Raw genomic sequence first — 55,931 nt, 5'->3', positions numbered from 1 at the left:
CAACGGTCTACGAAGCCGATATCATACGCGACCTGTTCCAGGGCCTCGTTATGCATGACCAGAAGACGAACCTCATTCCGGGCGCCGCCGAAAGCTGGACGGTGTCCGACGACGGCACCGTCTACACCTTCAAACTGCGCAAGGACGGCCTCTGGTCGGATGGCAGCCCGGTGACGGCGGACGACTTCGTCTATTCGTTCCGTCGGCTGGAAGATCCGGCCACCGCCGCCGAATATGCTTCCATGCTCTATCCCGTGAAGAACGCCGAGGAAGTCAACACCAAGAAGGGCAAGCCGGAGGATATGGGCGTCAAGGCGCTTGACGCAAATACCCTCGAAGTCACGCTGAAGGCGCCGACGCCTTACTTCCTGGAGATGCTGACCCACCAGGCGACCTATCCGGTCAACAAGGCGTCTATCGAAAAGCTTGGCGCCGACTGGATCAAGGCAGGCAAGCTGGTCTCCAACGGGGCCTTTACGGCGGCGGAGTGGATTCCCAACGACCATCTGAAGCTGGTCAAGAATCCGAAATTCTGGGACGCCGCGACCGTCAAGTTCGACGTGGTCAACTACATTCCGACCGAGGATCGCTCGTCGGCGATGAAGCGCTTCGAGGCCGGCGAACTCGACAGTTACGGTGACCTGCCGACCGAACAGCTCGCCGATCTCAAGACCAAATTCGGCGACCAGATCCGTGTCGGGCCATATCTTGGCACCTATTATTATGCGGTCAAGACCGACAAGGCGCCGTGGGACAATGTCGAGCTGCGCAACGCCATCTCAATGGCGATCGATCGCGACTTCCTGGCGGAGAAAGTCTGGCAGAATTCGATGCTGCCCGGCTATTCGATGGTACCTCCGGGCATCGAGGGTTACACGCCGGCACTGGCCAAATACGCCGACATGCCGCCGATCGACCGCGAGGACGCTGCCAAGAAGATCCTCGAGAAGCTCGGCTATACACCCGAGCATCCGTTGAAGATGGAAATCCGCTACAACACCTCGGAAAACCACAAGAACACCGCTGTCGCCATCCAGGAACAGTTGAAGCCGCTTGGTGTCGAGATCACGCTGCTCAACACCGACACCAAGACCCACTACGGTTTCCTCGAGCAGAAGGGCGACTACGACGTGGCGCGCGCCGCCTGGATCGCCGACTACAAGGACCCGGAGACCTTCCTCGGCATCTCGCGCAAGGCCAGCGGCAACAATTATTCGAACTACGATAGCCCAGCCTATGAAGCCGCCATGGACAAGGCCGCCGCCGCCGGCGGCAAGCCCGAGGAGCGCATGAAGGATCTCGCCGAGGCCGAGCGCATCCTCGTCGACGACGTTGGCGAGATCCCGCTTCTCTACTACAGCTACCACGACATCGTTTCCTCGAAGCTGCATGGCTTCGACGACAATGTGATGGACATCCACCCGTCCCGCTTCATCAGCAAGGACTGATCCCTTGGCTGGACCGCCGCGCACCCAATGCGCGGCGGCTCTGGTTTGCCATCGCATCGGCCCGGGAACCGGATTCGATTTTCGACAATGTCGGTGCGAAGATTTGAAGGCTAGAGCGCAATCGTCCAGCTGGACGCGCGCTGCTCTGGATCAAGCGGGGCACCGATGCTGCGATATGTATTAAGGCGGCTTTTGACCGCCATTCCGACGCTGTTCGTCATCGTGACCATGGCGTTTTTCCTGATGCGCGTCGCGCCAGGCGGCCCGTTCAACCAGGAGCGGGGACTGAGCCCCGAGATTAGAGCCAATCTTGAAGCCCAGTTCGGTCTCAACGACCCGCTCTGGCTGCAATTCGTCCACTATCTCGGCAATCTTTTGCGCGGCAATTTCGGCCCGAGCTATAACATGCCGGATTTCACCGTCACCGAACTGTTCGCCAAGGGTCTGCCCATTTCGGTCCAGCTCGGTGCGTCGGCTCTCATCCTGGCGCTTCTGCTCGGTTCCGTGCTCGGCACCATCGCCGCGCTCAACCAGAACAAGCTTGGCGATTATACGGTGATTGCCCTGGCGACGGCCGGCAGCACCATCCCCACCTTCGTCATCGCGCCGGTGATCCAGCTCTTGTTCGGACTGACCTGGAAGCTGCTGCCGATCGGCGGATGGGGCGATGGCGCTTTCATCAACAAGGTCGGCCCGGTGCTGACGCTCGCGCTGCCGCAGATCGCCATTGTCGCCCGGCTGATGCGCGGCTCGATGATCGAATCGCTTCGATCCCATCACATCCGCACGGCGCGCGCGCTCGGCCTCTCCGATTGGTCGGTGGTGGTCAAGCACGCGCTGCGCGGCGCCATCCTGCCGATCGTCTCCTTCACCGGCCCGGCAGCCGCGGCACTGCTGACCGGCTCGGTCATCGTCGAGACGATTTTCTCCATTCCGGGCGTCGGCCGCTATTTCGTCGATGCCGCGCTCAACCGCGACTACACGCTGGTGATGGGAACGGTCGTCGTGATCGCCATCTTCACCATCGTGTTCAACCTGATCGTCGACGTCATGTACGCGGTCGTCGATCCGAGGGTGCGCTATGACTGACATCGCAGCCACGGCACCCGCCGTCGTCGGACGCTCGCTCTGGGGCGATGCCTGGGCGCGCCTGAAGGCCAATCGCGCCGCCATGTTCAGCCTCTATTACCTCGCTTTGATCGCGGCCATCAGCGTGTTCGGCCCCTCACTCGTGCCGCATCAATACACGACCATCTATGGTGACTATGTGCGCACGCCGCCAAGCCTTTCGGCCTATCCGAAGGCCGACACGATCGAGACGGCGCTTACCGAAGCGATCAAGCGCATGCGGGTCGATATCAAGGAGTGGCGGCAGGAAGGCAACCAGGTCTTCGTTACCGTCAAGTCGACCAAGCCGATCGACGACCGCAACATCCGCTATCTCGACCGTTCCGATGCCTTCGACGACACCAAGATCGAAAGCAAGTCGCCTGACGGTCTCGAAGTGACGATGAGCGCCTCGATCAAGCAGCAATATTTCCTGTTCGGTACCGACAACACCGGCCGCGATCTGTTGTCTCGTACGCTGATGGCCGGGCGCATATCGCTGGCCATCGGCCTGCTCGCTGGCGTCGTGGCGGTAGTCATCGGCGTGGTCTACGGTGCCGCGGCCGGCTTTGCCGGCGGCAAGATCGACGAGGTGATGATGCGCATCGTCGACGTGCTCTATTCCTTGCCCTTCATCTTCTTCGTCATCATGCTGGTGGTGTTCTTCGGCCGCAACTTCGTGCTGATGTTCCTGGCCGTCGGCGCCGTGCTGTGGCTCGACATGGCGCGCATCGTGCGCGGCCAGGCGCTGTCGATCCGCCGGCAGGAATATGTCCAGGCGGCGGAGGCCATGGGTGTCGGCCAGCGCGGCATCCTGCTGCGCCACGTCATCCCCAACCTGCTCGGTCCGGTGGTGATCTACATGACGCTGCTGGTACCGCAGGTCATCATCCTGGAGAGTTTCCTGTCGTTCCTCGGACTCGGCGTGCAGGAGCCGATGACCAGCTGGGGCGTGCTGATCTCGGTCGGCGCCAAGAACATCGGCACGGCCAACTGGCTACTTCTGTTTCCCGCCTTCTTCCTCGTCTCGACGCTGTTCGCGCTGAACTTCGTCGGCGACGGCCTGCGCGACGCGCTCGACCCAAGGGATCGCTAAGATGGGGATCGCTAAGATGGGGATCGATAAAGATGGGGATCGCTGAAATGGCTGCTTCCGAAACGATCCTCAGCGTCAAGGACCTGCGCGTCCGCTTCCGCACGCTCGACGGTGCGGTCGAGGCGGTCAAGGGCATCAACATCCACGTCAATGCGGGCGAAACCGTTGCCGTTGTCGGTGAATCCGGCTCCGGCAAGAGCCAGACGATGATGGCGGCGATGAGTCTGCTGGCGTCGAATGGCGAAGCGACAGGCAGTGTCGATTATCGCGGCCGAAACCTTCTGGCACTGAGCAAATCCGAGCTGAACAAGGTCCGTGGCCGCAAGATCAGCATGATCTTCCAGGAGCCGATGACCTCGCTCGATCCGCTCTATTCGATCGGCAACCAGCTGATCGAACCGATCCGCCGGCATCGGGGCTTGAAGGCCGCCGAGGCGCACGAAGAGGCGCTCAAACTGCTGCGGCTGGTGCACATTACCGATCCCGAACGGCGGATGAAATCCTATCCGCACGAAATGTCCGGCGGTCAGCGCCAGCGCGTGATGATTGCCATGGCACTCGCCAACGACCCCGACATTCTGATCGCCGACGAGCCGACGACAGCGCTCGACGTGACCATCCAGGCGCAGATCCTGATGCTCTTGGCCGAATTGCAGCGCAAGCTCGGCATGGCGATCGTCTTCATCACCCACGATCTTGGCATCGTCCGTCGCTTTGCCGACCGGGTCTACGTCATGCGCCAGGGCGAGGTTGTGGAGGAGGGCGAGGCGGAAGCCATCTTCGTCAACCCGCAGCATGCCTATACCAAGATGCTGTTGGCGGCCGAGCCGACCGGCAATAAGGCGCCGCCGCCCGCCAATGCTCCGGTGTTGCTCGAAGGTAGGAATGTCGAAGTGACGTTCAGGATCGGCGGCGGGTTTCTTGCTGGCGAGCCGCTGATGCTGCGTGCCGTCGATCACATCTCGATCCGGCTGCAGCGCAACCAGACCATCGGCATCGTCGGTGAATCCGGCTCGGGCAAATCGACGCTCGGCCGCGCCTTGCTGCGATTGTTGCCAAGTGACGGTCTCATCCGTTTCGGCGACCGCGACATTTCCACTGCCGACCGACAGACGATGCGGCCGCTACGGCGCCAGATGCAGCTCGTCTTCCAGGATCCGTTCGGTTCGCTGTCGCCGCGCATGACCGTCGGCCAGGTCATCACCGAGGGGCTTCTGGTGCATGAGCCGAACCTTTCGGGCAAGCAACGCGACCAGCGCGCGGTCGAGGCCTTGCGCGAAGTCGGCCTCGATCCCAACGCACGCAATCGCTACCCGCACGAATTCTCCGGCGGCCAGCGGCAGCGCATCGCCATTGCCCGCGCCATGATCCTGAAGCCCAAGCTGGTGGTGCTGGACGAGCCGACCTCGGCGCTCGACCGCTCGGTCCAGAAGCAGATCGTCGAACTGCTGCGCAAGCTGCAGGCCGACCACGAACTGTCCTACCTCTTCATCAGCCACGACCTGTCGGTCGTGCGCGCCATGGCCGACTACATCATCGTCATGAAACAGGGCAAGATCGTCGAGGAGGGACCGACCGAGGCGATCTTCAGCAATCCGCAGCACGTCTACACACAGACGCTGATGGCCGCGGCGATCGACGTCACGCGTTTCCGATTGAGCGCCTGAGACAGTAGTCACCAAGAGGCGCAAAGCACCAAGGCAGCGCCTGTTCACTCAGTCCATTGACCTCGGCACTTATTTGCTCGTACCGCGACGATGGCGTCTTGCTGCTGCTTCAGTCGGTCGATCCTGGCCGTTTCACGGTCGGCGACCGCGGCTTTCACGCGCGAGCCGCCCAGCAGCCAGCGTGGAACGTTGGTGTTCGCGACCTTGCCGCGGGTGATTGCGGTTCGCGAGATGTCACGGGCGATGCCTCCCAGCGTGCTGTTGAGCTCGGTGCATGTCATCGAATCGTATTTTGCCGGATCGACGGTTCTGCCGATCGATGAACAGCCGGCGACGAGAAACAGCGCGATCATCAGGGCCGGTGGCGAGGCTGTCGTCGAATTCAAATTCATATCGCATCCGGCTTGCCGTTTCATTGACCCCATCATACCGCACCGAAGTACCTAGGGCCGACGGCCATGTCGTCAAAGTTTGCGGCCGCGACGGGACCCAGCCACCGAGCTGGGCGTTGTCGGTCAATGCAGTAGCGTTCTTCCCATCGCGCCCGCCTCCCAAAAATTATCGGACCATTCATCCAATTTCCCTGCAAATTCTCACGCTGCCTCGGCAACGAATGTCGTCGGGTCGTCCCCCTCGAGCACTGCCTGAGCGATACTGATCTCGTTTTCATCGACATGCGCGGTCACCAAAACGATCCCCTCTGCGATACTTCGGTCCTCCGGCTTTGCGGCAGTCGCGGTGAATGTTGCGAGCAGGCCGCCGGCAACGCCGCCAAAGACCGCGCCTGCCACTGCTGTTGCCGATAGTCCCGCGGCAAGAGGATTGATGGCGTGAACGGCAACAGCGCCCAGGCAGGCCAACCCGCCAGCACCAGCGCCAACGATGGACGCCAGAGCGAGAGCCCATAGAAATCCCGCTTCGTCCTTATAAGGTCCAATGATGGCGATCTGTACCCGAGGAATTCCGGATCCCACAAGGTCGCCGGCGACTCGGGCCGCTTCGGCGGGCGAATCAAAAAGTCTGCTGATTGTTGGCATGGTCGTTCAAGGCTTTTGGTTGGTCAGCAACATATCGGTGACGAAAGACGCGGCAATCAGGTCGTCACCCTGAATTCGACCCTCGTGGTCCTTCATGATGGCCGCGACCTTCTGGAAGGTCTTCATTTCGCTTTCGGTGATCTGAGCCTCCTGCATCCTGGCTTTGAGGTCAGCCACGCGCACTCCCAGCGCTTGGGATTTTTCAGTCTCACGGTTCGACATGGCGATCTGCGTCCGTTTTATTGGGAAGCCCGTCGCCTCGAGGGCGGCGAGCTTCAGCCGTAAGCGGCTGGTTCAGTCGATGATCTTGATGATCTTGTGGGTGCCCGGATCCACAACAACTGTCCGGTTGTCGATCACTGTGTAGCGGTATTTGACGTTGGGGACTTCGTGAAGCTCGACCGTGTCGGGCAGCGCTGTTCCGATATTGAGTTCCACACCGGGAACCTTCACCGAAGCGAGGGGCTGCTTCTTCACATATTCACGGATGACTGTTTCCTGCTCGGGCTGGATGATGATGTCCTCGGCTGCGGCTGCGCCGACACCCGCAAGCAGCAGAAGCGACGCCGCGGCGGCGGCAAGATGCACTTTCATGAATTCCTCCTTTGCAAACCGACGCAGCACAACAACGTCTGCGCCCAACCAACCGAACTTTGGGCAAGCGCAAACGTTCCCGAGGCTGGGCTTCGGTCGGGCGGGGCGGGGGACTTAAGTCTGATCGCAAAACGCAATGGTCTTACCAAGGGCGTCGCCCGGAACGGCCACTGTTTGCGGTCGTTGTCGGCTGCAAGTTTGTGGGAGGAAACCAATGGAGAAGAGTGTTGGCCAGGCACGCTGGTTGCTCGCACCGGTCTTCGCGGCGGCCATCACTTTGATGGTGATTGGAGTAGCTCTTGGCTGATCGTCCAGGAGAATTGGCGAACGAATTTGCACATCGGCGCAGCTACGTCCCTTCCTGAGCCGATAGGGGTTCGCTCGCCGGGTGCAAATCCTGGCGAGCGAACTCTCATTTCCATACCCGCCGCAACCGGGCATTTTGGTTCCTTTCGAGTGAAGGAGGCCAGGCGCCGTAGTCGGCGTCGCTGACATATTCCAACCAGTCCACGACCTTGCCGTCTTTTGACCTCCTGGAGGGCAATGTGGGTCATGGCGGTCGGCATCCGGAGCAGGAACAGCGCCGGTCTGTAGCTCCTCGTCGTTGCGTTGACCGACGGACGGGGTCGGCTCCCCGTTCACGCAGACTGCCGCTGCTGATCCCTAGTCTTGAGAAGACTCCAAACCACGCCGGCCGCGATGATCGCAAAGGTAATGCCGAGCGAGAAGGCGGCCGGGAACTTTTCAAGGCCAAGGAGATCGGCGACGAAGATCTTCGAGCCGATGAAGATCAGAACGATAGCGAGCGCGGGCTTCAGGTAACGGAAGCGCTGGATCATCGCCGCAAGCGCGAAATAGAGGGCGCGAAGGCCGAGGATCGCAAAGACGTTTGAGGTGTAGACGATGAACGGATCGGTCGTGATCGCGAAAATCGCAGGGACGGAATCCACGGCGAAGATGACGTCGGCCACCTCGACCATCACCAGCGCCATGAAGAGCGGCGTGATGAACCAACTCGCCTGGCCCGTTCCGGGATTTGTCTTTTTGACGAAAAACCGCTGTCCGTGGTGCTCTTCGGTGACGTTGAAGCGATTGCGCATGAAGCGGAAGAGGACGTTCTTAGACAGGTCGGGTTCTGCCTCCTTGACGATCAGCATCTTGATGCCGGTGATGATCAGGAATGCGGCAAAGATATAAAGAACCCAGGCGAACTCGGCGACCAGCATCGCGCCGACACCGATCATGATGGCCCGCAGCACCAAGACGCCGAGGACGCCCCAGAAGAGCACCCGGTGTTGGTAGATGCGCGGCACAGCAAAGAATGAGAAGATCAGGGCAATTACGAAGATGTTGTCGAGCGCCAGCGTCTTTTCGACGACGAAGCCTGTCAGATAGGCGAGGCCGGCGTCGGAGCCGAGATACCACCATACCCAGGCACCGAAGGCGAGCCCGAGGGTGACATAGAGGGCAGAAAGCATCACGCTTTCGCGGACGCCAATTTCCTTGTCCTGCTTATGAAGAATTCCAAGGTCGAACGACAAAATGGCGATAACGAGGACAAAAAAGCTCGACCACATCCAGACCGGCGTTCCGAGCCATTCGATGAACAAAAATGAGAAACTCAAGGGCAATCCCCTGTCGGCACGGCTGTCAGAAAATCGGTCCGACATCGTAAGAGTACCGAGGCTCTCACCAGAGGGGCCCGGACCAGCGGGTTGGTACCCACTTGGGAACTCATTTTCTGGCGATCAAGGGTCCGGCGGGACTTTTACTGGGGCCGGAAGATTTGTCTCTCGGAGTCCGCTTAGGTCGTAAGACGTATGGGCTATCTCTTCAGATATGGCACCGGTACACCACCTGGTCCGCAAGCTGGTGCGGCCTGGAGTTGAACTGGGGTTTTGCTATGAGACTGGTCCGACGGGCTACAGCCCTGCGTCGGAGTCGCCTGATTCCCGCGAAGGAACGCCGCCATGACCAAGACTGAAAATAAGACTGCCAGCGCTGCCGTCAAAGACATTCTGCTCTCGAACCCGGATGGATTGCCCGAAGGTCTCGCGCTGTGGGGTATCGGGAGAAACAAATACCTAAGTATCTGTTTTTTCTGGTCGGAGTGGCAGGATTTGAACCTGCGACCCCCTCGTCCCGAACGAGGTGCGCTACCAGGCTGCGCTACACTCCGTGACCAGACCGCGGGCTTATAGCTGCCGTACTTCGTTCCTGCAAGCGGCAATGGCAGCACTTCTGTCGCATTTCATCTGCTTTCGTCGGGCATTTCCGCAAAGCCCGGATTTCGGCCCGGGATAAACGTGGCTTAAAGCCTTCTGTGCTAAGCCACAGCCTCGATAGATCGTGTTTCCACCGCCTGGAGTTCTGCTGTCTTGCATCCAAAAATCGTTGGCGAGGCCCGGCCCAACAGCTTCGAATTCGAGACCTCGGCGCTGATCGACGCATCCGGCTTTCGCGAATATGATGCGCGCTGGTGGTTCGGCCATCCTGGCTCCGCGCGGCCGCCGGAACTCAACCTGATCGGTGCCCAGGCGCTCGGCATGGGGCTTGGCACGCTGATCCGCCGTCTCGGCGCCGGTCCCGATATCGTCACCGGGCATGACTTCCGCTCCTATTCGCTGTCGATCAAGCTGGCGCTGGTGTCCGGCCTGATGGCTGCCGGCGCCCGGGTGAGAGACATCGGCCTGGCATTGTCGCCGATGGCTTATTTCGCCCAGTTCGCGTTGGATACTCAATCCGTTGCCATGGTCACGGCCTCGCACAACGAAAATGGCTGGACCGGCGTCAAGATGGGCGCGGCGCGGCCGCTGACCTTCGGTCCCGAAGAGATGAGCGCGCTGAAGACGATCGTGCTGGCCGGCGACTTCGACCTCGCCGACGGCGGCTCCTACGATTTCGTCCGCGATTTTCGCGCGACCTATCTCGACGATGTGACCCGCGACAAGCGCATCGCGCGAAAACTGAAAGTGGTCGCTGCGTGCGGCAACGGCACAGCGGGCGCCTTTGCCCCGCAAGCGTTGGAACGCATCGGCTGCGAGGTCATCCCTCTCGATGTCGAGCTTGACCACACCTTCCCACGCTACAACCCCAATCCGGAAGACATGCAGATGCTGCATGCCATCAGGGACAAGGTGCTCGAGACCGGAGCCGATGTCGGCCTTGGCTTCGACGGCGATGGCGACCGCTGCGGCGTCGTCGACAATGAAGGCAATGAGATCTTCGCCGATAAGGTCGGGGTGATGCTGGCGCGGGATATTTCCAGCCAGCATCCGGGCTCGACCTTCGTAGTCGACGTCAAGTCGACCGGCCTGTTCAACACCGACGCAGTGCTGCGTGCCAACGGAGCCGTCACTGATTACTGGAAGACTGGCCACTCCTACATCAAGCGCCGCGTCGCCGAGCTTGGCGCGGTCGCCGGCTTTGAGAAGTCCGGCCATTTCTTCTTCAACCCGCCGATCGGCCGCGGCTATGACGATGGGCTGATCACCGCCATCGCTATCTGCCAGATGCTGGATCGCAGCCCCGGCAGTTCGATGGCCGATCTCTACCGCGCGCTGCCGCTGACTTTCGGCACACCGACCATGTCGCCACACTGCGCGGACGATGTGAAGTATGGCGTGGTCGAGCGGGTGGTTGCCGACTTTCAGGCCATGAAGCGCGATGGCGTCACCTTTGCTGGCCAGAAGATCGCAGACCTCATCACCGTCAACGGCGTGCGTGTCGTCGCCGAGGACGGCACCTGGGGGCTGGTGCGCGCCTCATCGAACAAGCCGGAACTCGTGGTGGTCGTCGAAAGCCCGGTATCGTCGCAGCGTCGCCGGCAGATGTTCGACGCCGTCGATACCATACTGCGCCGCAGCCCCGAGGTGGGCGCCTACAACCAGACCTTTTGAATGGTAATTGAATGACCGAGCGGATTGTCAGTTTTGTCATGAGCGGCGGCGTCGGGTCGCGGTTGTGGCCGCTGTCGCGCGAGGACAATCCCAAGCAGTTCCACGATCTGTCGGGCGACGGCTCGATGCTGGCCAAGACCTTGCGCCGGCTGACGGCAAGGCCGGAAGGCCAAACGCCGATCTTCCTGATCGCCGCGGAGCGACACGCCGATCGGGTTCATGCCGATCTTGCCGGCCTCGACCTCGCGGGCGGCGGTCCGCTGTTCGAGCCGACCGGTCGCAACACGGCCGCCGCCGTCGCACTGGCGACGCTGCGCACATTGTCCGAGTTCGGCGACGGCCTGGTTCTGGTGGTGCCTTCGGACCATGAGATATCGACCCCGCGCCAATTCTGGCAGAGCGTCGAAGCCGGTACCGAGGCCGCGCGCACCGGCCGGCTGGTGGTGTTCGGCATCAAGCCGACACAGCCCGAGACCGGCTACGGCTATATCGAGGTCGCAGCCGAAAGCGGCGGCACCTTCGACGTGTCGCGCTTCGTCGAAAAGCCGGATCTCGCGACGGCGCAGAGCTATCTCAAGGCTGGAAATTTCTACTGGAACACCGGCATCTTCCTGTTTCGCGCCGGCGCCATGCGCGACGCCTTCGCGGCGTTCCAGCCTGATATCTGGCAGGCTACCGAAGCAGCCTACAAGGCCGCGACATCGGATCTCTCCGGCCTCTATATGCCGCTTGAGCTCTACGCCGCCATCCCGTCGAATTCGATCGACTACGCCATCATGGAGCGGGCAATAGACATCGCCATGGTGCCAGCCGGCTTCCGCTGGAACGATCTCGGCTCCTGGCAGTCGCTGCTCGATGTCGGCCCATCCGACAGCAAGGGCAATGTGATCGTCGGCGATGTCGTCGCCATCGACTGCGAAAACTCCTACATCCGCAGTGACAGCCGCCTGCTGTCGGCGATAGGCATGAAGGACGTCGCCATCGTCGCGACATCGGACGCCACCTTCATCGCCCCCGTCAGCCACAGTCAGCACGTCAAGAAGATCGTCGAGCAGCTCGAAAAATCGGGCCGGCTGGAAACCAGGTTCACGCCGGCGCAAGACCGCGTCATCGAAAGCGGCGCCTGGCGGCGGCGCGTGCACCACTGGCTGTTTCAGGAGACCTTGCCGCTGTGGTCGACATCGGGCGTCGACGAACGCCATGGTGGTTTTCATGAAGCGCTCGGCCTGGATGCCTCGCCGCTGATGAAGCCCAAGCGCATGCGCACCATGGCAAGACAGGTCTATGCTTTTGCGGTCGCCAAGGAGCGCGGCTGGGACGGTCCCGCTAACCGGCTGATCAGCCACGGCATCGACTTCATGGCCGGGAAGGGCCGCACCGACAAAGGCGGCTGGGTACGCACGCTGAATGTCGATGGTTCAGTCGCCGACGCCACCGAGGACGCCTACGATCATTCCTGCGTGCTTCTGGCGCTGGCGCATGCGCATATGTCGGGCAATCCCGACGCCTTGCGGCTCGGTGAGGAAACCTTCGCCTTTCTCGATGCGCATCTCGAGGACAGCCGCATGACCGGCTTCCTCGAAACGTCGGACGGCGAAGGCGAGCGTCGCTCCAACCCGCACATGCATCTGCTCGAGGCATTTCTTGCCTGGTACCAGGCAACCGGCGAGCGCGCGCATCTGCGCCGCGCGGCACGCATCATTGACCTCTTCCGCAGTCATTTCTTCGACCCGGAAAGCTGGACACTGGGCGAGTACTTCGATGCCGAATGGAAGCCGTCCGCCGGCGAGAAAGGCTCATGGACCGAGCCTGGCCACCATTTCGAGTGGGCCTCTCTGCTGGTCGATTTCGCCGGACGCAGCGGTCAGGCTGAGTTGAGCGGCTTTGCCAGGAAACTCTATGCATCTGCCATAGCGAACGGCCTCAACCGCGCCACCGGCCTTGCCTATGGCGCCGTCTCCAGGCAGGGCCTGCCGCTTGACCAGATATCACGCAGCTGGCCGCAGGCCGAGGCGATCAAAGCGGCCATAGCACTCGACGGCTCGGGCGGACCGGATCTCAAGCCCGAGATCGAGGCGCGTGTCGGCCGACTGTTCCGCTGGCATATCGACCCGGCGCCGCTCGGCTTGTGGATCGATCGCATCGACGAACGCGGCCGCTCGCTGGCAACTGACGTGCCGGCCAGTATCTTCTATCATCTGGTTTGCGCGTTGACGCAGTATCTGGACAGCACAGCAGAAAAGGTCGCTTAGGGTTGGCTCAGTACGGGCTCGCCACGTCCCCGGTCTCGACATAGATCGACTTCAACTGCGAATAGAGTGCCAGCGCCGCCAGCGAATTCTCGCGACCGATGCCGGACTGCTTGAAGCCGCCGAACGGGATTTCCACCGGCGTCAGATTGTAGGCATTGATCCAGCAGGTGCCGGCCTGCAGCTCGGCGATGACGCGGTGAGCGCGCGGCAGGTCGCGCGTGAAGACGCCTGCGGCAAGGCCGAATTCGGTGTCGTTGGCGCGGTCGATCACCTCGTCCTCGCCGTCGAATTTCAGCACGCTCATCACCGGCCCGAAGATCTCCTCGCGGGCGATGCGCATCGTGTCGGTGACGCCGGTGAACACCGTCGGCTCGACGAAGAAGCCGCCCTGGAAACCCTGCAGTGAAGGCACGTTGCCGCCGTAGGCGAGAACGGCGCCATCCTGCTTGCCGATTTCGATATAGCCGACCACCTTGTCATGCTGCGCCTTGGAGACCAGCGGACCCATCTGGGTTTCGGGGTCGAGCGGGTCGCCGATGCGGATTTTTTTGGTCCGCTCTACCAGACGTTCGACGAAGCGGTCGTGGATGCCGCTCTGGACGAAGACCCGCGTACCGTTGGAGCAGATCTGGCCAGTCGAATAGAAATTGCCGAGCATGGCGCCGCCGATGGCATTCTCGATATCGGCATCGTCGAACACGATCAGCGGTGACTTGCCGCCGAGCTCCATCGTCGCGTGCTTCATCTTCGAACCGGCCAGCGATAGCACCTTGCGGCCGGTCGGTACCGAGCCGGTCACCGAGACCTTGGCGACGACATCGTGGCCGACGAGCCCGGCGCCGACATCGCCATAGCCCTGCACCACGTTGAACAGCCCGTCGGGCAGCCCTGCCTCACTGTAGATCTCCGCCAGTGCCAGTGCTGAAAGCGGCGTGTTTTCCGATGGCTTGAACACCATGGCGTTGCCCATGGCGAGCGCCGGTGCCGATTTCCAGCCGGCGATCTGGATCGGGTAGTTCCAGGCACCGATGCCGACACAGACACCGAGCGCTTCGCGCCTTGTGTAGGCGAAGGGCCCGCCGAGATCGACGGATTCACCATTGTAGGCGGCGACGGCGCCGCCGAAATATTCGAGGCAATCCGCAGCCGACGGCGCGTCCGCCACCAGCGTTTCCTGGATCGCCTTGCCGGTGTCCAGCGTCTCGATGCGGGCGAGGTCGGCATTGCGGGCGCGCAATATGTCGGCGGCGCGGCGCAGGATGCGCCCGCGCTCGACCGGCTTCAGCCGCGCCCAGGCGGGCTGCGCCGCGCGTGCGGCCTCGACGGCGAGTTCCAGCACGTTCGGCGTCGCCGAACGCAGCATGGCGATGGTCTCACCGGTTGCCGGATAGATGACCGGCAGAGGCGCGCCGCCTTCGTCCTCGATGTAGCGTCCGTTGACATAGTGCGATGCCGTGGGCTGGGCGCGCATGGGAGATCTCCAAATCGTCTTTCGCGGCATCCGGATCGTGCAGTCACACGATCATGCTCTATCTGTCCGACGCCTGCCAGCGCGGATTGATCCATGGTTCCTGGTTGGACGGCGCCAGAGGCGTGCGGCCAAGGATGTGGTCGGATGCCTTCTCGCCGGTCATGATCGAGGGCGCATTGAGGTTGCCGTTGGTGACGCGCGGGAAGATCGAGGAATCGGCGACCCGCAAGCCGTCGACACCGATGACCCGGCACTCCGGATCGACGACGCTCATCATGTCGTCGGCGCGGCCCATCTTGCAGGTGCCGCAGGGATGGTAGGCGCTCTCGGCGTGATCCCTGATGAAGATGTCGAGGTCGTCGTCCGACTGCACGCGCGAGCCCGGCGAGATTTCCTGGCCCCGATAGGGATCGAACGCCGACTGTCCGAAGATTTCGCGCGTCAGTCGGATGCAGTGGCGGAACTCCGTCCAGTCGTCTGGGTGCGACATGTAGTTGAAGCGGATCACCGGCTTCGATTTCGGGTCCGGCGAGCGCAGCGTCACCGAGCCGCGCGACTTCGAGCGCATCGGCCCGACATGCGCCTGGAAACCGTGCGACTTCGCAGCCGCCTTGCCGTCATAACGAACCGCCGCCGGGATGAAATGGTACTGGATATCGGGGTAGTCGACGCCGGCGCGCGAGCGCACGAAGGCGGCCGCCTCAAAGTGGTTGGTGGCGCCAAGCCCGGTCTTGAAGAACAACCATTGCGCGCCGATGCGCGCCTTCGAGAACGGATTCAGCACTGAATTGAGCGTGATCGGCAGCAAGGATTCCTGCTGGATGTAGAGTTCCATATGGTCTTGCAAATTGCGGCCGACGCCGGGCCGGTCGGCCAGCACTGGAATGCCGTTTTCGCGTAAATGCTCGGCAGGGCCGATGCCGGACAGCATCAGGATCTTGGGTGAATTGATCGACGAGGCGGCGACGATCACCTCGCGTCGCGCCTTAACGACCTGAATCTGTTTGTGAGCTTCGATCTCGACACCGATGGCGCGTTGATTCTCGATGATCACCCGCCGCGCAAAGCCCTTGATCAGGCTGACATTTTTGCGTCCGAGAGCCGGCTTCAGATAGGCTGATGCCGCCGACCAGCGGCGTCCGCCGCTGATGGTTTGCTCCATCGGCCCGAAACCTTCCTGCTTCGAACCGTTGTAGTCGTCGGTCAGTTCGAACCCGGCCTGGCGGCCGGCCTCTACGAAGGCGCCGTAGAGCGGATTGCGGCGCGAGCCGCGCTGCACATGCAGTGGCCCGCCGTGGCCGCGCCAGCCATCCTCGCCACCATCCGAATCCTCCATCCGCTTGAAATAGGGGAGCACATCGGCGAAGCCCCAGCCGGCCGCACCCTCTTCGGCCCAATGGTCGAAGTCGCGGGCGTGGCCGCGCACATAGACCATGCCGTTGATCGAGGACGAACCACCGATGACCTTGCCGCGCGGCGTCGCCAGCACGCGGCCGCCGAGATGCGGCTCCGGCTCGCTGGCAAAGCCCCAATCGTAGAGGCTCATGTTGAGCGGGATCGACAGCGCCGACGGCATCTGGATCAGCGGCCCGATATCGCTGCCGCCGAATTCGATGACGATGACCGAATGCTTGCCGTCTTCCGACAGGCGATAGGCCATGGCCGAGCCGGCCGAGCCGGAGCCGATGATGACGAAATCCGCTTCAAGCATGGTTCATATGCGCCATAAAATCGGCGAGCGAGACATTGCCGCCGGTAGCCACAACAAGGACGGTCTTGTCCTTCACATCCACCTTGCCGCCGAGCAGTGCCGCCAGCGACGCCGCGCCCGACGGTTCGAGCACCAGCTTCAACCGCTCGAAGGCGATTCGCATCGCGCGCCGCACCGAGGAATCGTCGACCGTGATACCGCGGACACCGGCGGCCTTCACAGCCGCAAACGGCGCGTCGCCCGGCCGTCGCGACATCAGCCCGTCGCAGATCGATTTCGGGCCGATCGGCATCGTCTCGATGCTGCCATGCGCCAGCGACGAACCCATGCCGTTGAAACCCTCCGGCTCGACGCCGATGATCTCGGTGACTGGCGAGAGATAGTGGAAGGCGAGCGAAACGCCGCCGATCAACCCACCGCCGCCGACCGAGCAAAACAAGAGATCGGCGCTGGCGTCCTTGGCTTCGAGTTGGTCGAGCGCTTCGAGCCCGGCGCCTGCCTGGCCGGCGACGATTTCCGGGTCGTCGAACGGATGCAGCAGGGCAAGTCCTTCGGTCTCGGCGATCTCGCGTGCCTTGGCGGCGGCGACCTCTTCACGCGCTCGCTCGCCATGGTCGGTCAGCACGACACGAGCGCCATAACCTGCCGTCGCGTCGCGCTTGGCGGCCGGTGCATCGATCGGCATGACGATGGTCACGGGAATGCCGAGCGCCTGGCCGGCAGCCGCCAGCCCTTGCGCGAAATTGCCGGAGGAATAGGCGACGACGCCTTTCCTCGCCTCGTCGGCCGAAAGCTGCTTCAGGCGCCAATAGGCGCCGCGCACCTTGAACGAGCCGGCCCATTGCAGCGATTCCGGCTTGATGAAGACGCGGGCCGCCCCCGTCTCTCTGGTCAAGGCTGCCGATTCCAGCAGCGGCGTGATCTGCGTCGCCCGGGAGGTGACGGCATAGGCCTGCCTGAGATGGTCAAGGGAGGGGACGAGAAGGTCTGACATCATTCGCCTCGCGGATACCTTTTGCTCTCTTCGAGATTGTCGAGGTTCATGTGGTTTCGCATGAACCGCTCCGAGGCCTTCTGCAGGGGCTGGAAATCCCAGGGGTAATAAGCGCCGTTGCGCAGCGCCGGATAGACCACCCAGCGGCGCGCCTGGCTTTCGCGCACGGCGGCGTCGAAGCCGGCCATGTCCCAACGCGCCCGAATCTTGTCCATGAAATCAGCCACCAGGCCATCATTGGCGGGGTCGTCGGCCAGCTTGTTTCGCTCGAGCGGATCGGCTTCGAGATCGAACAGTTGCGGCGGATCGAGTTCGCAATGGACGAATTTGTATCTGCCGTCGCGGATTGCAACGAGTGGCGCGCTGGAGCCTTCCGCCGCATACTCCATCAACACAGGCGCGGTGCGCTCGATGCCCTTGGTGAGCGGCAGCAGCGACTGGCCGTCGGTCCACGGTGCGATCGCAGCGATGTCGATACCGGCGAGGTCGCAAAGCGTCGGCGCCACGTCGAGATTGGAAACCGGCGTCTCGATCAGCCCGGCGCGAACGCCCTTGCCGGCAATCATCAGCGGCACCCGCGCCGAACCCTCGAAGAAGGTCATCTTGAACCACAGGCCGCGCTCGCCGAGCATGTCGCCGTGGTCCGAGCAGAACAGGATGATTGTGTCGTCGGCCATGCGGGTGTGCTCGAGAACGTCCAGGAGCTCGCCGAGCTTGTCGTCGACATAGGAGATGTTGGCGAAATAGCCGCGCCGCGAACGACGCACTTGCTCCGGCGTGATCTCGAAAGAGGGATAGTCGCTGGCGTGGTACAGCCGCCGGGAATGCGCATCCTGCTCGTCATCCGCGATGAACCCGGTTTCCGGATCCAGCGCCTGGCAATGCTCATAGAGATCCCAATACTGCTTGCGCGCGACATAGGGATCGTGCGGGTGCGACAGCGAGACGGTGAGGCACCAGGGCCGATGGTTCGCATCATCCTGTTCGCGCGAAAGCTGATAGAGCTTCTGCGTGGCCAGGAACACGACCTCGTCGTCATACTCCATCTGGTTGGTGATCTCGGCGACGCCGGCGCCGGTCACCGAGCCCAGATTGTGGTACCACCATTCGATACGCTCGCCGGGCTTGCGGTAGTCCGGCGTCCAGCCGAAATCGGCCGGGTAGCTGTCGGTGGTCAGCCGCTCCTCGAAACCGTGAAGCTGATCCGGCCCGACGAAATGCATCTTGCCCGACAGGCAGGTGTAGTAGCCGGCAGCGCGCAGATGATGGGCGAAGGTCGGGATCGATGAGACGAATTCGGCCGCATTGTCATAGACACCGGTGCGCGACGGCAACTGCCCGCTCATGAACGAGGCACGACCCGGTGCGCAGAGCGGCGAGGCCGTGTAGTTGTTGGCAAAGCGCGCCGAACGTGCGGCCAACGCTTTCAGATGCGGTGTGTGCAGAAACTCTGCCGGCCCGTCCGGAAACAGGGTCCCGTTGAGCTGATCGACCATGACGATGAGGAAATTGGGTCGCTTCGTTGTCACTGTTTGCGCCGTTCGCCAAGTTTGGTTTCGAGATAGTCCTCGACCAGCGCGATCGCGGTCGCGGCATCAGGCACGCCGTCCTTCAGCGCCCGCCTGATGTAAAGCCCGTCGATCATCGCCGCCGTCGCTTCGGCGGCGCGGTCGGCTTCGGCTCGGGGCAAGATGCCGGTCAGGCCGCTCATCAAATTGGAGTGCAGGCGCCGCGCGTAGACCCTGAGCAGCCGGCGCAAGGCAGAGGATTTCTGTGCCTCGACATAGAAGGCAAGCCAGGCGGCGATGGTTTGCGGCTGGAACTGGATGTCGGAGAAGTTGACGGCAACCACCGCCGAGACGCGCTCGCGCGCGGTGCTGGCTGAACCAAGGGCGCGCAACGTGTCGGCGGTCAGTTCGGCCAGGATGTGGCGCATCGTTGCCAACAGCAGCTCGTCCTTGGCGCCGAAATAGTGATGGGCAAGCGCGGAGGATACACCAGCGCGCCCGGCGATCTCGGACATGGTGACGTCGAGCGAACCGCGCTCGCCGATCGCCGAGATCGTCGCGTCGATGAGCGCCTTGCGGCGCAATGGCTCCATTCCGACTTTCGGCATCTCGCTATGATCCTTTGAAGCAAGATTATTTTTTATTGACGGGTCAATCAACAAAAAAATCGGCACTGGTTTCGTCTGTACCAAGCGATTGTCCGGTTCCAGCCCTTCACGAAGCGGGCACGATTGTTTATATTTGAACAATAAATGCGAGGTGCGCCAACCAGCCACGTGCTAGGCTGGCGCCAAGGATGGAGACCGCCATGACCGCATGTATCGTTGGCTGGGCGCATTCGCGCTTCGGCAAGCTTGAGGGCGAAACGCTCGAAAACCTCATCGTCAAGGTGGCAACGGACGCGCTCGACCATGCCGGCATCGGCCCGGACGAGGTAGACGAGATCGTGCTCGGCCATTTCAATGCCGGCTTTTCGGCGCAGGATTTCACTGCCAGCTTGGTGCTTCAGGCCGACGACCGGCTACGCTTCAAGCCGGCGACGCGCGTCGAGAACGCCTGTGCCACCGGATCGGCGGCGGTCCGGCAAGGCATCCGCGCCATCGACGCCAATGCCGCCCGCATCGTGCTGGTGGTTGGCGCCGAGCAGATGACGACGACGCCCGGTCCCGAGATCGGCAAGAACCTGCTCAAGGCCTCCTATCTGCCCGAGGATGGCGAGACGCCGGCGGGTTTTGCCGGTGTCTTCGGCAAGATCGCGCAGGCCTATTTCCAGCGCTATGGCGACCAGTCGGACGCGCTGGCGATGATTGCCGCCAAAAACCACAAGAATGGCGTCGACAATCCCTATGCGCAGATGCGCAAGGATTTCGGCTACGAGTTCTGCCGCCAGGAGAGCGAGAAGAACCCGTTCGTTGCCGGCCCGCTGAAGCGCACCGACTGCTCGCTGGTCTCCGACGGCGCTGCCGCCCTTATTCTCGCCGACACCGCGACGGCACTGAAGATGCGCCGTGCCGTTGCCTTCCGCGCCAACGAGCATGTGCAGGATTTCCTGCCGATGTCGAAGCGCGACATCCTCACCTTCGAAGGCTGCGAGCAGGCCTGGACCCGGGCGCTGAAATCGGCCGGTGTGACGGTCGACGATCTCTCCTTCGTCGAGACGCATGATTGCTTCACCATCGCCGAACTGATCGAATATGAGGCGATGGGTCTGGCCAAACCGGGAGAGGGCGCCAGACTGGCGCTGGACGGCACAACGGCTAGGGATGGCCGCCTGCCGGTCAATCCGTCCGGCGGGCTGAAGGCCAAGGGCCACCCGATCGGCGCCACAGGCGTGTCCATGCATGTCTTGACTGCCATGCAGCTTGTCGGCGAGGCCGGCGGCATTCAGGTGCCGGGCGCAAAACTCGGCGGCATCTTCAATATGGGCGGTGCGGCGGTCGCCAACTACGTTTCAATATTGGACCGGATCAGGTAGAAGCAGCCCGTATTTTTTCGGGGTAGCCATGACAAATCCGGTTCTGATCGAAGTCTCGCGCGGCGCGATCGTCGAGAGCGCGCATCGTGGCGCGGTCGCAGTCTTCGATGCCGACGGCAAGCCGGTCTGGGAAATCGGCGATACGGCCAAGCCGGTGTTCCCGCGCTCAGCGGTCAAGGCGATTCAGGCATTGCCGCTGGTCGAAAGCGGCGCGGCCGACGCCTATGGCTTCGGCAACCGCGAACTGGCGCTTGCCTGCGCGTCCCATTCGGGCGAGCCGGCGCATGTCGAACTGGCGCGGTCGATGCTGGCCAAGGCCGGGCTGGACGTCTCGGCACTCGAATGCGGCACGCATTGGCCGTCCAATCATGACGCCGAGATCGCACTCGCCCGGGCCGGCGGCTCGCCAAATGCATTGCATAACAATTGCTCCGGCAAGCATTCCGGCTTCCTCTGCACATGCGTCCATGCCGGCATTGCGCACCGCGGCTATGTCAAGCCGGGGCACGGCCTGCAGGCGATGGTGCGAGACGCCATGCAGGCGGTGACGGGCGCTGTCCATGGCGCGGACGAACGTGCGACCGATGGCTGCTCGATCCCGACCTATGCGGTGCCGCTCCGGAGCTTCGCGCTTGGCTTTGCCCGCATGGCAACGACAAATGGTTTTGGTCCCGAGCGAGCCAAGGCCGCGAAGCGCCTGCTGGCTGCCTGCATGGCAGAGCCCTTTTTCGTTGCCGGCACCGGCCGCGAAGACGTCGCGCTGATGGAGGCCGCACCAGGGCGCATTTTCACGAAAGGCGGCGCCGAAGGCGTCCACTGTGCCGCAATTCCGGAACTTGGCCTCGGCATCGCACTCAAATGCGATGATGGCGCCGGCCGCGCTGGCGAAGCCATGGTTGCCACCGTTCTTGCCAAACTGTTGCGCGCTGACGAGGCCTTGGCAGCTAAGCTGACCGACCTGGCGAAAGCGCCAATCGAAAGCCGGAACGGTGCCAAGGTCGGGGCGCTGAGGCCCACCGCGGCCTTGAATTAGACCGTCAACTGACGTGATTGCGCTCGACGGTCAGATGCGGATATCCGGTATCGTTTGACGAAACGAGATCGCCTGTCGCCGGCTCGGCCCAGCGCTGGCCGACAACGGCGCCGTTAACCGCGCCGTCGATGACATTGTCTGAAATGACGGCCGTGCCGGCGCCCTCGACCACGGACACGACAATGCCGGTTCCAGCCTTGCGGATGATGTTGCCGGTGGCGACGACATTGCGCAGGTATGGTCCCCAGCCGATCTGCATGCCATAGAGCGGCGCGTTCTCGATGACGTTGTTGGAAACGGTCGTGTCGGCTTCGACGCCGATGCCGATGCCGAAGCCCGGCGAGTCGGCGGGGTAGGGGCCGCTGGTCGACAGATTGCGCACGATGTTGCCCGAGCAAACACCCATGCGGCCGCCTTCGTTGAAATTGACGATCGAGATGCCGTTGGCGGCGCCGTCGACGATGTTGTTGCTGATGATGGCGCCTTCGAACGAGAACTCAGAGTAAACTGCTGTTTCGCCCGAGCGCGAGCAGGTGTTGCCCGATATCTGCAGATTGCTGGCGCTGTTGGCCCGGATCGCCGAGAAGGCGCAGTCGGAGACGATATTGCCCGAAATGACCACATTGCCGGCCCGGAAGGCATTGATGCCATTGCCGTTCTGGCCGGTCCCGCCGCTGCGCGCCTGGATGCGTTCGACGCGATTGCCGGTGACCATGGTGCCGTCTTCCGCTGCCTGCCAGCGGTGCACGAGAATGCCGCCATTGGCGCAGTCGGAGACGGTGTTGCCCGTGATCGCCAGCCCACCGGCCTCGACCGAATAGATGCCGGCATCGGCAGCACCCGATATGTCCGAGCGCTCGACTCGGCCCGCCGCGTGTTCCAGCGCCAGCCCGTTCTTGCCGCTGCCGGTGATCTGGCAATTGTCGACGACCAGATGCGCGACCCGGCGCAGATCGAGCAGCCCTTGCGCATAATCGCCCATCGTGCGGTTCGAGCCATCGAAGACCAGCCCGCTGAGCTCGATATGGTCGGCCTGTTCGGCCATGAACAGGTGTCCGTCGCCGCCATAGACGATGCGCGTTGCTCCCGCCACGCCGGAAAGACGCACACGGCTAGGCAGCGAAAGGTTTGAGACGACATAAGTGCCCGGCGGCAGGAACACCGGCATGTCGCGGTCGTTGGCGTCGCGCAGCAGCTTGGCGAAGGCCTTGCTCTGATCGTCGAAGGTGCCGGGCTGCACGCCGAGTTCGGTGGCATTGATCGAGCCGCGCATCGAGGCCTTTTCGATGCCAGTCAGGCTTGCGGCCGCCGCCTTGCCAAGCGCAAGGCCCATGACGGCAAAGCCTGCGGTTCCGGTCAGCAGCGTTCGTCTGTTCAACATCGGCACAGAATCCCAGCGTTCAACCTTGGTGTCGCAGGAATCGTGCCAGACGCTGTGCCTCTCCTCTCGAGGGCAGAGACAATGGCTTGTCGAGCAGGCTTTCCGCGCCTAAGTTCAGGAAATGAGCAGAGCTTTTACCCGCGAGGAAGACAGCGAAAACGCCATTGCCGGTGTCGGTGAGCGGCCAATCAGCCATCACCGCAATCTTGTCACGGAGCGCGGCCTGGCGATGATCGAGGAGAATCTCGCCGATCTGCGCGATATACTGGCGAAAGCCGAGAGGAAGGCCGACCGCGAGCGCATCGCGGTGGTGTCGCGCGACCTGCGCTATTGGACCGCCCGGCGCGAAAGCGCCGAGTTGTCGGTGCCGGAACCGGGCAGCGACCTTGTACGCTTCGGCATGGGCGTCACGCTTGAGGGCGATGACGGTAGGAAGGTGCACTGGAAAATCGTCGGTGAGGATGAGGCAGATCCGGCCAAGGGTAGCATTTCGCATGTTTCGCCGATGGCGGTGGCCCTGTTCGGCAAGAAGGTCGGCGACTTGGCCAGCGTCAACGGCAAGGAATGGGAAATCGTCAAGCTCTCCGAGAGCTAGTCCTCGAGCTTGACGACATGGTCGCGGAAGAACGCCGCGGCTCCAGTCTCATCGATTTCGCCAGCGGCAACCATCAAGACCAGTTGAATGACGTCCTGCTGGTCGGCCTCGACACTCAATCCGTTGAAATAAAGAAACAGATCGGCCGCGGCAAAGGCGGTGCGTTTGTTGCCGTCAACGAACGGGTGGTTCTTGGCGATGCCGAACAGGTAGGCGGCCGCCAGTTCGCACAAATCCGGATCGCCATAGATCTCTCGTTGTCGTGGACGGGAGAGCGCCGATTCCAGCATGCCCTCATCTCGTATGCCTGCCGCCCCGCCGTGCAGGCGCAACTGCTCGGCGTGAAGCGACTCCACGAATTCCCGCGAATGATGCTCAGTCATTTCGCGAGCGCGCGGTAGGCAACCTCGTACTTTTTCATCCGCTCACGCGCGATCTTCATCTTGCGCTCGAATTCCTCGGCGCTGTCTTCGGTGCGACGCAAGCGAAGCTCTTCGCCTTCCTGAACGATGACGATGCTGTCGCCTGCCTTCATATTCAAACGGTCGAGCAACTCCTTCGGCAGGATCACGCCCTCGGAATTGCCGATCTTGCGAATGGTCGTGTTCATGATGGATATCCTGTTGCAACGCCGATTATAACTCGACAGGAGTGCTGTTGCAACGGATATTATAACAAGCCTATTGGGCGGCCAGCAGCCGGTCCAGCAAACGATCGGCCGCCTCTGGAATGACCGTGCCCGGCGGGAAGATCTCGGCAGCACCTGCTTGCAGCACCGCGTCATAGTCCTGTGGAGGGATGACGCCGCCGGCGACGATCAGCATGTCGCTGCGGCCGAGCTTCTTCAGCGCGTCGCGCAATTCGGGGATCAGCGTCAGATGTCCCGCCGCCAGTGACGAGGCGCCGACGATGTGGACGTCCTGCGCGACGGCGAGCCTGGCGATCTCATCGGGTGTCTGGAACATTGCGCCGACGGTGACGTCGAAGCCGAGATCGGCGAAGGCCGTGGCGATGACCTTCTGCCCACGATCGTGGCCGTCCTGTCCCATCTTGGCGACAAGAATGCGCGGCTTGCCGCCGGATTTCTTCTCGAAGGCGCCAAGCTTGTCCTGCAGCCCGTCGACCACGGGATGATCGCCAAGGGCCTTGCGATAGACGCCGGAAATGGTCTGCACCGTGGCGACGTGGCGACCAAAGACCCTTTCCAACGCGAATGAAATCTCGCCGACCGTAGCATTGGCGCGCGCGGCGCGGATGGCGAACTCGAGCAGGTTTTCATTGCCTTGCGCGGCTCGGGTCAGCGCATCGAGCGCGCTTTCGACGGCGGCGACATCGCGCGTGCCCTTCAGCCGTTGCAGCTTCGACAATTGCCGGGCCCTGACTTCGGCATTGTCGATCTTCAGCACGTCGACCTCGATGTCGATCCCGGGCCGATGCGCGTTGACGCCGACCAGCATTTGCTCGCCGGAATCGATGCGCGCCTGCGTGCGTGCGGCGGCTTCCTCAATGCGCAGCTTGGGAATGCCCTGTTCGGTCGCGGCGGCCATACCGCCGAGCGCCTCGACCTCCTCGATATGGGCAAGCGCGCGCGCCGCGAGATCATGCGTCAGCCGTTCGAGATATGCCGAGCCGCCCCACGGATCGATGACGCGCGTGGTGCCGGATTCCTTTTGCAGGATGAGCTGCGTGTTGCGCGCGATCCGTGCCGAGTGGTCGGTCGGCAGCGCCATTGCCTCGTCGAAGGAATTGGTGTGCAGCGACTGCGTGTGACCCTGCGTCGCGGCCATCGCCTCGATCATGGTGCGGATGATGTTGTTGTAGGGGTCCTGCGCCGTCAGCGACCAGCCCGAGGTCTGGCAATGGGTGCGCAGCGACAGCGAGCGCTCGTCCTTCGGCGAAAAATTCTTCTTCATCAACGTCGCCCACAACAGGCGCGCGGCCCGCAGCTTGGCGACTTCCATGAAGAAGTTCATGCCGATCGCCCAGAAGAAGGACAGGCGCGGCGCGAAGCGGTCGATGTAGAGGCCCGCCGCAACGCCAGCACGGGCATATTCGATGCCATCGGCAATCGTATAGGCGAGCTCAAGGTCGGCCGTCGCGCCGGCCTCCTGCATGTGATAGCCGGAGATCGATATCGAATTGAACTTCGGCATGTTCTTAGACGTGTAGGAGAAGATGTCCGACACGATCCGCATCGAGGGCTTTGGCGGATAGATGTAGGTGTTGCGGACCATGAACTCCTTCAGAATGTCGTTCTGGATGGTTCCGGCGAGATCCTTCTGCGCAACGCCCTGTTCTTCGGCCGCGACGATGTAGAGCGCCATGATCGGCAGCACCGCGCCGTTCATCGTCATCGACACCGTCATCTCGCCGAGCGGAATGCCGTCGAAGAGCTGGCGCATGTCGAGAATGGAATCGATGGCGACGCCCGCCATTCCGACGTCGCCGGCAACGCGCGGATGGTCGCTATCATAGCCGCGATGCGTGGCAAGATCGAAGGCGACCGACAGCCCCTTCTGGCCAGCGGCCAGATTGCGCCGGTAAAAGGCGTTGGATTCCTCTGCCGTCGAGAAGCCGGCATATTGCCGGATCGTCCAGGGCTGCTGGACATACATGGTCGGGTATGGGCCGCGCACAAAGGGCGGCAGGCCCGGATAGGTGTCGAGATGCGGCAACTCCTTGAGGTCGCTTTGATTGTACAAATGCTTGGCGACAAGGCCTTCCGGCGTCGTCCGTTGGCCTTTGACCTCGACGGGTGCGCGGCGCGGCGGGACCCAGCCGATCTGGCTGAAATCGGGGATCAAGAGGCGACTCCGATCGATTGGTCGATGCGGACCGGAAACAGCGGCTCGCAGACGGCAACGCCTTCGGTGAAGGCGGGCCGCCGTTCCGCAGCCAACGTCTCGACCGGACGTTCGCTTTTCAGCGGGTAGAGCGTGGTGCCGATGATGCTCCGCTCGCCTGCCCGGTAGGCCGCATTGCGCTGCGCTGCCGCGGCGTGAACGCGCTTCTGGATATGTCCGTCCCGAAGGCTGGACAGGATGCCGCCCTCGGCCTCGATTGTTTGCAATTCCGCCCAGGCAATCTCGCAGAGTTCGGCGGTCAGCGCTTCGACCGCGCCGGAACCATAGGCGGGATCGGCGACATGATCGACATGGCTTTCATTGGCCATGATCAGCTGCGCGTTGCGGGCAACGCGACGCGCAAACCCCGCCGGCAAACCATGCGCGATCGTGTGCGGCAGGATCGATATCGAATCGGCACCGCCGGACGCCGCGGCAAAGCAGGCAATCGTGGTGCGCAGGATGTTGGTCTCCGGATCCATCGCCGTCATCATGCGAAACGACGTCTCGGCATGGATATTGGCCGTGGAATTGGGAATCGAGCAGGCCTCCTGCACCCGTGCCCAGAGCCTGCGCAGCGCCCGCACCTTGGCCATCGACAGCAACTGGTCCTGGTCGACGCTGAGCGCAAAGCCGATATGGGGTGCGGCATAGACAAGCGGCTGCCGCGCCGTCTCGAACATTCTGAGGTAGGAAACCGCCGAAGCCAGCATGATGCCAAGCTCTTGCGCTTCCGTCGCGCCGGCGTTGTGGAACACACGCCCGTCCGCTTCCAGCAGCACGCCTGGAACGCCCATCGAGAAGAAATGCGCCAGCGATTGCGGCATCGAGGCCTGCAATGCCTCGATCGACATGCGCAGCCGGCCGGTTCCGGCGAAGATTGCGGCCGGATCGATGCCGAAGGAGAGGTTGAGCTTTGCCGGGTCGGACCGGCGCTTACTCAGGAACGCCACCAGCCAGTCGGCCACGGCGCGGCTCCAGGGATGGGCGTCGATGCGAACCTGGATGCGGTTGAGCGGTACGCCGTCCAGCACCGTCTCCAGCGCTTTAGCCGTTCTCGGCAGGCCGTAGCCGAACGCGTTCGGTGCGCCTTCGAAGACAAGCGACAATCCCGTCGCGCCTTGTGCCACGTCCTCCAGAGCCTGGGTCCTGGCGCGGTCGATATCCGGATCGTCGATGCGCTGGCTGACGATCCAGGGCGATTTTGGATTTGCGCGCACGATCGGTTCCGCCGCGGTGCTGCGGTCGTAGAGCGGTTCGATGCGGATGTTGTCGTCGGTATGCGAGACCAGCTTCTCCTCGAAGGATGCGCCGGCCAGCGCCTTTTCCGCCAGGGCCAGCCATCGCTGGCGCTCGGCGTTCTCGGGTTCGACATCCCTGGTCAAGGCTCCGGCACCCATCCGTTTTCCTCGTTTTATGCGGCCACACCAGCCTGGAGCAATTCAGTCTAGGGTCCCCGGTCCGATATCGCAATGCAATGCGCTTTCAGCGGCCGAATTCGATCCATCAGATATAGGTCGACCTGCGTGGACGAACCATGAACGATTGCCAAACACCTGCAAAATTCGCAAGCTCCAAAAAGCCGATTTTTAGGATCGGCATTGTCGCTGTGCAACGGCCTCACTATACCTGCGGCAAGGCCACTGGCTTTAACACATCAGTTTGCGGAGACCGGACATATGGCTGACGACACCAGTATTTTCATCGGCGCCAGCCGCAAGCCCGACGACAGCTATCAACGTGCCGAGCAGCTGTTGCTGCAATATGGGAACCGTCATGGTCTGGTGACGGGCGCCACCGGTACCGGCAAGACCGTCACCTTGCAGATACTGGCCGAAGGTTTTTCCAACGCCGGCGTGCCGGTTTTCTGCGCCGACATCAAGGGTGATCTGTCGGGCATCGCAATGATGGGCACGGCGCAGGATTTCCTCGTCAAGCGGGCCGCACAGGTCAAGCTCGACCCGTATGACTTCCAGGAATTTCCGGTCATCTTCTGGGACCTGTTCGGCGAACAGGGTCATCCGATCCGCGCCACGGTCTCGGAAATGGGCCCGTTGCTGCTGTCGCGCCTGATGAACCTGACCGAGGCGCAGGAAGGCATCATGAACATCGCCTTCCGTCTGGCGGACGAGGAAGGCCTGCTGCTGCTCGATATGAAGGACCTGCAGGCGCTGCTCGCCAACATCGCCGAGCGCGCCGACGAGATCGGCTCGCGCTACGGCAATGTAACGAAGCCCTCGGTCGGGGCCATCCAGCGCACGCTGCTGGTCCTGGAGCAGCAGGGCGCGGCAAACTTCTTCGGCGAGCCGGCACTGCGCATCGCCGACATCATGCGCACCACCCGCGACGGGCGCGGCGCCATCAGCGTGCTTGCCGCCGACAAGCTGATGATGAACCCGCGGCTCTACGCGACCTTCCTGTTGTGGCTCATGTCGGAACTGTTCGAGGTGCTGCCGGAAGTCGGCGACCCCGACAAGCCGAAGCTGGTGTTCTTCTTCGACGAGGCGCATCTTCTGTTCGACGAAGCACCCAAAGTGCTGATCGATCGCGTCGAACAAGTGGTCCGTCTGATCCGCTCGAAAGGCGTCGGCGTCTATTTCGTCACGCAGAACCCTTTGGATATCCCTGAAAAAGTTCTCGCCCAGCTCGGCAATCGCGTACAGCACGCGCTGCGCGCCTATACGCCGCGTGAGCAGCAGGCAGTGAGGACGGCGGCCGAAACGTTCCGGCCAAATCCCGATTTCGACTGCATGACCGCCATCACCCAGCTCGCCACCGGAGAGGCGCTGGTCTCGACGCTTGAGGCCAAGGGTATTCCGTCCATGGTGCAGCGGACGCTGATCCGCCCGCCATCCTCGCGGCTTGGGCCTATAACGGTGGCCGAGCGACAAAAGCTGATCCAGGAAAGCCCGGTCGCCGGTCAGTACGATCAGGTCGTCGATCGTGAATCAGCCTTCGAGATGCTGCAGAAAAAGGCCAAGGACGCGCAGGATGCCGAAGAGCAGGCGCAGCAGGCCGGCAGCGGCGGCTCGCGCTGGACCATCCCGGGCTTCGGCAATGACGATCCGGCACCGCAATCGGGTGGCAGGCGCGCGCCTGCGCCGCGCCCGTCCAATCGCCAGACCGTGGCCGAGGCGGCGATCAAGTCGGTGGTGCGATCCGTCGGCTCGTCGGTAGGCCGGGCGATCGTGCGCGGGATATTGGGCAGCTTATCGAGGGGGCGTTAGGACTTGAGACAGCGGCGTTGCCGCTGCCTCGTTGGCTCAGAAGATCGAGTCGGTGATTGCCTTCACGGGGCCGAGCAGCACCGATCCGTCCGGCACACCGGCATCGATCGGAATAGCCTTGCGGTTGGCCGTCGCCACTACCGGCTGGCTGGCGTCGCTGGTCACGACGACCGGGGTCTTCGACGGCACGCGATCATAGAGGTCGATGATGTCCTGATTCATCAGGCGCACGCAGCCTGACGAGACCGACTTGCCGATCGACTTCCATTCCGGCGAGCCGTGCAGGCGGTAGAGCGTGTCCACGTTGCCCTGGAAGAGATAGAGCGCACGCGCGCCGAGCGGGTTCTTCAGCCCGCCGGGCATGCCGCCATTGTCGGCGCTGTATGGCTTCAGTTCCGGCTGCCGGGCGATCATTTCATCCGGCGGCGTCCACTTTGGCCATTTCTGCTTCCACTGGACGACGGCATCGCCGGACCATTCGAAGCCGGCGCGGCCGAGACCGACACCATAACGGATTGCCTGGCCGCCCGGGCGAACCAGGTAGAGGAAATGGCCGGTGGTATCGACGACGATTGTTCCCGGCTTCTGCCCGGTCGGGTCGGGAACGATCTGGCGCAGGAACTGCGGATCGATCCTGTCGAAGGGGATGGCCGGCAAATCGAAGCCGCCATCGCTGACGGCCGCGTACATCGTCGCGTAGTCGGCGAACGGCGGCTCGACATAGGTTGGCGGCGGGGGTTCAACCGGCCCCGGTCCGGTGGTCGCACATGCTGAAACCGCGATCGAGGCGGCGCCCAGTGCTGCGGCGTTGAGAAAGCCGCGACGGCTCAGGCGATAGGATTCGATTTCGGTTTTGGACATGGTTGCCTTCTTTAAGTCTCAAATCGCAACAAAGCGTCAATGCGCCGACCGTTGCGCGGGTGCCTGACAACACCTGGGGCGATAGGCGGTTCCGATTCTGGCCCGAACGTGGACAAACAAAGGCGAAGCTGTGACCGCGTCGCCACTGTGGCGCCAGGGACACAGGTGCGTCTCAGCTGCCTGGCACCAAAGCTTCGAGCGACGGCAGGATCAGGGCCGGCGGGAAGTCCCGGTATTCTTCGGGCTGGTTGGAACGGTTGATCCACACCGTGCGAAAACCGAATTTGGTGGCGCCTGCGATATCCCAGCGATTGGAGGACTGGAAGGAAACCGCGCCGGGGTAGAGGCGCCAACCGGTGGCGACCATGTCGTAGACCGCCGGATCGGTCTTGAAGCGCTGGACCGTATCGACGGAATAGATATCGTCCAGAACCTGGTCGAGCGCGGCGGATTTGACCGCTGCCTGCAGCATTTCGGGCGAGCCGTTGGACAGGATCGCCAGTCTCGCTCCCGAAGCCTTGAGCGCCTTGAGCACGGCCGGCACTTCCGGATAGCAATCCAGCCGCCAGTAGGCATCCAGCAATGTCGCCTTGAGGCCGGGATCGGCCGAGGGAACTTTGCGCAGGGCGAAATCGAGCGCCTGTTCGGTCAACTGCCAGAAATCGGCATAGGCGCCCATCAGCGTGCGCACCCAGGAATATTCGAGCTGCTTGGCGCGCCAGATCTCGGACAACAATTGGCCCTCCGGCCCAATCCGATCGGCATGACGGCGCACGGCGGCATGCACGTCGAACAGCGTGCCATAGGCGTCGAAGACATAGGCGGCGTATTGCATGACAACAGTTTTGAGGGCAGGCGCGACAAGGTGCAAGCCTTGATTGCAGTGGCTCCGGCGCTGGCCTCAACAAAACTCCTCGATGCCGGTTGACGGCGCCCGCCAAAGCATCTTCCAATGGCTGTCACAACAGACCGATTGAGACGGGACAACACGATGACACTGGCGGCTGCGGCGCAATCCGCGACATGGACTTTCGTCGATGGTGATTGGCACGAGGGCAATGTCGCCATTCTGGGGCCGCGCAGCCACGCCATGTGGCTCGGCACCAGCGTGTTCGACGGCGGCCGCTGGTTCGAGGGCGTCGCGCCTGACCTTGATCTTCACGCCGCCAGGGTGAATTCTTCGGCGATTGCACTCGGTCTCAAGCCGTCGATGACCGCTGACAAGATCGTTGGGCTGACGTGGGATGGGTTGAAGAAATTCGACGGCAAGACGGCGGTCTATATCAGGCCGATGTACTGGGCCGAGCATGGCGGCTATATGGGCGTGCCGGCCGATCCCGCATCGACCCGCTTCTGCCTTTGCCTCTATGAATCGCCGATGATCCCGCCGACCGGCTTTTCGGTGACCGTGTCGCCGTTCCGGCGCCCGACCATCGAAACCATGCCGACCAACGCCAAGGCCGGCTGCCTCTACCCCAACAACGGCCGCGCCATTCTCGAAGCCAAGATGCGTGGCTTTGACAACGCAATGGTGCTCGACATGCTGGGCAACGTCGCCGAGACCGGAACCTCGAACATCTTCCTGGTCAAGGACGGCCATGTGCTGACTCCGGCGCCGAACGGCACCTTCCTGTCCGGCATCACCCGCTCGCGCACGATGATGCTGCTTGGCGAATATGGCTTCAAGACCACCGAAAAGACGCTGTCGGTGCGCGATTTCCTCGAAGCGGACGAAATCTTCTCGACCGGGAACCATTCCAAGGTGGTGCCGATCACGCGTATCGAGGATCGCAATCTGCAGCCCGGTCCGGTGGCCAAGAAGGCGCGCGAACTCTATTGGGATTGGGCGCATTCGACTTCCGCCGCCTGAGCGGATAAAAAGGCGATCGGCGCTTCATTCCGGAGTTGCCCCAACCCATTCCAGACCTATCTTAGTCCGGTATCGACACCGGATTTTTCCACGAGGGAGTACTATCGATGGCTTTTGAATTGCCCGCTCTGCCTTACGACTATGAGGCGTTGCAGCCTTACATGTCGAAAGAGACGCTGGAATATCACCACGACAAGCACCACAAGGCCTATGTCGACAACGGCAACAAGCTCGCTGCCGAGGCCGGCTTGGGCGATCTGTCGGTCGAAGAGGTGGTCAAGCAGTCGTTCGGCAAGAATGCCGGCCTCTTCAACAATGCCGCCCAGCACTACAACCACATCCATTTCTGGAAGTGGATGAAGAAGGGCGGCGGCGGCAACAAACTGCCGGGCGCCCTGCAGAAGGCGGTCGATAGCGATCTCGGTGGTTATGACAAGTTCAAGGCCGACTTCATTGCCGCCGGCACGACGCAGTTCGGCTCCGGGTGGGCCTGGGTTTCGGTCAAGGACGGCAAGCTGGCGATCTCGAAGACGCCGAATGGCGAGAACCCGCTCGTCCATGGCGCGTCGCCGATCCTCGGCGTCGATGTCTGGGAACACTCCTACTACATCGACTATCGCAACGCCCGGCCGAAATATCTCGAGGCGTTCGTCGACAGCCTGATCAACTGGGACCACGTGCTGGAGTTGTACGAAAAGGCCAAGTGATCGATTTTCAGAAAAGCCCCGGCATCTGAACTGGCCCCCGAAGGTTGATGTCCAACTTTCGGGGGCCAGTTCACATCCCCGGGGCTTTTCTTTTTCTGCGTCTAAGTTCCCGCAACAGCAAAAGTTTGCCAAAAAATCATCCAGGGAAGGGAATTTTCCCCCTGTAGCATCCGTTAACGTCCTGTTCCGAAACGCCTTCATCACGGAGCCAATTGAATGAGAAAGCTTGTTATCGCCATCTCTATGCTCGCCCTCGCGGCGTCGGCGGCCTTTGCCGACCCGATCCTCGATCGGCAGGCTCTGATGAAGGAACGCGGAAAGATCGCCGGCGGCCTGTCGAAAGTGGTCAAGGGCGAGGAGCCTTTTGACGCCGCGGCGGTGCTGACGTCACTGCAGGCCTTGCAAGCGAATGAGGAGAAATTGGATGTCGACGCGCTGTTCCCGGCAGGCAGCGACACCGGCGATACCACGGCGTCGCCGAAGATTTGGGAAGACATGGCTGGCTTCAAGGCCGCCAACGACAAATATCTGGCCGACATCAAGGCAGGGATCGCCGCCGCTCCTGCCGATGTCGATGCGTTGAAGACGCAGTTTGGCACCATCGCGTCCAATTGCGGCACCTGCCACCAGACCTATCGGGTGAAAAAAGGCTGATAGCGGGCGATGCCCTGGCTGAAAAAACTCGTCGGCGCCCTCGTCGTTCTGGGCGGCGTCGGCGCGGCTGCCGGGTGGGTTCTGTCGGCACCGGTGAGGCTCGACGGTGAGACCCAGGTCAAGCTCGGTCCTGGCGACGCGGCCAAGGGCAAGCGCATTTTCTATGCCGGCGGTTGCACCTCCTGCCATGCAAAGCCGGGCTCGCAGGGCGATGCGCGGCTTCAACTCGTGGGTGGGCTCGAACTCAAGACGCCGTTCGGAACCTTCGTCCCGCCCAACATCTCGCAAGATCCCAAGGACGGCATCGGCGCGTGGTCGGTCGAGGACCTCGCCAACGCCATGCTGAAGGGTGTCTCGCCCTCGGGCGAGCATTTCTATCCGGCATTTCCCTACGCATCCTACGCGCGCATGAATCCGGCCGACATTGCCGATCTCTACGCCTTCCTGAAGACGCTGCCGGCGGTCGCCGGCAAGGCCCCGGCCAATTCGCTCGGTTTTCCCTTCAACATTCGTCGCGGCATCGGCCTGTGGAAACTGCTCTACCTCAGCGACCAGCCGGTCGTTGCGTTTGTCGAAGGCACGCCAAATCCGGTGATGGCCGGCCGCTATCTGGTCGAAGGGCCAGGCCATTGCGGCGAATGCCACACGCCGCGCGACCTTGCGGGCGGCACGAAAAAGAGCGAATGGCTGGCCGGTGCCGTGGCTGCCGAAGGCAAGGGCATCGTGCCCAACATCACATCGGGCGAGGGTGGTATCGGCAATTGGTCGGAAGCCGACATCGCCAACTACCTCGAAACCGGCTTCACGCCTGACTTCGATTCCGTCGGCGGCGCCATGGTCGACGTGCAGCGCAACATGGCCCAATTAGCGCCGGAGGACCGTGCGGCCATCGCCGCCTATCTCAAGGCAATACCGCCGCATCCAAACGGCTATCCGGCGCGCAAGAAGACGACGACCTAGTCTTCGGATGACAGGTGGCGGTCGCCGAGAAAGTCGAAGCCTGTTTCGAAGAAGTGGTTGTAGTTGCAGGTCAACTCCTCGCCGGGAGCGATGTCGCGCAAGGCGTAGGTCTCCTCGGGCGAGGAGACATCGCAATTCGGCTCGTCGTCATGGTTCATGTAGCGCGCGTCGTCGGCTTCGAAGACGATGTAATTCGGATCGCGCCGGTCGGGATAGGAGTAGCGGTCGAGATAGTTCTTCACCGGCCCGGCTTCGCGCTCATAAGTCTCGACCTCGATGAGCCGGTCGAACCGTGGATCCAGCTTCCAGATCAGCGTGCCGCGGGGAATGGCGTTCTTGGCAAAGACGCCGATGCCCTGGATGGGCGATTTGTCGAGATAGACGTCGACGAGCAGCATGACGGACCTTTATGCGATTGGGGCTGTCGGGGCTTGGGAAAGGCCGCGCACTGGGTAGCGCGCGGCCATCGCAATTGCGAGTGAAATGAGCAGCGCGGAATTCAAAAAATCATGATCGCCAGCACGACTGACAGACCTCGCCTCTCTCCCGTCAGCGCTGCTGCAGCGCGAGCCGAACACCCAGGGCACAGTAGATGCCGCCAACAATTTTGCCTTGCCATCGCAGCACCGTCGGATTTCGGCGCAGGAACGCGCCGAGCCGCCCGGCGCTCAAGGCAAAGACGACCGTGCTGAAAAGGCCAAGCATGACGAAGATGATCCCCAATGTGGTCAATTGGAGCATCGCCGATCCGTTTTCAGGCCGCACGAACTGAGGCAGGAAAGCGAGAAAGAAAAGCGCGGTCTTGGGGTTGAGCACTTCAGTCAGGACAGCCTGTCGAAACGCCTTGCCGGCGGAGATCGCGAGCCCACCGGCAGCCGGATCGGCCGGTATCTTCTCGATGATCGCGCGAATGCCGAGATAAACCAGGTAGGCCGCGCCGATGTATTTTACGAGGCTGAACAGCGTCGCCGACGTGGCGATGATCGCCGAAATGCCGACCATCGCCATGACGGTGTGAAAAACATCGCCGGCCGCGATCCCGGCGCCGGTCGCGATGCCAACCTTGGTCCCCGAACTCGTTGCCCGGGCGATCGTCAGCAGGGTGGCGGGGCCTGGAATGAAGACGAAGCCAAGCACGACCGCGATGTAAGCGATCAAGGTGGTGGGATCGATCATTTGTGGGTTGCTCCTGCAATATGTGCCTTGCCCGTCACCTTCAGCGCAAACGAATAGGTGTAGGCGATCTCTTCCAGCCGTGAAAACCGGCCGGAGGCACCGGCGTGTCCGGAATCCATGTTGATCTTGAACAGCACCGGATTGTCGCCGCTCTTGCGGTCGCGCAGCCGCGCCACCCATTTGGCCGGTTCCCAATAGGTGACACGCGGATCGGTGAGGCCGGCCAGCGCCAGGATCGGCGGATAGTCGAGCGCGGCGACATTGTCATAGGGCGAGTAGGCGGCGATATTCCGGTAATCGTCGGCGGACGCGATAGGATTGCCCCATTCCGGCCATTCCGGCGGCGTCAGCGGCAGGCTGGCGTCAAGCATCGTGGTCAACACATCGACGAACGGAACCTCGGCGACGATGCCGCCGAAACAATCCGGCGCCATGTTGGCGATGGCGCCCATCAGCATGCCGCCGGCCGAACCGCCTTGCGCGACGATGCGCTCATGCGCCGTATAGCGCTCGGCAACAAGGTGGCGCGCACAGGCAATGAAATCCGTGAACGTATTCATCTTCTGCGCCCGCTTGCCGTCATCGTACCAGCCATAGCCCTTGTCCTTGCCGCCGCGGACGTGGGCGATGGCGAAGACAAAGCCGCGGTCGACCAGCGAGAACCAGTTGGTATTGAAAGCGGCCGGCACGGTGATGCCATAGGAACCGTAGCCGTAAAGCAGGCACGGCGCGGATCCATCCAGCGGCGTGTCGCGGTGATGCAAGAGCGAGATCGGTACCAATTCGCCGTCGCTGGCCGGCGCCATAAGCCGCCGCGTGACATAGTGGTCCGCGTCATGGCCGGACGGCACTTCCTGGGTCTTGAGCAGCACCCGCTCGCGGGTGCGCATATTGTAGTCGAACACCTGGGCCGGCGTTGTCATCGACGAATAGGAAAAGCGCATGATCTCGGTGTCGTACTCATAGGAACCCGACAGGCCGAGCGAGAAAGCCTCCTCGTCGAGGGACAGAAGGTGCTCTTCGCCGCTGCTGCGGTCGCGCACGACAATGCGCGGCAGGCCTTCCTTGCGTTCGAGCCGGACCATGTGGTCCCTGAAGCCGATCACCGACAGGATCAGCCGGCCGGGTTCATGCGGCACCAGTTCCTGCCAGTTGGCGCGGACCGGATCGCTCGCCGGCGCCGTCATGATCTTGAAATCCTTGGCGCCGTCGGCGTTGGTCAGGATGAAGAAGATGTCGCCGCTTTCTTCCAGATCGTATTGAAGGCCAACCTCGCGCGCCGAGACCAGTTTCGGTTCGGCAAACGGGTCGCTGGCGCGCATCAGGCGGTATTCCGACGTCTCGTGATCGTTGATGCCGATCATGATCCATTCGTTGTTGCGGGTGCCGTCGACATACATGAAGAAGCCGGGATCGGTTTCCTCATAGATCAGCCGGTCGCTTTCCGGGCTGGCGCCCAGCGCATGGAACAGCACCTTGGACGGGCGGTGGTTGGGGTCGAGACGCGTGTAGAAGAAGCCGTCATTGCCGGCGTTCCAGACGCCTGAACCGCCGGTGTCGGAAATCTGGTCGGCAAGCTCCTTGCCATCGGCAAGGTCACGCACGCGAAGCGTGTAGAATTCGGAGCCCTTGTCGTCGAATGCCCACAAGAGCTTGGTGTGGTCGGCCGAGTGATCGACGCCGCCAAGGCGGAAATAGGCCTTGCCCGCGGCCTCCGCGTCGCCGTCGAGCAGGATATGCTCGGCGCCCCCGTCACGCGCCATGCGGAAATAGCGCGGCTGTTCGCCGCCAAGCTTGAAGGACGAACCATAGGCATAGGGTCCATCCTTCATCGGCACGGAAGAATCGTCTTCCTTGATACGGCCCTTCATCTCCTTGAAAAGCTGCTTTTGCAGCTCGACCGTGTCGGCCATCAACTTTGACTGGTAGACATTCTCTGCCTCCAGCTCAGCGCGGATCCCCGCATCGAGCAATGACGGGTCCCGGAACATCTCCTGCCAGTTGTCGGCCCGCAGCCAGGCATAGTCGTCGGTTCGTGTTATGCCGTGATGCGTGTCGAAAACCGGCCGCTTCTCGGGCGTTGGCGGGCTGACGATCGGAAATGCGGATGTCTTGGTCATTGCGTCTCGCTTTAGAAGAATCTTGAATGGCGAATGAACACGCTGATCAGGGCGGGTTCAAGAGCCGCAGCGCATGGGTTGTGCCGGCTCCAGGAGATGAGCCGGGAGGAGAGATGATGACTATTTGGTCTCGGACTGCCGCGGCTTTCGCCGTTGCTTCGCTAACTCTGGCCTTTGCCGGCCAGTCTCATGCGACCGTATTCGCGGCTTGGCAAGTGGCCAATGTACCGTTCGGCGACACGCTCAATGTGCGCAAATACCCTTCGGATACGTCCCAGAAGCAGGCAGCATACCCCAACGGGACCGTTCTGCAGATGACCGGACGATGCACCGGCGGGATAAACCTGCTCGACATCGCCAACCAGCCGACGTGGAAGCAGAAACAGACGGTTCGCTATCGCTGGTGCGAAGTCTGGCATGACCCGGCCCAGAACGGCAACTTCGTCATCGGGTGGGCCTACGGCAAATACATCACCCCGCATTGATTATGCGGCGGCGATCAATCGATCCGGTCGGATGACAGGCATGTCGCCTGATTGCTTTGCACAGGACGACGGCAACCTGTGGTTTTGTGGACAGATATGAACAACCAAGCTTGCGCGTGCAGTAGCCAAGAAAAATCAAGCATTGAAGCCTGATTTGTGAGTTACCACGAATGTAACGGCGAGCTGACGTTGCGTCAGCCGTTGCTGGTTGGCGCGAGAAATATCGATAAATTACACAATGCACGAAAGATTGAAGCTGATCGGCGAATAATTGATCAGCATCGTTCAATATAGCGCAAAGGGTGAATTGACTTACTTTGTGCGCAGGCTCATTGATATGCCCGTGACGCGAATCGCAGAAGCTCTAGCTGCACAAATTCGTGCAATGCCCTGGTTGTAAAAAAGGGCGCAGATCGAAGTAACTCTTGTTGGGGCCTGAAAACCATGGATATTGTCGAAACACCTTCCAGAAACAGCGATGCGCTGATCGAATTGACCGCCGACGTGGTGGCCGCCTATGTCAGCAACAACCCCGTGCCGGTCGGCGAATTGCCGAACCTGATATCCGATGTCCATGCTGCGCTTGGCCGAGTGGGCGGAACCGCCGAACAGCCGCCTGCCGACAAGCAGAAGCCGGCGGTCAACCCGAAGCGCTCGGTCCATGACGACTACATCGTCTGCCTTGAAGACGGTAAGAAGTTCAAGTCGCTGAAGCGCCATTTGATGACCCACTATGACCTGACGCCGGATCAGTATCGCGAAAAGTGGAACCTCGACCCGACCTATCCGATGGTTGCACCCAACTATGCCGCTGCCCGCTCCCAGTTGGCCAAGAAGATGGGCCTCGGCCGCAAGCGCAAGGCGCGGTAATCGCTGCTAGCCAGATTGATCGACTTCAACGGCGCCTTCGGGCGCCGTTTGATTTTGCACGGGCGGCAACGTGCCGTAGCTTGATGGGCTATCAGGCGGTCTGCTTGAGCGCCGCCTCCGCGTCGCGCTTGATGCGCTTGACCATCGAGCGAAGGCCGTTGGCGCGCTGCGGCGACAGATGCTCGTCGAGGCCGAGTTCTTTCAATGTCGCTTCCGCGTCGGTCTTCTGGATCTCGCTGGCGGTCCTGCCGGAAAACAGCGCCAGCATGATCGCGACCAGCCCACGCACGATATGAGCGTCCGAATCGCCGGTGAAGGTGACGACCGGATCGGCTCCAGGCCGCTGTTCGGTGGTCAGCCAGACCTGGCTTACGCAACCCGGAACCTTGTTGGCGGCATTGCGCTGCTCGTCCGGAAACGGCGGCAGTGCCTCGCCGAGTTCGATGACGTAACGATAGCGGTCTTCCCATTCCTCAAGGAACGAAAAATCGTCGCGGATCGTCTGGATCGTGGTTGTCATGGGCCGGATATAGTGACGCGGCGCCGCCGCGTCACGGAAAAAACAAGGACACCGCGGGCGTCGAGAGGGCAGACAGCCCGCGGCGCGCCGTCGAAACGGCTTAATTCTGCGCCGGAAGGGTGACTGTCTCGGGCAAGACGACTTCCTCCGGCACGCTGCCGGTCATCGTCGATGTGTCAGGGCCGGCGGCGGACTTGTCGTCCAGCATCGCTGCCGCGATCTTGGCGGTCTCCTTGGCGCGGGCGCTGATGGTGTGCATCGCCGACTTGCCGGTCTCGCAGACATCGGGCTTGCGTTCGCAAATGCCGGCGATGTCGCCAACCGCTTCGCGTGCCGCAAACAGGGCCTGGATCGGGCCGACGCTTTCGCGGCCCGTTTCATCGGGACCAACAGTCAGCGGCAGCGCCAGCAGCACCAGCGAAAACCAGAAAGCCATTCTTATCAGGAAGACCATACCCTTGCCCTCTCGTCGTGACCGGATCATGCATCCATATGGCATGACCTCTTTTGTAGGCAGGATGTTGGCACACAGGCGCAAAGGACGGCTTGCGGGCAAAGTGAGAATTTTCCTCAAATTTTAGGTAAATTCGAAATGAGTCGTTATGCAATCGATTTGCCTCAAATCCGAATGATTTCTCTTAACGCGAGATAACCATCTATCTCCATGCTTTTCCTGCTTTTTGAAAGCCGGGAGTCCGGGCTCTGCGTGCAGCCACCCGACGGGCACGGGTCGGCGAATAACCCTCCGTTTACTATGGCTGCATTTGCCCGGGCTTTCGGCTGCCGGCATCCCGATATTTGCCGCAAGCCGAGGCCTTGGTCGACCCTGCCTTATCCATTCCTTAAACGCTGGATGCGAATTTCAGAGCCAACCAGAACGATCTGCAAAGCAGAGCTGTCCACGACGATTACGGGTGCGTTGAGTTGAGTTCAATCAAGGCCAGATACGTTGAATTGCCTGGCGCGATTGCCGCCGGTTGCGAACGTATGGTCCATCCGTCCATCCTTGGGCAGAGCGACCGCGAGCGCCAGCGCCGCTTCATCGGGGTCATGCTCGCCGCTCCTTTCTTTGCCGCTGGTGCCGCGGTCACGCTGGTCACTTCAGGCATGGGCGCCGCCGTCACCATGGCCGCCATCTTCGCGGCGTTTGGCCTGTGCTGGTTCGTCGCCTTGCTGGTGGCGGCGACCGGCAAGATGGCGATTGCAAGTCAGCTCGCCCTGGCAGTGGCGGGCATTGCTCTCGGCAGTCTCATTGCCGCCGCGGGCGGGCTGAGTTCGCCTGTCGCCATGCTTGTCGTGGCGCTGCCATTCGAAGCCTGGTGGATCGGCGCCTCGCGGCGTGCAGCACTTTGGGGAGCCGTATCGGCCGCTGCCGCCATCCTGGCTCAGCCTCTGGCTGGAACGGTGTTCCCGTTCGCAGGAGTGCAGATTGCTGCGTGGCACTGGCTGGTGCCGTTGGCCTGGGCGCTCACACTGATGCCGCGTGCGTCGGTGTTTCGCGACACCGCCGATGCGGCCGATGTCGTGAACACTGCCGATCGACTTGAAGACATTATTGATGCGGTGGTCTTGCGCGTCGCCCGCCATGGCGAAGTTCTGGACGCTTCGCCAAAGGCGCGCACGCTTCTAAAATTGCCGGCCGAACTGCTGTCTGGAAACGGCTTCTTCGATCGCATTCATCTCTCGGATCGCGTCTCCTATCTCAGCGCCCTGGCCGACATGCGCGACGGTGCGCTGTCGCGCCGGCTCGAATTGCGCATCAGGCTGCCTCAGAACGGCAACGGCCAAAATGACAATCGCTTGGCGGCAGACAATTATCGGCCGTTCTCGCTCGATCTGGTGCGCGGTGAGGAACAGGGCGACGTCTTCACGCTTGTCCTGCGCGAGAATGACGAGATTGCCCGGCTGCGCGAGGATCTGGCGGCGGCCAATGAGGCGGCCGCGTCCGCCGAGGTGGCGAAGGGGCGCTTCCTGGCGGTGGTGAGCCATGAACTGCGCACGCCGTTGAATGCCATCATCGGCTTCTCGGACATGCTGCTGCATGAGATGTTCGGCGCCTTCAAGGATCCGCGCCAGAAGGAATATGTCGGTCTGGTGCGGGATTCGGGCCAGCATCTGCTTGCCGTCGTGACTTCGATACTCGACGTGTCCAGGATTGAATCGGGTGCCTATGCGACCGAACCGGAGCCGTTCCGGTTCGCGGAAGCGGTCGATATGTGCCAGTCGATGATGCGGTTGCAGGCGCAGGCCAAGAACATCGATCTGCAGGCGCAGATCGCGCCGGACGCCGGCAACATCAATGCCGATCGACGTGCCGTGCAGCAGATGCTCATCAACCTCGTCTCCAATGCGATCAAGTTCACTCCGGATGGCGGCGATGTCGTCGTCGGTGCCAAGCGGATCGGTTCGCGTCTGCATTTCTGGGTCAGGGACACCGGCATCGGCATAGCTGAGGAGGATTTTGCCAAGCTCGGCAAGCCCTTCATGCAGATCCAGAACGACTACACCCGCCGTTTCGAAGGGACAGGTCTTGGCCTTTCGCTGGTCAAGGGCCTGGTAGCGTTGCACGAAGGCACGATGTCCATCGAAAGCATGCCGGGCGAGGGTACCATGGTGACCATCAGCCTGCCGGTGAACGGACCGAAGGGACATCAGGCGGAGAAGGCCGGCGTGCTGACCATGCCTGTGGCGATGGCGAAAGGGGACAGAAATGGCTCGCTCCGCAAAACAGCCTAAGGCGGTAAAGCGCCGCAGCAATGCCTTTCAGGATGGCGCTGTCGCCGTCGGCGGCATGATCTCGCGCAATCCCGTCTTGGTGGGTGGCTCGACGGCATTCCTGGTGACGCTGTTCTACGTTTCAGCCAATGCCTTGTGGTATCAGCCTTTCCCGCATGCCGGCGCGTTCTTCGCGACCCGCAGCATCGAGGGCTTTCCGCACACGGCGGCCGACGAACCGGAGACGACATTCAACATCGTGCGGCCATCCGGCGCGCCGGCGCCGATCAAGGGCGATCCGGTGGTCGAGCAGGTGCAAGGCATACTGAAGGATCTCGATTTCTATTCTGGAACGGTCGACGGCATTTCCGGACCCAACACGCGCAAGGCCATCCAGGCCTATCAGCAAAAGGTTGGGCTCAACGCGTCCGGCGAGATCGACGCGCTGCTGCTGGATCAACTGGGCGCGACGCCGAAAACCGCTTCCGTCGTACCCAGACCGCAGCCGCGCCCGGATACTCCGGTCGCCGTTCCAGTGTCTTTACAGACGAATTACGGGCAGGCGAATGCCGAGCAGACGAACACCGCGCAGGCGCCCGATGCCCGCATCGTCAAGATCCAGGCCGGGCTCAAGGCATTCGGCAATGACGATATGCAGCTGGACGGCGTCGTCGGCGCGCGCACCAAATCTGCGATCAAGGAATTCCAGTCGCTGTTCGGGCTGCCGCAGACTGGCGAGCCCGACGAGATCGTCTACGTCAAGATGCGTGAGATCGGCCTGACCAACTGACGGCTGAAGCGACGGCTCGCCGAGCGGCTGAAATATCGATAGAGCCCTCTTGTTTCCATGCGTGTCGTTGTCCCAAAACCGGGGCCACTTTTGGTCGACATGCATTAGCGGAGTTCTCACTATGCGCGTCACATCGGATCTGTGGGTCTCGGCCCTGTTGCGCCGGGTTTTCAGCGCCGGCGGATTTGCCGCCGTGGCCAAGCGCGGCGCGACCGAAGCCGGCGCTGTTTTCGTGTTGGCGCGGGGGAGGCTGGGCGAGGTTGCCTTGTTCGGCCCGGCGCCGCAGACCAGCTACGACTCAGCCAAGCCCGACGACCGGTTTTTCAGTCTGCTCGGGGCCGGCAACGATGCCGCCGTGCTCGATGCCAGGCTGGAAAGGGAGAAAAAATTTGATCCCGATATCTGGGTGGTCGAGATCGAGGCTGGCACTGTGCCCGTCGAGGAGCTTATTTCCGTAAAGATGCCCTGAGGCTCGACGAGGCCGCCGCATCGTCGCTGTTCGATGTCGTGCGGATATCGCTGTTTGCGGGTGCTGCGTCGCGAGCCGCCCTTGAAAGGGTTTCCGCTTTCCACAACCGCACCTTGTCCTGGGCCGCCTCGCGATGCAGCAGGCGGTAGCGGTCGAGGAAGGTGCGGATAGCCTGCGGATGCGGGAACTGGTTGGGATAAACGGCAACCGTGACCAGGAATGCCCTGTCCTCGCTGAGGTCGAGCGAGCGCAGAGCGGCAAGCAGCGATGCGTAGTTCTGGTTGGCGGTGAGCGATCGCGCGACCGAGAAATCGATATCGAGCGCGTCGGCGAGCGCGGTGTGGAAGAAGGCGGCATTTCCCGTCAGCGCCGTCTCCCGCAATTTCACATAGGTATCCGCGCCGGTGAAAGGATCGGCGCTCGTCGCCGATGCCTCGTCGCCGGTGCGCATCATGGAACGCAGCCTGCGCCGTGCGCTTTCGGCGGCAGCGCCGGCCACCTGTCCTCCGTTGGGCTCGTCGGCGGCAGGTTCGGTACTCGCAGGCACGATCTTGTCCGCCGCGATGGCGTTCGCTTCTGGCTCCCGCATTCGCACCAGAGTTGGCCTTTCGAGGGCCCTGATCAGATCGGCGATGGTCGGGTTCAGGTCCTTGCGGCGCGCAATGGCGCGCGCATGCGGCAGTCCGTGCCGGCCGATCAGCGCGATGAGATCGATGTTGCTGATGGCGCGTGAGCGGATGAGCAAGGGAGCGGCAATGTCGACCGGTTCCTCGCAGAGGCGGCGCACCAAGGCAGCGGGGGCATATTCGCATTCGGAAAGGGCGGCTGCCACGTAACGGCGAGATTCGACTGAGACATCGTTGAACAGCGGCAGCGTCAGATCTTCGAGCTGGCCGATCTCACGGCGTGAAGGGCGGGTGAGCGAGCAGAATGCCGACACCGCGGCGCGGAACAGCCTTTCGGCCTTTCCCGAGTCTTTCCGTGCCGCGATTTGCCTGAAGTCCGAATATGACACGAAGGATACGCCCGACAACATACACAAGCTTGACCACGCTCGACCGGACTGTGTCGGTTTCGCGAATGCCCCGGTCAGGACACCCTGACCTCTAGACAAAGATCAAGTTAGCGACGATCCGTTAGCGCTCCGTTAACCCTCTGCCGGCCTTAATGATATTTGGAGGCGTTGCGTTGTGCTCCGGGGAAACCGAGAGGAATGCGCGAACCATGGGCATGGTACTGTCTTTCGTGCCGCGAACGGCACCAAGCAATCGAGCAAAGCAAACCGCCGAAATGCCGGCGGCGGTGATCATCTTTCCCGGCATCCGCTACGAGCGGTCTCATACCGGCGAAGTGCGGCCGGTCGATCCCGACACGCCGGGATCGCCAGGGACGAAGCCGGTTCCGCACCACTGAGTTTCGGCAGGCACGGGCATTAGTCCGGGATCATGTCTAGAAGTCCTGCAGCTCGCAGGAACTCTGCTCGAAGAAGCGCGATACGATCGGCTTCCAGCTGTCATCGGGCACGAAGGCGCGGATGACGAAGATGCCTTCCTCGATCGGCGCCTCGACAAAGATCGCTCCCTGAAGCTCCTCGGGAAGGTCCTTGCGCACGTCGATCATCTGCACCGGCGTCAGCACGACGGCATCCAGCACGCCGCCGGTCGCGGTGTGGTCGTTGAAGGAATAGATGTTGTGGCCGCTGCGGTCATAGACCGACACCGACCAGAACGGGACATGTCCAGGCGCCTTGATGCGGACCATGCCTTCGCCCAGGTCGAACCGACACGCCGTTGCGTAAAACAGCGGATCGACGGATTTCACTACGGGCGCGCCACCGGCCTCGGCATCGAGCCGGGTCATCTTGTAGAGATCCGAGGCCATGGACAGCCGCGACCAGGCATCGCGTTCGGAAAACTCAGGCACCAGGAACAGCACGACGATGTGCACGATGCCGGCGCCGAGCAGGCCGAGCAGGACCGCATGAAAAAGCCTGCGCATCGCCGCATGGAAACTACGCATCGCAGTCGACCTTTACGATCCGCGGCAGCGAAACGTCCGACAGGCCGGTGCTGCTGGCAATCGGCGTGTCGTAGAAGGTCAGCACGAAATACATCCTGCCGAAACCGTCGGTCAAAAGCCAGTTGCCCGGCATCGGGTGATGGCCGGCGGAAATGATGACCGAATTGTCAGGCTGGCGCATAACCCCATAGGATTGCAGCGCTGCAAGCCGGGGTTTGCCGGTTTCGACCACGCCGAGCGACTGGTCGGCGGCATAGAGCGTCCAGAACCGTGCTGTCGGAAAACCACCCTCGATCGTGTAGGTGCATTCGCGCTTGAGTTCGCCGCCGCCCGTGTCGCGCTCGGCGACGAAGGACAGCCCTTCGGCGCGGCCGAGCGCAAGCACGCCCTCGCGGGCCACGCGGGCTTTGGAATAGGGATCGGCGGATGGCGTGCCTATATCGGGAAAGGCCGTCCATTGGCCGATCCGGATGGCGCCGACACCATCCTGGACTTTCAGCGCATACCAGACGCTGCCGCCACCGCCGACGATGGCTATGGCAAGCGAAAGCAGTGTCAGGAAGGCATTCTTGAGCATGAGGGGCCGGGACACGAAGAGTTGCCGCTCGGGGATATCGCGGCGTGGGGCCTTGTGGCAAGCGGGCCGATGGATTTGCCCGCCCAAGCCAGTCGGAAAGACCCACCCAGTCGGAAAGGATCACAGTGCCGACAGCGTCTCCGGCGGTTGAGGCGCATCGAGGGCCAGCGGCGACTGGAACAGTTTGGTCATGTCCCTCAACGTCTGCGTGGTCCGGCTGGAGAGTACCGCCGGCCGTTCGGCCGCGGCATCGGCTGCCGCCTGTTCATTCTTCTTTTTCTGCGCTTCCTCGGCCTTGGCCGCGATCTCCTCGTCGACAAAGGGTTTGTCGATGCCGGGGATTGGTTTAAGGTCGATATTCTGGTGCGCGTAGACCATCAGTCGCTGCCACACCATCGCCGGCAGCGAGCCGCCGGTCATGTTCTTGGTCGGCGTGAAGTCGTCGTTGCCCATCCACACTGCCGCCGTGTAGTTGCCGGTGAAGCCGACAAACCAGGCGTCGCGGTAGGATTGCGTCGTGCCGGTCTTGCCGGCGACGACGATGTTGGGAAGTTGGGCCCGCCGCGCCGTGCCCATCACCGGAACCGCCGCCAGCATGGTGTTCATCGATTTCAGTGCCTGCTCCGACAGCACCCGGTGTGGCGGCGGCGCATCCTTGGCAAAATCATAAACCACCTCGCCGGTGCGGGTCACCAGTTGGGAGATGCCGTGCCGGGAGCCGACGAAGCCGTTGTCGGCGAACACGCTGTAGCCGGTCGCCTGGTCCATCACCGTCATGCCCGAGGTGCCGAGCACCATCGTCTTGTGCGCTTCGAGCGGCGACTCCACACCCATCGCCTCGGCCATTGCCTTGATCGGCGGAATGCCGAGATAATCCTTGGCCAGCCGCACCGGCACGGTGTTGATCGACTTGGCCATTGCCATGATCAGCGTGACGTTGCCCGCCGATCCGCCGCTGTAATTGTGCGGCGACCAGGAGCCCCAGCTGATCGGGCCGCCGGAAATGATGGAATTGGGCGTGAAGCCGTGCTCCATCGCCGTGGCATAGACATAGGGCTTGAACGATGAACCGGTCTGGCGCAGCGCCTTGGTGGCGCGGTTGAACTGGCTGGCGCCATAGTCGCGGCCGCCGACGATGGCTCTGACGGCGCCGTTGGTCTCGATGACGACGACCGCACCTTCGGTAACGTTATACTCCTTGCCGAACTGGCGCAGGTGGAACTCCACCGATTCTTCCGCCGCCTTCTGGATATTGGCGTCGAATGTGGTGTGGGCAACGAGCGAATGCTGGCCCGGTTTGGCTATCTTCTTGACCTCGTCGAACGCCCAGTCGAGGTAATAATCCGGGCTCTTCTGTTCGCCGCGATCGACGACGTCGGCCGGGTGCAGCCTTGCCTGCAAAACCTGGCCCTCGGTCATGAAACCGGAATCGACCAGGTTGGACAGCACCACATTGGCGCGCGCACGCGCCGCCGGCAGATTGATGTGCGGCGCATATTTGGTCGGCGCCTTGAACAGACCGGCCAGCATCGCTGCCTCGGCGAGGTTCAGGTCCTTGACGCTCTTGCCGAAATAGAAATCGGCGGCCGCCTCGATGCCGAACGTGCCGCCGCCCATGTAGGCGCGGTCGAGATAGAGCTGCAGGATTTCCTTCTTCGACAGATTGGCCTCGAGCCACAGCGACAGGAAAGCTTCCTTGATCTTGCGCTCCAATGTGCGCTCATTGGTGAGGAACAGGTTCTTGGCCAGCTGCTGGGTGATGCTGGAGCCGCCCTGGACGACGGAATTCGCCCGCACATTCTCGAAGATCGCGCGTGAAAGGCCCAATACATCGATGCCGTAATGGTCGAAGAAGCGGCGATCCTCGGTGGCGAGAACCGCCTTGATGACGTGATCGGGCATCTCGTCGACCGGCACCGAATCGCGCTGGATGATGCCGCGCTGGCCGATCTCGTTGCCGTAGCGGTCGAGGAAGGTGACGGCGAAGTCGCCCTGGGCGCGCCAATCGCCGGCTGTATCCTGGAAAGCCGGAATGGCCAGCGCCAGCATCACCACAATGCCGCCGGCACCGAGGGTAAAGCCTTCGCTCAACAGTTCGATGATGCCGCGGCGCCAGCCGCTGACACGGAAGCGCCGCGAGAAGATCGTCGCGGATTCCCAGAATTGGCGCGCCTTGAAACCGATCTCGTAGAGCGAGGAATCGATCCACGCGTCGAGCGCCAGCAGCCGGGTGGCGATCGGACCTCTTCTCTTGCGTGGTTCAGGACTGGCCATTCGGAATCCGGCTAGCGATCGCACGACCTGAGGACCGCAAATCGGCAATTTCAGGGCGATGCACCGTCCCGACTATTCATCCATTTTGCCGACACCTACAAGGGCGGCGAGGACACAGCTGCACGGTTTGTTGGTGCAAGGGCAGGGGGCAGGCATGAATGGCGACCGCCGCCGCCTCGAAACCGGGCGCCTCGAGCTCGCCGGCCCGAGGTTGGCGCAATCAGCCTGCCAGAGCAGTGCCTTGAACGATCATCGCGGCGAAGCTGCCGCGACAGCCGCCCGGAGCAGAACCCGCGCGCCGGTAACTGCGTCGGCGGGCTCCACATATTCTGCCTCGTTGTGACTCAGCCCGTCACGGCACGGCACAAAAATCATCGCGGCAGGCGCCACCCGGGCGAGGAACAGCGCGTCATGGAATGCACCCGATATCATCTGCTTGTGCGGCAACCGCAGGGAATTGACGGCCTCCTCGACAATTTTGACCATATCGGGAGAGAATGCCGCCCCTGGCATGTCGAACGACCGCCTGATCATTGCCGTGCAATGCTGTGCCTCTGCCTCCGCCGCGCAGACCTGGCGCGTTTCGGCTTCGATGGCATCGAGCCGCTCTACCCGCGGGTGTCTGATGTCAACGGCGAAGACCACCGACTGCGGTATGGCGTTGATCGATCCCGGCTTGGCGGTGACCCGGCCCACCGTCAGCCTTGCGCTGCTGTCGAGCGGCATGACCGTCGTCTGCAGCCTGTGCATTGCGGCAACGGCCGCGACCATGGGATCCCTGCGGTAGGCAAGGCCGGTTGTGCCGGCGTGACCGGCAGCGCCCTCAATGGAGACTTCCAGCCAGCGCGTGCCTTGCACGGCGGTGACGATACCGATCGGCAACCGCTCCTTTTCCAGCGATGGTCCCTGTTCGATGTGGAGTTCGATGTAGCCGGAGACCGGCATGCCGAGAGGGCGAAGGGTTGCCTCTGGCAAGGCGGAGATGGTTGCCGCGAGTTCCTCTGCGAGCGACGCACCGTCGCTGCCGACTATGGATTGCCACGCTGAAATATCGGCCCCGGTGAAGGCCATGGAGCCCATGACGCCGGGCGCGAACCGGCTACCTTCTTCATTGGCCCAGGCGACGACCTCGATCGACATTCGAGTTTCGGCCTTCACGTCCTCCACGGCTTCGAGAGTCTCGAAGGCGGAAAGCGTGCCGAGCGCTCCATCGAAGCGCCCGCCGGTGGGCTGGCTGTCGAGGTGGCTGCCGATCAGCAGCGGCGGCAGCGTGGCATCCGTCCCCTCGCGGCGGATGAAGAGGTTCGCCATGGCGTCCTGAAAAACCGCGAAACCACGCTCGAGCGCCAACTCCGCCAGCAGGCGCCTGGCGCTACGATCCTCAATGCTGAACGCCTGACGGTTTACGCCGCCGGCCCGCGTCGCGCCGATCCGGGCGAAGGCATCGAGGCGGCCCAACAGCCGCTCGCCGTCGATCTCCGGCACCAAAGTCACCGCTTGAGGCCTCGGATAAAGCCGTTCACCCGTTGAGGGTCGACCTGGTTCCACCAGACGCCATCGTGCTTGAGCGAACTGGCGACAATGATGCCGTCGACGATGTCGAGGATATCGTTGGCGTTGTCGGTCGTCACCCCGCTGCCGACAAGCGTCGGCAGTCCGGTGGCGTCCTTGATCATCCTGATGTAACCGAGATCAGCGGCGTGGCCGGTGCGCTGGCCAGTGGCGATCACCGCGTCGGCATCGAAAAACACCAGGTCCTTGACCTGTTCCTCGACCGGCCGGTCGCCGACGATGGCGTGGGCGCCATGCTTGACATGGGCGTCGGCGAAAATGCGGATGCCGTTGGCCCTAAGCCTGGCGCGGAAGCGCATGGCGCGCGCCGCCTCACCTTCGATAAGGCCCTCATTGGCGACATAGGCGTTGGCCCACTGATTGACGCGGACGAAGGAGGCGCCTGAGGCACTGGCGATCGACAGCGCGGGAATGGAAGCATTGGCAAGCACGTTGATGCCGATCGGCCTGCCGAGTTCCCTGCGGATCCGGTCTGAGACGACGGACATGTAGGCGGACGTTTCCGGCCCGATATCATCGGGCTTGGCAAACGGAACGTCGCCGTGGTTCTCGACGATCACGCCATCGCAACCGCCATGCAAATAGGCTTTCGCGTCGTCGAGGCCACGTTGATAGATGGCCTCGACCGCTTCGCCATTGTAACGCGGCGCACCTGGCAGGGGTGCCAGATGAACAACGCCGATCACCACCTTGCTTCTGCCGAAGATCGACTGCAACGCATCATTCGTCACCTGGCCGACCGGTTTGGAGGATTTTATCATGCGGTTTCCGCTTCCGTCGTTTCCATGAGCAGTTTCATCTCCTGCCTGTCGGGGCAGGAGCCGAGCGTGCCGGCGCGTCCGACCGAGATCGCTGCGGCACGGACCGCGATCCGCACTGCCACCGCGAGGTCCATGCCGGCTGCAAGACAGCCGGCGAGGCAACCGCAGAAGACATCGCCTGCGCCGCTGGTGTCCACCACAGCCACCCTCGGCGCCACGAACCGGTCGATCCGTCCTGCGCCATCGGCGACCAGGCAGCCGAGCGCGCCAAGCGTCACGATAGCGGTTCCTGCGCCTTGGCGGATTAGTTCGCGGGCTGCCGCGTCGGGATTGCTCAATCCGGTCAGTTGCGCAGCTTCGCCGGTATTGGCGACGGCGACGCTGACGTCGCTCAAACCCGGTGTATTGCCGGCCGCAAGCGGGCTTGGATTGAAGACCGTCGTTGCCCCCGCGCCCCGCGCAACCTTTAGGCAAGCGGTCGTTACATCCGGATCCAGGTTACCCTGAACCACGACGATGTCGCCGCGTTCGATCGATCGGATAAAGTCGCCGTCGGCCAGGGGATCGAAGGCTGCGGCGCAACTGGCGCCCGTGACGATGAGGTTCTCGCCCCGCGCATCGACCAGGATGGCCGACCGGTCGCTGGGCAGCTGCAGCGTCGTCAGATAGCTGGCATCGAGATCGCGGCTCAACTGCTCTGTGATCCAGGCTCCGGCGGCATCGTTGCCGATTGCCGCACGGAAGCGGACATCGGCTCCGGTGCGCGCCGCGGCCACCGCCTGGTTCGCACCCTTGCCGCCAAGCCCGTCGGCATGTTCCGAAGCGTTAAGCGTCTCGCCTGGCGCCGGAAAACGGTCCAGGCGAAACGTCGTATCGACGCAAACATTGCCGACGACATGGACGCGCATGGCTAGTCCCTGGCCGTTGCCCAGCCCAGCATCTGTTCGAACAGTGTCTTGTAGCCATTCCAGGCGATAAAGCCGGCCGGCAGCCAATGCGGGCCGACATCCGAGGTCCAGGCAACGGTGCGGCCATGGCCATATTTGCCGGTCACCAGCAGTGGCAGCGAACGGTAGTCGGAGGAAACGGTGGCGAGAACTTCCGCGCCGTCCTTGACCGTGACTTCGTTGAAGCCGAGCAGGATCGGCCAATCCTTGCCGAGGCCCTTAAGGATCGGATGGCTCTGCGGGCCGACAACGACCGGCGCATAGCCCTCCGGAACCTCGACGCGGTCGTCCACCGGCAAGCAGGTGACCGGCAGAACGTCCTCGACCGGCGTCTTGTGATAGCGCGCGCCCCCATTGATGCCCTGGAAGCTGTAATAGCCGCCGAACATCAACAGGCCGCCGCCATTGCCGACATAGTCGCGCAACAGGCGCAGCCGGTTCGGGGTTGGTTTGGAGTGGACCCAGGTGTCCGGGTGGAGCAACAGCGTGTTGGCGCCAAGATCGGAAAGCACGATCGCGTCGTAGGCCGAAAGCGTTTCCATCGTCTGCGGAAAGTTCCGTTGCGCCTCATGCGCCGGCATGAAGGTGACGTCGAACGGACCGTCCTTCAGCGCGGCCAGCAACTCGTCGGCACCGGTGTGATAGGTCACGGTCGGAAACTGGTCGAAGCCTTTGATGTGGGTCGCGGTCGAGACCCAGGACTCGCCTGCGAGAAGAACCTTCTTCCTGGACATGTAGACTCCTGCCTTGTTTGGAGCCGCGGCTCAGAGGCCCTCGGCGAACACAGTCTTTGGATTGTCGATAAGCATCGTGTCGATTGCCGATTGCTCGACACCATGGCGCTTCAGTCTCGGCACGAAATGCTTGAGGATGAAGCCGTAGCCGAAACCGCCGAAGCGGGTCAGCATGATCTTGAGAAAAACGTCCTGCGACAGCAGAATCCGGTCGAGCAGCCCCATGTCGATCAGCGAACGGATGGCACGCGCGTTCTGCTCGTCGGACGGCGACTGCGCATCCTGGTCGGCATAATAGAAATCCATGCCGATCATGTCGTATTCCAGGAAGGCGCCGCGCGCGGCGAGGCTTTGCTGATAGGCAAGATCGTTGTGGCTCGGGTTCATGTGGCAAAGCACCGTATGCCGGAGATCGGCGCCTTCCGCCTCGACCACGTCGAGCACGTCATGCGCCAGCCGCTCCCAGCCGGGCAGATGAATGGTCAGCGGCACGCCGGTGATCTTGGCCGCTCGGGCCGAAGCCCGCAGTGACTTGCGTTCCTCGTCGGTGAAATCCTTGCTGACGCCGACCTCGCCGATGATGCCGGCCATGATTTCGGGTTGCGTCGATCCGCCGCCGACGTCGTTGACGAGGAATTCGGTGACCTCGTCGACGTCCATCGCTTTCAGCCAGACGGGGTGGGTGTGCTGCAGGTAAAAACCTGTCCCCATGACGATCCGCAACCCCGAGGCGCGGGCAATGCGTGCGAGCTTCACCGGATCGCGGCCAATGCCGATATTGGTCGCATCGACCACGGTGTGGCCGCCGAGCGCCCGGTATTTCGCCAGCTCCGAAAGCGCCAGATCGCTATCGTCGAGCGAGACGTTGTCGCGGTTCATGTAAGGGTTCATCCGCAACTCGCCGATGATGTCCATGCTGACCGGCTGCTCGGCGATCTTCTTCTCGTCGGGATGGCAGGGGCATTTCCACGAAGTCGCGCCATCGAGCAGGATATGCTCGTGCATCAGCGTCACACCCATGTCGGCGATGGCGACGGGGCCGGTAACGGTCATCACGGTGCCGGAGCGGACACCGATGGGCGCCCGTTCCCTTGGTTTGTCGTCGAACAGATGATCCATGTCAGCGGCTCCGCGTTGCGCCCTTGAACAGCCGGAAATTCAGCCAGATGGCAACGAGGATGATTGTGCCGGTGACGATCGGCGTCAGGAAGGGCGACATGTGCGCCAGGATCAGGCCGTTGCCGATAACGGCGACGGTCAACGCGCCGAGCACGGTGCCGATGATCGTGCCGCGCCCGCCGAACAGGCTGGTGCCGCCAAGCACCACGGCGGCGATGACATCGAGCTCGAAACCCTGGCCGGAATTCGACGAGCCGGAACCGAGCCGGGCGGCAAGAACAATGCCGGCCACCGCCGCCGCCATGCCCGACAGGACATAGACGAACAGCGTCATGAAGCGCGTATCGACACCGGCGCGGCGCACGGCTTCGGCATTGGCCCCGATGCCGGTGACATAGCGTCCGAATGGCGTCTGGTTGAATGCGAGATAGGCGACGATCAGGACGACAAGGGCGAGCAGTGCCGGTACCGGCACACCGAGAAGCCAGGCCCTGCCGATGTTGACGAAGAAGCTGGTCGGCTCAACCGGGATAGAATAGCCGCCGGTGATCAGCAACGCCACGCCGCGGATAATCGAGAGCCCGGCAAGTGTGACGATAAAGGCTGGTATCCGCTCATAGGCGATGAAGAAGCCCTGCAAAACCCCGATCGCCGCGCCGAGTGCCAGCATGGCGACGACGACGAGCGGCCATGGCAGGCCGGACTGCAGCAAGACAGCCGACAGTGTCGCCGTCAGCGCCAGCACGGACCCGACCGACAGGTCGATACCGCCGGTGGTGATGACGAAGGTCATGGCTGCCGCAACGATCAGCAGCGGCGCCGACTGGCGCACGATGTTGAGCAGATTGGGCGCCGTCAGGAATGAGCCGGTGGTCAGCGAGAAGACCACGCAGACGACGAGGAAGAACAGCGCTATCGAGACGACGCTGCCATTGGTTATCGCCATGTCCTTCCAGGTGGTGTTGTGGACGCGTTTGGGCGGCGAGGCGCTGATATCCGTGGGTGATGACGTGACATTCATGGCTGCGCTGCCTCATCACGGCTGGCGCGGGCCGAACGCGCCGTGAATTTGCGGCCGACGATGAGGTTGACGACCTCTTCGATGCTGGTGTCGCCGATCTTGCGTTCGGCGACATTGCAACCCTCATACATGACCTGGATGCGATCGCAGACCAGGAATAGATCCTGCAGCCGGTGGGTGATGAGGATGACGCTGACGCCGCGGGCGCTGACGGCGCGGATGAGCTCCAGAACCGCTTCAACCTCCGCCACGGCAAGGGCCGCCGTCGGTTCGTCCATAATCAGCACCGATGGATCGAAGGAGGCGGCACGGCCGATGGCAATCGACTGGCGCTGCCCGCCGGACAGGTTTTCGACCTTGAGCCTGGTATCGGCGATGACGATGCCGAGCCGGTCGAGCATCTCACGCGTCTGATCATGCATGCGCTTGTTGTCAAGAAAGGGGACGCCGAGAACGCGGCGGCGCGGCTCGCGGCCGAGGAAGAGATTGCCCGCCACATCAATCGTGTCGCAGAGTGAAAGGTCCTGATAGACCATCTCCACCCGTGCGGCGCGGGCATCGGCCGGTGAGGAAAAAGAAACAGCCTTGCCGTCGATCTCGATGGTGCCGGAATCCGGAATGACCGCACCGGACAGAACCTTGCTCAAGGTGGATTTGCCGGCTCCATTGTCGCCGACCAGGCCAAGCACCTCGCCAGGCTTCAGGTCCAGCGAAACGTCGTCCAGCGTCTGGATGGGGCCGTATCGTTTGGAAATACCGGTCATCCTGACGCGGTAGGATTCGCCATCGCTCATCACGGTTCCAGTTCTCAAGCCAACAAAGTTCAATCGGTCGCCGGGCCGCGCAGGCAACCCTCAGGTCATTGCGCGGCC

At 62.3% G+C, this 55,931-nt stretch carries 53 protein-coding genes and 1 tRNA gene (1 of these 54 running past the window's edge); 20 read left to right on the top strand and 34 right to left on the bottom strand.

Annotated features, from left to right (window positions below; translation table 11 throughout):
* The 4 genes from NKJ06_RS08680 to NKJ06_RS08665 form a co-directional block, all read left to right on the top strand.
* On the top strand, positions 1 to 1,448 hold the 3' portion of the coding sequence (locus NKJ06_RS08680; protein WP_352626718.1) for a peptide ABC transporter substrate-binding protein. It extends 145 nt beyond the left edge of the window; the window shows 1,448 of its 1,593 coding nt (coding positions 146–1,593); the start codon falls outside the window, past its left edge; it ends in the stop codon at positions 1,446 to 1,448.
* Between the two features lie 165 nt (positions 1,449 to 1,613).
* A complete protein-coding gene (locus NKJ06_RS08675) occupies positions 1,614 to 2,537 on the top strand; it encodes an ABC transporter permease subunit (protein WP_352626719.1) in 924 nt (307 codons plus the stop codon).
* Positions 2,530 to 3,651 carry an ABC transporter permease subunit gene (locus NKJ06_RS08670; protein ID WP_352626721.1) on the top strand — a complete coding sequence of 374 codons (1,122 nt, stop codon included), beginning with the start codon at positions 2,530 to 2,532 and terminating at the stop codon, positions 3,649 to 3,651. Before NKJ06_RS08675 ends, NKJ06_RS08670 begins: the two co-directional genes overlap by 8 nt.
* Positions 3,652 to 3,698: 47 nt before the next feature.
* Positions 3,699 to 5,318, top strand: coding sequence for an ABC transporter ATP-binding protein (locus tag NKJ06_RS08665; protein ID WP_352626723.1), 1,620 nt, complete (start codon positions 3,699 to 3,701; stop codon positions 5,316 to 5,318).
* Positions 5,319 to 5,362: 44 nt separating this feature from the next.
* On the opposite strand, the gene NKJ06_RS08660 is transcribed toward NKJ06_RS08665, so the two are convergent.
* The 6 genes from NKJ06_RS08660 to NKJ06_RS08635 form a co-directional block, all read right to left on the bottom strand.
* Positions 5,363 to 5,710: a hypothetical protein gene (locus NKJ06_RS08660; protein ID WP_352626725.1), complete on the bottom strand. Its 348-nt coding sequence runs from the start codon at positions 5,708 to 5,710 to the stop codon at positions 5,363 to 5,365.
* Between the two features lie 201 nt (positions 5,711 to 5,911).
* Complete coding sequence (locus NKJ06_RS08655; protein ID WP_352626727.1) at positions 5,912 to 6,355, bottom strand: hypothetical protein; 444 nt, start codon at positions 6,353 to 6,355, stop codon at positions 5,912 to 5,914.
* Between the two features lie 6 nt (positions 6,356 to 6,361).
* Positions 6,362 to 6,577 (bottom strand): hypothetical protein, encoded by a 216-nt coding sequence (locus NKJ06_RS08650; RefSeq protein ID WP_352626729.1) that lies wholly within the window; start codon positions 6,575 to 6,577, stop codon positions 6,362 to 6,364.
* Positions 6,578 to 6,649: 72 nt separating this feature from the next.
* Positions 6,650 to 6,949 carry a DUF1236 domain-containing protein gene (locus NKJ06_RS08645; RefSeq protein WP_352626731.1) on the bottom strand — a complete coding sequence of 100 codons (300 nt, stop codon included), beginning with the start codon at positions 6,947 to 6,949 and terminating at the stop codon, positions 6,650 to 6,652.
* 638 nt (positions 6,950 to 7,587) lie between these two features.
* Positions 7,588 to 8,574: a TerC family protein gene (locus tag NKJ06_RS08640; protein WP_352626733.1), complete on the bottom strand. Its 987-nt coding sequence runs from the start codon at positions 8,572 to 8,574 to the stop codon at positions 7,588 to 7,590.
* A gap of 477 nt (positions 8,575 to 9,051) precedes the next feature.
* A tRNA-Pro gene (locus NKJ06_RS08635) sits at positions 9,052 to 9,128 on the bottom strand.
* A 199-nt stretch (positions 9,129 to 9,327) separates the two neighbouring features.
* On the opposite strand from NKJ06_RS08635, the gene NKJ06_RS08630 reads away from it, so the two are divergent.
* Both NKJ06_RS08630 and NKJ06_RS08625 read left to right on the top strand, forming a co-directional pair.
* On the top strand, positions 9,328 to 10,848 hold the full coding sequence (locus NKJ06_RS08630; protein WP_352626735.1) for a phosphomannomutase/phosphoglucomutase: 1,521 nt from the start codon (positions 9,328 to 9,330) through the stop codon (positions 10,846 to 10,848).
* Positions 10,849 to 10,859: 11 nt separating this feature from the next.
* Positions 10,860 to 13,100 (top strand): mannose-1-phosphate guanylyltransferase/mannose-6-phosphate isomerase, encoded by a 2,241-nt coding sequence (locus NKJ06_RS08625; protein ID WP_352626737.1) that lies wholly within the window; start codon positions 10,860 to 10,862, stop codon positions 13,098 to 13,100.
* 7 nt (positions 13,101 to 13,107) lie between these two features.
* Here NKJ06_RS08625 and betB read toward each other — a convergent pair whose 3' ends face one another.
* Genes betB through betI form a run of 5 tightly spaced genes read right to left on the bottom strand, consistent with a single transcriptional unit; the run spans position 13,108 to position 19,392 of the window.
* Positions 13,108 to 14,571: a betaine-aldehyde dehydrogenase gene (betB, locus tag NKJ06_RS08620; protein WP_352626738.1), complete on the bottom strand. Its 1,464-nt coding sequence runs from the start codon at positions 14,569 to 14,571 to the stop codon at positions 13,108 to 13,110.
* A 58-nt stretch (positions 14,572 to 14,629) separates the two neighbouring features.
* On the bottom strand, positions 14,630 to 16,282 hold the full coding sequence (gene betA / locus NKJ06_RS08615; protein ID WP_352626739.1) for a choline dehydrogenase: 1,653 nt from the start codon (positions 16,280 to 16,282) through the stop codon (positions 14,630 to 14,632).
* The gene (locus tag NKJ06_RS08610) at positions 16,275 to 17,276 is read right to left on the bottom strand and encodes a threonine/serine dehydratase family protein (protein ID WP_352626740.1); all 1,002 of its coding nucleotides are present in this window, start codon (positions 17,274 to 17,276) and stop codon (positions 16,275 to 16,277) included. Before NKJ06_RS08610 ends, betA begins: the two co-directional genes overlap by 8 nt.
* Positions 17,276 to 18,805 carry a choline-sulfatase gene (gene betC / locus NKJ06_RS08605; protein WP_352809634.1) on the bottom strand — a complete coding sequence of 510 codons (1,530 nt, stop codon included), beginning with the start codon at positions 18,803 to 18,805 and terminating at the stop codon, positions 17,276 to 17,278. The genes NKJ06_RS08610 and betC overlap by 1 nt, the downstream gene beginning before the upstream one ends.
* Complete coding sequence (betI, locus tag NKJ06_RS08600; RefSeq protein ID WP_352626744.1) at positions 18,802 to 19,392, bottom strand: choline-binding transcriptional repressor BetI; 591 nt, start codon at positions 19,390 to 19,392, stop codon at positions 18,802 to 18,804. Before betI ends, betC begins: the two co-directional genes overlap by 4 nt.
* 200 nt (positions 19,393 to 19,592) lie before the next feature.
* Between betI and NKJ06_RS08595 the strand changes: the two genes are divergently transcribed.
* Both NKJ06_RS08595 and NKJ06_RS08590 read left to right on the top strand, forming a co-directional pair.
* Positions 19,593 to 20,759 carry an acetyl-CoA acetyltransferase gene (locus NKJ06_RS08595; protein WP_352626745.1) on the top strand — a complete coding sequence of 389 codons (1,167 nt, stop codon included), beginning with the start codon at positions 19,593 to 19,595 and terminating at the stop codon, positions 20,757 to 20,759.
* Between the two features lie 28 nt (positions 20,760 to 20,787).
* Entirely contained in the window at positions 20,788 to 21,792 is a 1,005-nt protein-coding gene (locus tag NKJ06_RS08590; RefSeq protein WP_352809633.1) for an asparaginase, read from the top strand.
* Positions 21,793 to 21,796: 4 nt separating this feature from the next.
* Here NKJ06_RS08590 and NKJ06_RS08585 read toward each other — a convergent pair whose 3' ends face one another.
* Positions 21,797 to 23,173, bottom strand: a complete 1,377-nt coding sequence (locus NKJ06_RS08585; RefSeq protein WP_352809632.1) for a TIGR03808 family TAT-translocated repetitive protein — start codon at positions 23,171 to 23,173, stop codon at positions 21,797 to 21,799.
* Positions 23,174 to 23,294: 121 nt separating this feature from the next.
* On the opposite strand from NKJ06_RS08585, the gene greA reads away from it, so the two are divergent.
* Positions 23,295 to 23,768 carry a transcription elongation factor GreA gene (gene greA / locus NKJ06_RS08580; protein WP_352809631.1) on the top strand — a complete coding sequence of 158 codons (474 nt, stop codon included), beginning with the start codon at positions 23,295 to 23,297 and terminating at the stop codon, positions 23,766 to 23,768.
* Here greA and NKJ06_RS08575 read toward each other — a convergent pair.
* The 4 genes from NKJ06_RS08575 to NKJ06_RS08560 form a co-directional block, all read right to left on the bottom strand.
* Entirely contained in the window at positions 23,765 to 24,151 is a 387-nt protein-coding gene (locus tag NKJ06_RS08575; RefSeq protein WP_352809630.1) for a type II toxin-antitoxin system death-on-curing family toxin, read from the bottom strand. The genes greA and NKJ06_RS08575 overlap by 4 nt on opposite strands.
* A complete protein-coding gene (locus NKJ06_RS08570; protein WP_023760503.1) occupies positions 24,148 to 24,378 on the bottom strand; it encodes an AbrB/MazE/SpoVT family DNA-binding domain-containing protein in 231 nt (76 codons plus the stop codon). The genes NKJ06_RS08575 and NKJ06_RS08570 overlap by 4 nt, the downstream gene beginning before the upstream one ends.
* A 70-nt stretch (positions 24,379 to 24,448) precedes the next feature.
* Entirely contained in the window at positions 24,449 to 26,572 is a 2,124-nt protein-coding gene (scpA, locus tag NKJ06_RS08565; RefSeq protein ID WP_352809629.1) for a methylmalonyl-CoA mutase, read from the bottom strand.
* Entirely contained in the window at positions 26,569 to 28,011 is a 1,443-nt protein-coding gene (locus NKJ06_RS08560) for a methylmalonyl-CoA mutase subunit beta (RefSeq protein ID WP_352809628.1), read from the bottom strand. The genes scpA and NKJ06_RS08560 overlap by 4 nt, the downstream gene beginning before the upstream one ends.
* 279 nt (positions 28,012 to 28,290) lie before the next feature.
* Between NKJ06_RS08560 and NKJ06_RS08555 the strand changes: the two genes are divergently transcribed.
* Positions 28,291 to 29,838: a helicase HerA-like C-terminal domain-containing protein gene (locus tag NKJ06_RS08555; RefSeq protein WP_352659707.1), complete on the top strand. Its 1,548-nt coding sequence runs from the start codon at positions 28,291 to 28,293 to the stop codon at positions 29,836 to 29,838.
* Between the two features lie 36 nt (positions 29,839 to 29,874).
* Here the strand turns inward: NKJ06_RS08555 and NKJ06_RS08550 are convergent, their stop codons facing one another.
* Both NKJ06_RS08550 and NKJ06_RS08545 read right to left on the bottom strand, forming a co-directional pair.
* Positions 29,875 to 30,699, bottom strand: coding sequence for a L,D-transpeptidase (locus NKJ06_RS08550; RefSeq protein ID WP_352809627.1), 825 nt, complete (start codon positions 30,697 to 30,699; stop codon positions 29,875 to 29,877).
* Positions 30,700 to 30,871: 172 nt separating this feature from the next.
* Positions 30,872 to 31,534, bottom strand: coding sequence for a haloacid dehalogenase type II (locus NKJ06_RS08545; protein ID WP_352626760.1), 663 nt, complete (start codon positions 31,532 to 31,534; stop codon positions 30,872 to 30,874).
* Positions 31,535 to 31,690: 156 nt separating this feature from the next.
* Between NKJ06_RS08545 and NKJ06_RS08540 the strand changes: the two genes are divergently transcribed.
* From NKJ06_RS08540 to NKJ06_RS08525, 4 genes are all read left to right on the top strand, one after another.
* The gene (locus tag NKJ06_RS08540; RefSeq protein WP_352809626.1) at positions 31,691 to 32,569 is read left to right on the top strand and encodes a branched-chain amino acid aminotransferase; all 879 of its coding nucleotides are present in this window, start codon (positions 31,691 to 31,693) and stop codon (positions 32,567 to 32,569) included.
* Between the two features lie 107 nt (positions 32,570 to 32,676).
* The gene (locus NKJ06_RS08535; RefSeq protein WP_013532667.1) at positions 32,677 to 33,276 is read left to right on the top strand and encodes a superoxide dismutase; all 600 of its coding nucleotides are present in this window, start codon (positions 32,677 to 32,679) and stop codon (positions 33,274 to 33,276) included.
* Between the two features lie 216 nt (positions 33,277 to 33,492).
* Positions 33,493 to 33,930: a c-type cytochrome gene (locus tag NKJ06_RS08530; RefSeq protein ID WP_352809625.1), complete on the top strand. Its 438-nt coding sequence runs from the start codon at positions 33,493 to 33,495 to the stop codon at positions 33,928 to 33,930.
* A 9-nt stretch (positions 33,931 to 33,939) separates the two neighbouring features.
* Positions 33,940 to 34,890 carry a cytochrome c gene (locus tag NKJ06_RS08525; protein WP_352809624.1) on the top strand — a complete coding sequence of 317 codons (951 nt, stop codon included), beginning with the start codon at positions 33,940 to 33,942 and terminating at the stop codon, positions 34,888 to 34,890.
* Here NKJ06_RS08525 and NKJ06_RS08520 read toward each other — a convergent pair.
* From NKJ06_RS08520 to NKJ06_RS08510, 3 genes are all read right to left on the bottom strand, one after another.
* Positions 34,887 to 35,288, bottom strand: a complete 402-nt coding sequence (locus NKJ06_RS08520) for an SET domain-containing protein (protein WP_352809623.1) — start codon at positions 35,286 to 35,288, stop codon at positions 34,887 to 34,889. The genes NKJ06_RS08525 and NKJ06_RS08520 overlap by 4 nt on opposite strands.
* 151 nt (positions 35,289 to 35,439) lie before the next feature.
* On the bottom strand, positions 35,440 to 36,066 hold the full coding sequence (locus NKJ06_RS08515; protein ID WP_352809622.1) for a LysE family translocator: 627 nt from the start codon (positions 36,064 to 36,066) through the stop codon (positions 35,440 to 35,442).
* On the bottom strand, positions 36,063 to 38,186 hold the full coding sequence (locus NKJ06_RS08510) for a S9 family peptidase (RefSeq protein ID WP_352809621.1): 2,124 nt from the start codon (positions 38,184 to 38,186) through the stop codon (positions 36,063 to 36,065). The genes NKJ06_RS08515 and NKJ06_RS08510 overlap by 4 nt, the downstream gene beginning before the upstream one ends.
* Before the next feature lie 116 nt (positions 38,187 to 38,302).
* Here NKJ06_RS08510 and NKJ06_RS08505 point away from each other — a divergent pair, with 116 nt between their 5' ends.
* Together NKJ06_RS08505 and NKJ06_RS08500 are read left to right on the top strand one after the other, a co-directional pair.
* A complete protein-coding gene (locus NKJ06_RS08505; RefSeq protein ID WP_352627304.1) occupies positions 38,303 to 38,671 on the top strand; it encodes an SH3 domain-containing protein in 369 nt (122 codons plus the stop codon).
* 444 nt (positions 38,672 to 39,115) lie between these two features.
* A complete protein-coding gene (locus tag NKJ06_RS08500) occupies positions 39,116 to 39,541 on the top strand; it encodes a Ros/MucR family transcriptional regulator (RefSeq protein ID WP_013532660.1) in 426 nt (141 codons plus the stop codon).
* A 91-nt stretch (positions 39,542 to 39,632) separates the two neighbouring features.
* On the opposite strand, the gene NKJ06_RS08495 is transcribed toward NKJ06_RS08500, so the two are convergent.
* Both NKJ06_RS08495 and NKJ06_RS08490 read right to left on the bottom strand, forming a co-directional pair.
* Positions 39,633 to 40,061, bottom strand: coding sequence for a SufE family protein (locus NKJ06_RS08495; protein ID WP_352626773.1), 429 nt, complete (start codon positions 40,059 to 40,061; stop codon positions 39,633 to 39,635).
* A gap of 100 nt (positions 40,062 to 40,161) precedes the next feature.
* Positions 40,162 to 40,515: a DUF5330 domain-containing protein gene (locus tag NKJ06_RS08490; RefSeq protein WP_352626775.1), complete on the bottom strand. Its 354-nt coding sequence runs from the start codon at positions 40,513 to 40,515 to the stop codon at positions 40,162 to 40,164.
* Between the two features lie 533 nt (positions 40,516 to 41,048).
* Between NKJ06_RS08490 and NKJ06_RS08485 the strand changes: the two genes are divergently transcribed.
* From NKJ06_RS08485 to NKJ06_RS08475, 3 genes are all read left to right on the top strand, one after another.
* A complete protein-coding gene (locus tag NKJ06_RS08485) occupies positions 41,049 to 42,797 on the top strand; it encodes a PAS domain-containing sensor histidine kinase (RefSeq protein ID WP_352626777.1) in 1,749 nt (582 codons plus the stop codon).
* Positions 42,772 to 43,566, top strand: a complete 795-nt coding sequence (locus NKJ06_RS08480) for a peptidoglycan-binding domain-containing protein (RefSeq protein WP_352626779.1) — start codon at positions 42,772 to 42,774, stop codon at positions 43,564 to 43,566. Before NKJ06_RS08485 ends, NKJ06_RS08480 begins: the two co-directional genes overlap by 26 nt.
* A 121-nt stretch (positions 43,567 to 43,687) precedes the next feature.
* Entirely contained in the window at positions 43,688 to 44,035 is a 348-nt protein-coding gene (locus tag NKJ06_RS08475; protein WP_352626780.1) for a DUF1491 family protein, read from the top strand.
* Here NKJ06_RS08475 and NKJ06_RS08470 read toward each other — a convergent pair.
* On the bottom strand, positions 44,013 to 45,050 hold the full coding sequence (locus NKJ06_RS08470) for a hypothetical protein (RefSeq protein WP_352626781.1): 1,038 nt from the start codon (positions 45,048 to 45,050) through the stop codon (positions 44,013 to 44,015). The two genes, NKJ06_RS08475 and NKJ06_RS08470, sit on opposite strands and share 23 nt — an antisense overlap.
* A 209-nt stretch (positions 45,051 to 45,259) precedes the next feature.
* On the opposite strand from NKJ06_RS08470, the gene NKJ06_RS08465 reads away from it, so the two are divergent.
* Positions 45,260 to 45,448, top strand: coding sequence for a hypothetical protein (locus NKJ06_RS08465; RefSeq protein ID WP_352626783.1), 189 nt, complete (start codon positions 45,260 to 45,262; stop codon positions 45,446 to 45,448).
* Between the two features lie 36 nt (positions 45,449 to 45,484).
* Here the strand turns inward: NKJ06_RS08465 and NKJ06_RS08460 are convergent, their stop codons facing one another.
* The 10 genes from NKJ06_RS08460 to NKJ06_RS08415 form a co-directional block, all read right to left on the bottom strand.
* On the bottom strand, positions 45,485 to 46,054 hold the full coding sequence (locus NKJ06_RS08460) for a DUF1254 domain-containing protein (RefSeq protein ID WP_352626784.1): 570 nt from the start codon (positions 46,052 to 46,054) through the stop codon (positions 45,485 to 45,487).
* On the bottom strand, positions 46,047 to 46,631 hold the full coding sequence (locus NKJ06_RS08455; RefSeq protein WP_352627305.1) for a DUF1214 domain-containing protein: 585 nt from the start codon (positions 46,629 to 46,631) through the stop codon (positions 46,047 to 46,049). Before NKJ06_RS08455 ends, NKJ06_RS08460 begins: the two co-directional genes overlap by 8 nt.
* 120 nt (positions 46,632 to 46,751) lie before the next feature.
* The gene (locus NKJ06_RS08450; RefSeq protein WP_352626786.1) at positions 46,752 to 48,905 is read right to left on the bottom strand and encodes a transglycosylase domain-containing protein; all 2,154 of its coding nucleotides are present in this window, start codon (positions 48,903 to 48,905) and stop codon (positions 46,752 to 46,754) included.
* 249 nt (positions 48,906 to 49,154) lie between these two features.
* Complete coding sequence (locus NKJ06_RS08445) at positions 49,155 to 50,399, bottom strand: Zn-dependent hydrolase (RefSeq protein WP_352626787.1); 1,245 nt, start codon at positions 50,397 to 50,399, stop codon at positions 49,155 to 49,157.
* A complete protein-coding gene (locus NKJ06_RS08440; protein ID WP_352626789.1) occupies positions 50,396 to 51,238 on the bottom strand; it encodes a BtpA/SgcQ family protein in 843 nt (280 codons plus the stop codon). Before NKJ06_RS08440 ends, NKJ06_RS08445 begins: the two co-directional genes overlap by 4 nt.
* Positions 51,235 to 52,146: a ribokinase gene (locus NKJ06_RS08435; RefSeq protein ID WP_352809620.1), complete on the bottom strand. Its 912-nt coding sequence runs from the start codon at positions 52,144 to 52,146 to the stop codon at positions 51,235 to 51,237. Before NKJ06_RS08435 ends, NKJ06_RS08440 begins: the two co-directional genes overlap by 4 nt.
* A 2-nt stretch (positions 52,147 to 52,148) precedes the next feature.
* Positions 52,149 to 52,919: a glutamine amidotransferase gene (locus tag NKJ06_RS08430; RefSeq protein ID WP_352626793.1), complete on the bottom strand. Its 771-nt coding sequence runs from the start codon at positions 52,917 to 52,919 to the stop codon at positions 52,149 to 52,151.
* A 30-nt stretch (positions 52,920 to 52,949) separates the two neighbouring features.
* Positions 52,950 to 54,038, bottom strand: coding sequence for a phosphotriesterase family protein (locus NKJ06_RS08425; RefSeq protein ID WP_352626794.1), 1,089 nt, complete (start codon positions 54,036 to 54,038; stop codon positions 52,950 to 52,952).
* A gap of 1 nt (position 54,039) precedes the next feature.
* Entirely contained in the window at positions 54,040 to 55,059 is a 1,020-nt protein-coding gene (locus tag NKJ06_RS08420; RefSeq protein WP_352626796.1) for an ABC transporter permease, read from the bottom strand.
* Positions 55,056 to 55,853, bottom strand: a complete 798-nt coding sequence (locus NKJ06_RS08415) for an ATP-binding cassette domain-containing protein (RefSeq protein ID WP_352485862.1) — start codon at positions 55,851 to 55,853, stop codon at positions 55,056 to 55,058. Before NKJ06_RS08415 ends, NKJ06_RS08420 begins: the two co-directional genes overlap by 4 nt.
* Between the last annotated feature and the right edge of the window lie 78 nt (positions 55,854 to 55,931).

The organism is Mesorhizobium sp. M0293, assembly GCF_040321735.1.
Lineage (GTDB): Bacteria > Pseudomonadota > Alphaproteobacteria > Rhizobiales > Rhizobiaceae > Mesorhizobium.
Note: the sequence above shows the minus strand (reverse complement) of the source record. Positions and strands in the feature narration are given on the sequence as shown.

What these genes read in the sequence shown, in the direction of transcription:
- NKJ06_RS08675 (WP_352626719.1), top strand. Translation starts at nt 1,614, where the DNA reads ATGCTGCGATATGTATTAAGGCGGCTTTTGACCGCCATTCCGACGCTG.
- NKJ06_RS08670 (WP_352626721.1), top strand. Translation starts at nt 2,530, where the DNA reads ATGACTGACATCGCAGCCACGGCACCCGCCGTCGTCGGACGCTCGCTC.
- NKJ06_RS08665 (WP_352626723.1), top strand. Translation starts at nt 3,699, where the DNA reads ATGGCTGCTTCCGAAACGATCCTCAGCGTCAAGGACCTGCGCGTCCGC.
- NKJ06_RS08660 (WP_352626725.1), bottom strand. Translation starts at nt 5,710, where the DNA reads ATGAATTTGAATTCGACGACAGCCTCGCCACCGGCCCTGATGATCGCG.
- NKJ06_RS08655 (WP_352626727.1), bottom strand. Translation starts at nt 6,355, where the DNA reads ATGCCAACAATCAGCAGACTTTTTGATTCGCCCGCCGAAGCGGCCCGA.
- NKJ06_RS08650 (WP_352626729.1), bottom strand. Translation starts at nt 6,577, where the DNA reads ATGTCGAACCGTGAGACTGAAAAATCCCAAGCGCTGGGAGTGCGCGTG.
- NKJ06_RS08645 (WP_352626731.1), bottom strand. Translation starts at nt 6,949, where the DNA reads ATGAAAGTGCATCTTGCCGCCGCCGCGGCGTCGCTTCTGCTGCTTGCG.
- NKJ06_RS08625 (WP_352626737.1), top strand. Translation starts at nt 10,860, where the DNA reads ATGACCGAGCGGATTGTCAGTTTTGTCATGAGCGGCGGCGTCGGGTCG.
- betB (WP_352626738.1), bottom strand. Translation starts at nt 14,571, where the DNA reads ATGCGCGCCCAGCCCACGGCATCGCACTATGTCAACGGACGCTACATC.
- betA (WP_352626739.1), bottom strand. Translation starts at nt 16,282, where the DNA reads ATGCTTGAAGCGGATTTCGTCATCATCGGCTCCGGCTCGGCCGGCTCG.
- NKJ06_RS08610 (WP_352626740.1), bottom strand. Translation starts at nt 17,276, where the DNA reads ATGTCAGACCTTCTCGTCCCCTCCCTTGACCATCTCAGGCAGGCCTAT.
- betI (WP_352626744.1), bottom strand. Translation starts at nt 19,392, where the DNA reads ATGCCGAAAGTCGGAATGGAGCCATTGCGCCGCAAGGCGCTCATCGAC.
- NKJ06_RS08595 (WP_352626745.1), top strand. Translation starts at nt 19,593, where the DNA reads ATGACCGCATGTATCGTTGGCTGGGCGCATTCGCGCTTCGGCAAGCTT.
- NKJ06_RS08590 (WP_352809633.1), top strand. Translation starts at nt 20,788, where the DNA reads ATGACAAATCCGGTTCTGATCGAAGTCTCGCGCGGCGCGATCGTCGAG.
- NKJ06_RS08585 (WP_352809632.1), bottom strand. Translation starts at nt 23,173, where the DNA reads ATGTTGAACAGACGAACGCTGCTGACCGGAACCGCAGGCTTTGCCGTC.
- greA (WP_352809631.1), top strand. Translation starts at nt 23,295, where the DNA reads ATGAGCAGAGCTTTTACCCGCGAGGAAGACAGCGAAAACGCCATTGCC.
- NKJ06_RS08575 (WP_352809630.1), bottom strand. Translation starts at nt 24,151, where the DNA reads ATGACTGAGCATCATTCGCGGGAATTCGTGGAGTCGCTTCACGCCGAG.
- NKJ06_RS08570 (WP_023760503.1), bottom strand. Translation starts at nt 24,378, where the DNA reads ATGAACACGACCATTCGCAAGATCGGCAATTCCGAGGGCGTGATCCTG.
- NKJ06_RS08560 (WP_352809628.1), bottom strand. Translation starts at nt 28,011, where the DNA reads ATGGGTGCCGGAGCCTTGACCAGGGATGTCGAACCCGAGAACGCCGAG.
- NKJ06_RS08555 (WP_352659707.1), top strand. Translation starts at nt 28,291, where the DNA reads ATGGCTGACGACACCAGTATTTTCATCGGCGCCAGCCGCAAGCCCGAC.
- NKJ06_RS08550 (WP_352809627.1), bottom strand. Translation starts at nt 30,699, where the DNA reads ATGTCCAAAACCGAAATCGAATCCTATCGCCTGAGCCGTCGCGGCTTT.
- NKJ06_RS08545 (WP_352626760.1), bottom strand. Translation starts at nt 31,534, where the DNA reads ATGCAATACGCCGCCTATGTCTTCGACGCCTATGGCACGCTGTTCGAC.
- NKJ06_RS08540 (WP_352809626.1), top strand. Translation starts at nt 31,691, where the DNA reads ATGACACTGGCGGCTGCGGCGCAATCCGCGACATGGACTTTCGTCGAT.
- NKJ06_RS08535 (WP_013532667.1), top strand. Translation starts at nt 32,677, where the DNA reads ATGGCTTTTGAATTGCCCGCTCTGCCTTACGACTATGAGGCGTTGCAG.
- NKJ06_RS08530 (WP_352809625.1), top strand. Translation starts at nt 33,493, where the DNA reads ATGAGAAAGCTTGTTATCGCCATCTCTATGCTCGCCCTCGCGGCGTCG.
- NKJ06_RS08525 (WP_352809624.1), top strand. Translation starts at nt 33,940, where the DNA reads ATGCCCTGGCTGAAAAAACTCGTCGGCGCCCTCGTCGTTCTGGGCGGC.
- NKJ06_RS08520 (WP_352809623.1), bottom strand. Translation starts at nt 35,288, where the DNA reads ATGCTGCTCGTCGACGTCTATCTCGACAAATCGCCCATCCAGGGCATC.
- NKJ06_RS08515 (WP_352809622.1), bottom strand. Translation starts at nt 36,066, where the DNA reads ATGATCGATCCCACCACCTTGATCGCTTACATCGCGGTCGTGCTTGGC.
- NKJ06_RS08510 (WP_352809621.1), bottom strand. Translation starts at nt 38,186, where the DNA reads ATGACCAAGACATCCGCATTTCCGATCGTCAGCCCGCCAACGCCCGAG.
- NKJ06_RS08505 (WP_352627304.1), top strand. Translation starts at nt 38,303, where the DNA reads ATGACTATTTGGTCTCGGACTGCCGCGGCTTTCGCCGTTGCTTCGCTA.
- NKJ06_RS08500 (WP_013532660.1), top strand. Translation starts at nt 39,116, where the DNA reads ATGGATATTGTCGAAACACCTTCCAGAAACAGCGATGCGCTGATCGAA.
- NKJ06_RS08495 (WP_352626773.1), bottom strand. Translation starts at nt 40,061, where the DNA reads ATGACAACCACGATCCAGACGATCCGCGACGATTTTTCGTTCCTTGAG.
- NKJ06_RS08490 (WP_352626775.1), bottom strand. Translation starts at nt 40,515, where the DNA reads ATGGTCTTCCTGATAAGAATGGCTTTCTGGTTTTCGCTGGTGCTGCTG.
- NKJ06_RS08485 (WP_352626777.1), top strand. Translation starts at nt 41,049, where the DNA reads ATGGTCCATCCGTCCATCCTTGGGCAGAGCGACCGCGAGCGCCAGCGC.
- NKJ06_RS08480 (WP_352626779.1), top strand. Translation starts at nt 42,772, where the DNA reads ATGGCTCGCTCCGCAAAACAGCCTAAGGCGGTAAAGCGCCGCAGCAAT.
- NKJ06_RS08475 (WP_352626780.1), top strand. Translation starts at nt 43,688, where the DNA reads ATGCGCGTCACATCGGATCTGTGGGTCTCGGCCCTGTTGCGCCGGGTT.
- NKJ06_RS08465 (WP_352626783.1), top strand. Translation starts at nt 45,260, where the DNA reads ATGGGCATGGTACTGTCTTTCGTGCCGCGAACGGCACCAAGCAATCGA.
- NKJ06_RS08460 (WP_352626784.1), bottom strand. Translation starts at nt 46,054, where the DNA reads ATGCGTAGTTTCCATGCGGCGATGCGCAGGCTTTTTCATGCGGTCCTG.
- NKJ06_RS08455 (WP_352627305.1), bottom strand. Translation starts at nt 46,631, where the DNA reads ATGCTCAAGAATGCCTTCCTGACACTGCTTTCGCTTGCCATAGCCATC.
- NKJ06_RS08450 (WP_352626786.1), bottom strand. Translation starts at nt 48,905, where the DNA reads ATGGCCAGTCCTGAACCACGCAAGAGAAGAGGTCCGATCGCCACCCGG.
- NKJ06_RS08440 (WP_352626789.1), bottom strand. Translation starts at nt 51,238, where the DNA reads ATGATAAAATCCTCCAAACCGGTCGGCCAGGTGACGAATGATGCGTTG.
- NKJ06_RS08435 (WP_352809620.1), bottom strand. Translation starts at nt 52,146, where the DNA reads ATGCGCGTCCATGTCGTCGGCAATGTTTGCGTCGATACGACGTTTCGC.
- NKJ06_RS08430 (WP_352626793.1), bottom strand. Translation starts at nt 52,919, where the DNA reads ATGTCCAGGAAGAAGGTTCTTCTCGCAGGCGAGTCCTGGGTCTCGACC.
- NKJ06_RS08425 (WP_352626794.1), bottom strand. Translation starts at nt 54,038, where the DNA reads ATGGATCATCTGTTCGACGACAAACCAAGGGAACGGGCGCCCATCGGT.
- NKJ06_RS08420 (WP_352626796.1), bottom strand. Translation starts at nt 55,059, where the DNA reads ATGAATGTCACGTCATCACCCACGGATATCAGCGCCTCGCCGCCCAAA.
- NKJ06_RS08415 (WP_352485862.1), bottom strand. Translation starts at nt 55,853, where the DNA reads ATGAGCGATGGCGAATCCTACCGCGTCAGGATGACCGGTATTTCCAAA.